Source organism: Flavobacterium stagni (assembly GCF_004122105.1).
GTDB lineage: Bacteria > Bacteroidota > Bacteroidia > Flavobacteriales > Flavobacteriaceae > Flavobacterium > Flavobacterium stagni.
On sequence record NZ_SBKN01000002.1, the window covers coordinates 173,014 to 230,684 of the forward strand.

General features: G+C 39.4%; 50 protein-coding genes (2 of these 50 only partly in view). 20 read left to right on the plus strand and 30 right to left on the minus strand.

The window, feature by feature from the left end; all coding sequences use genetic code 11:
- Nucleotides 1-817 carry the 3' portion of an IMP dehydrogenase gene (gene guaB, locus EQG61_RS05160; RefSeq protein ID WP_129460840.1) on the plus strand. Its footprint begins 656 nt before the window's first position, so the window shows 817 of its 1,473 coding nt (coding positions 657-1,473); its start codon lies off the left edge, out of view; the stop codon is at nt 815-817.
- Between the two features lie 150 nt (nt 818-967).
- On the opposite strand, the gene purB is transcribed toward guaB, so the two are convergent.
- Both purB and EQG61_RS05170 read right to left on the minus strand, forming a co-directional pair.
- Nucleotides 968-2,311 (minus strand): adenylosuccinate lyase, encoded by a 1,344-nt coding sequence (gene purB, locus EQG61_RS05165; protein WP_129460841.1) that lies wholly within the window; start codon nt 2,309-2,311, stop codon nt 968-970.
- 52 nt (nt 2,312-2,363) lie between these two features.
- Nucleotides 2,364-3,056, minus strand: coding sequence for an SIR2 family NAD-dependent protein deacylase (locus tag EQG61_RS05170; RefSeq protein ID WP_129460842.1), 693 nt, complete (start codon nt 3,054-3,056; stop codon nt 2,364-2,366).
- A gap of 137 nt (nt 3,057-3,193) precedes the next feature.
- Here EQG61_RS05170 and EQG61_RS05175 point away from each other — a divergent pair, with 137 nt between their 5' ends.
- A complete protein-coding gene (locus EQG61_RS05175; protein WP_129461021.1) occupies nt 3,194-3,871 on the plus strand; it encodes a TrmH family RNA methyltransferase in 678 nt (225 codons plus the stop codon).
- On the opposite strand, the gene EQG61_RS05180 is transcribed toward EQG61_RS05175, so the two are convergent.
- The 5 genes from EQG61_RS05180 to EQG61_RS05200 form a co-directional block, all read right to left on the minus strand.
- A complete protein-coding gene (locus tag EQG61_RS05180) occupies nt 3,822-4,523 on the minus strand; it encodes a hypothetical protein (protein ID WP_129460843.1) in 702 nt (233 codons plus the stop codon). The genes EQG61_RS05175 and EQG61_RS05180 overlap by 50 nt on opposite strands.
- A gap of 2 nt (nt 4,524-4,525) precedes the next feature.
- The gene (locus EQG61_RS05185; protein ID WP_129460844.1) at nt 4,526-5,260 is read right to left on the minus strand and encodes a hypothetical protein; all 735 of its coding nucleotides are present in this window, start codon (nt 5,258-5,260) and stop codon (nt 4,526-4,528) included.
- 63 nt (nt 5,261-5,323) lie between these two features.
- The gene (locus EQG61_RS05190) at nt 5,324-6,091 is read right to left on the minus strand and encodes a carboxypeptidase-like regulatory domain-containing protein (RefSeq protein WP_129460845.1); all 768 of its coding nucleotides are present in this window, start codon (nt 6,089-6,091) and stop codon (nt 5,324-5,326) included.
- 150 nt (nt 6,092-6,241) lie between these two features.
- Complete coding sequence (locus EQG61_RS05195) at nt 6,242-8,137, minus strand: DEAD/DEAH box helicase (protein ID WP_129460846.1); 1,896 nt, start codon at nt 8,135-8,137, stop codon at nt 6,242-6,244.
- A gap of 209 nt (nt 8,138-8,346) precedes the next feature.
- On the minus strand, nt 8,347-8,922 hold the full coding sequence (locus tag EQG61_RS05200) for a non-canonical purine NTP diphosphatase (protein WP_129460847.1): 576 nt from the start codon (nt 8,920-8,922) through the stop codon (nt 8,347-8,349).
- A 238-nt stretch (nt 8,923-9,160) separates the two neighbouring features.
- Here EQG61_RS05200 and EQG61_RS05205 point away from each other — a divergent pair, with 238 nt between their 5' ends.
- Together EQG61_RS05205 and EQG61_RS05210 are read left to right on the plus strand one after the other, a co-directional pair.
- Nucleotides 9,161-11,524: a hybrid sensor histidine kinase/response regulator gene (locus tag EQG61_RS05205; RefSeq protein ID WP_129460848.1), complete on the plus strand. Its 2,364-nt coding sequence runs from the start codon at nt 9,161-9,163 to the stop codon at nt 11,522-11,524.
- 99 nt (nt 11,525-11,623) lie between these two features.
- The gene (locus tag EQG61_RS05210) at nt 11,624-12,883 is read left to right on the plus strand and encodes an aminotransferase class I/II-fold pyridoxal phosphate-dependent enzyme (protein ID WP_129460849.1); all 1,260 of its coding nucleotides are present in this window, start codon (nt 11,624-11,626) and stop codon (nt 12,881-12,883) included.
- Nucleotides 12,884-12,928: 45 nt separating this feature from the next.
- Here the strand turns inward: EQG61_RS05210 and EQG61_RS05215 are convergent, their stop codons facing one another.
- A complete protein-coding gene (locus EQG61_RS05215; protein ID WP_129460850.1) occupies nt 12,929-14,335 on the minus strand; it encodes a sensor histidine kinase in 1,407 nt (468 codons plus the stop codon).
- 326 nt (nt 14,336-14,661) lie between these two features.
- Between EQG61_RS05215 and EQG61_RS05220 the strand changes: the two genes are divergently transcribed.
- Nucleotides 14,662-15,420, plus strand: coding sequence for a hypothetical protein (locus tag EQG61_RS05220; RefSeq protein ID WP_129460851.1), 759 nt, complete (start codon nt 14,662-14,664; stop codon nt 15,418-15,420).
- On the opposite strand, the gene EQG61_RS05225 is transcribed toward EQG61_RS05220, so the two are convergent.
- Together EQG61_RS05225 and EQG61_RS05230 are read right to left on the minus strand one after the other, a co-directional pair.
- Nucleotides 15,421-16,539 (minus strand): GTP cyclohydrolase, encoded by a 1,119-nt coding sequence (locus EQG61_RS05225; protein ID WP_129460852.1) that lies wholly within the window; start codon nt 16,537-16,539, stop codon nt 15,421-15,423.
- A gap of 3 nt (nt 16,540-16,542) precedes the next feature.
- Nucleotides 16,543-17,529 (minus strand): transporter, encoded by a 987-nt coding sequence (locus EQG61_RS05230; RefSeq protein WP_129460853.1) that lies wholly within the window; start codon nt 17,527-17,529, stop codon nt 16,543-16,545.
- 110 nt (nt 17,530-17,639) lie between these two features.
- Here EQG61_RS05230 and EQG61_RS05235 point away from each other — a divergent pair, with 110 nt between their 5' ends.
- From EQG61_RS05235 to EQG61_RS05250, 4 genes are read left to right on the plus strand one after another with little or no spacing between them, the layout of a single operon-like run.
- Complete coding sequence (locus EQG61_RS05235) at nt 17,640-17,891, plus strand: DUF4834 domain-containing protein (RefSeq protein WP_129460854.1); 252 nt, start codon at nt 17,640-17,642, stop codon at nt 17,889-17,891.
- A 29-nt stretch (nt 17,892-17,920) separates the two neighbouring features.
- Entirely contained in the window at nt 17,921-20,362 is a 2,442-nt protein-coding gene (locus EQG61_RS05240; RefSeq protein ID WP_235829027.1) for a YfhO family protein, read from the plus strand.
- Complete coding sequence (locus EQG61_RS05245) at nt 20,362-21,654, plus strand: glycosyltransferase family 4 protein (RefSeq protein WP_129460855.1); 1,293 nt, start codon at nt 20,362-20,364, stop codon at nt 21,652-21,654. The genes EQG61_RS05240 and EQG61_RS05245 overlap by 1 nt, the downstream gene beginning before the upstream one ends.
- Complete coding sequence (locus EQG61_RS05250) at nt 21,654-23,123, plus strand: lipopolysaccharide biosynthesis protein (protein ID WP_129460856.1); 1,470 nt, start codon at nt 21,654-21,656, stop codon at nt 23,121-23,123. The genes EQG61_RS05245 and EQG61_RS05250 overlap by 1 nt, the downstream gene beginning before the upstream one ends.
- A gap of 70 nt (nt 23,124-23,193) precedes the next feature.
- Here the strand turns inward: EQG61_RS05250 and EQG61_RS05255 are convergent, their stop codons facing one another.
- Nucleotides 23,194-23,838: a hypothetical protein gene (locus EQG61_RS05255; protein ID WP_129460857.1), complete on the minus strand. Its 645-nt coding sequence runs from the start codon at nt 23,836-23,838 to the stop codon at nt 23,194-23,196.
- Nucleotides 23,839-24,085: 247 nt separating this feature from the next.
- Here EQG61_RS05255 and EQG61_RS05260 point away from each other — a divergent pair, with 247 nt between their 5' ends.
- On the plus strand, nt 24,086-25,270 hold the full coding sequence (locus EQG61_RS05260; protein ID WP_129460858.1) for a M28 family peptidase: 1,185 nt from the start codon (nt 24,086-24,088) through the stop codon (nt 25,268-25,270).
- A gap of 36 nt (nt 25,271-25,306) precedes the next feature.
- On the opposite strand, the gene uvrA is transcribed toward EQG61_RS05260, so the two are convergent.
- Nucleotides 25,307-28,096, minus strand: a complete 2,790-nt coding sequence (gene uvrA / locus EQG61_RS05265; RefSeq protein WP_129460859.1) for an excinuclease ABC subunit UvrA — start codon at nt 28,094-28,096, stop codon at nt 25,307-25,309.
- Between the two features lie 261 nt (nt 28,097-28,357).
- On the opposite strand from uvrA, the gene EQG61_RS05270 reads away from it, so the two are divergent.
- The gene (locus EQG61_RS05270) at nt 28,358-28,942 is read left to right on the plus strand and encodes an RNA polymerase sigma factor (protein ID WP_129460860.1); all 585 of its coding nucleotides are present in this window, start codon (nt 28,358-28,360) and stop codon (nt 28,940-28,942) included.
- Nucleotides 28,943-29,159: 217 nt separating this feature from the next.
- Here the strand turns inward: EQG61_RS05270 and nth are convergent, their stop codons facing one another.
- On the minus strand, nt 29,160-29,816 hold the full coding sequence (gene nth / locus EQG61_RS05275) for an endonuclease III (protein ID WP_129460861.1): 657 nt from the start codon (nt 29,814-29,816) through the stop codon (nt 29,160-29,162).
- A gap of 56 nt (nt 29,817-29,872) precedes the next feature.
- Here nth and bcp point away from each other — a divergent pair, with 56 nt between their 5' ends.
- Nucleotides 29,873-30,325 carry a thioredoxin-dependent thiol peroxidase gene (gene bcp, locus EQG61_RS05280; RefSeq protein WP_129460862.1) on the plus strand — a complete coding sequence of 151 codons (453 nt, stop codon included), beginning with the start codon at nt 29,873-29,875 and terminating at the stop codon, nt 30,323-30,325.
- A gap of 28 nt (nt 30,326-30,353) precedes the next feature.
- On the opposite strand, the gene EQG61_RS05285 is transcribed toward bcp, so the two are convergent.
- Entirely contained in the window at nt 30,354-31,823 is a 1,470-nt protein-coding gene (locus EQG61_RS05285; RefSeq protein ID WP_129460863.1) for a TonB-dependent receptor, read from the minus strand.
- A gap of 127 nt (nt 31,824-31,950) precedes the next feature.
- Here EQG61_RS05285 and EQG61_RS05290 point away from each other — a divergent pair, with 127 nt between their 5' ends.
- Genes EQG61_RS05290 through EQG61_RS05300 form a run of 3 tightly spaced genes read left to right on the plus strand, consistent with a single transcriptional unit; the run spans nt 31,951 to nt 33,700 of the window.
- Nucleotides 31,951-32,715, plus strand: a complete 765-nt coding sequence (locus tag EQG61_RS05290; RefSeq protein ID WP_129460864.1) for an MBL fold metallo-hydrolase — start codon at nt 31,951-31,953, stop codon at nt 32,713-32,715.
- A gap of 1 nt (nt 32,716) precedes the next feature.
- Entirely contained in the window at nt 32,717-33,208 is a 492-nt protein-coding gene (locus tag EQG61_RS05295) for a hypothetical protein (protein ID WP_129460865.1), read from the plus strand.
- A 12-nt stretch (nt 33,209-33,220) separates the two neighbouring features.
- Nucleotides 33,221-33,700, plus strand: coding sequence for a hypothetical protein (locus EQG61_RS05300; RefSeq protein ID WP_129460866.1), 480 nt, complete (start codon nt 33,221-33,223; stop codon nt 33,698-33,700).
- Here EQG61_RS05300 and EQG61_RS05305 read toward each other — a convergent pair whose 3' ends face one another.
- The 6 genes from EQG61_RS05305 to EQG61_RS05330 all read right to left on the minus strand — a co-directional run bounded on the left by EQG61_RS05305 (nt 33,701) and on the right by EQG61_RS05330 (nt 41,834).
- Nucleotides 33,701-34,348: an alpha/beta hydrolase gene (locus tag EQG61_RS05305; protein WP_129460867.1), complete on the minus strand. Its 648-nt coding sequence runs from the start codon at nt 34,346-34,348 to the stop codon at nt 33,701-33,703.
- 31 nt (nt 34,349-34,379) lie between these two features.
- A complete protein-coding gene (locus EQG61_RS05310; RefSeq protein WP_129460868.1) occupies nt 34,380-36,812 on the minus strand; it encodes an outer membrane beta-barrel family protein in 2,433 nt (810 codons plus the stop codon).
- A gap of 39 nt (nt 36,813-36,851) precedes the next feature.
- The gene (locus EQG61_RS05315; RefSeq protein WP_129460869.1) at nt 36,852-37,205 is read right to left on the minus strand and encodes a hypothetical protein; all 354 of its coding nucleotides are present in this window, start codon (nt 37,203-37,205) and stop codon (nt 36,852-36,854) included.
- Between the two features lies 1 nt (nt 37,206).
- Nucleotides 37,207-38,460, minus strand: coding sequence for a dihydroorotase (locus EQG61_RS05320; RefSeq protein WP_129460870.1), 1,254 nt, complete (start codon nt 38,458-38,460; stop codon nt 37,207-37,209).
- A gap of 15 nt (nt 38,461-38,475) precedes the next feature.
- On the minus strand, nt 38,476-40,410 hold the full coding sequence (locus EQG61_RS05325) for a vWA domain-containing protein (RefSeq protein WP_129460871.1): 1,935 nt from the start codon (nt 40,408-40,410) through the stop codon (nt 38,476-38,478).
- A 77-nt stretch (nt 40,411-40,487) separates the two neighbouring features.
- Nucleotides 40,488-41,834, minus strand: a complete 1,347-nt coding sequence (locus EQG61_RS05330; protein ID WP_129460872.1) for a DEAD/DEAH box helicase — start codon at nt 41,832-41,834, stop codon at nt 40,488-40,490.
- 361 nt (nt 41,835-42,195) lie between these two features.
- Between EQG61_RS05330 and EQG61_RS05335 the strand changes: the two genes are divergently transcribed.
- The 3 genes from EQG61_RS05335 to EQG61_RS05345 all read left to right on the plus strand — a co-directional run bounded on the left by EQG61_RS05335 (nt 42,196) and on the right by EQG61_RS05345 (nt 45,966).
- Complete coding sequence (locus EQG61_RS05335) at nt 42,196-42,603, plus strand: 5-fold beta-flower protein (RefSeq protein WP_129460873.1); 408 nt, start codon at nt 42,196-42,198, stop codon at nt 42,601-42,603.
- 67 nt (nt 42,604-42,670) lie between these two features.
- On the plus strand, nt 42,671-44,854 hold the full coding sequence (locus EQG61_RS05340) for an alpha-N-acetylglucosaminidase (protein ID WP_129460874.1): 2,184 nt from the start codon (nt 42,671-42,673) through the stop codon (nt 44,852-44,854).
- Complete coding sequence (locus EQG61_RS05345) at nt 44,851-45,966, plus strand: acyltransferase family protein (protein ID WP_129460875.1); 1,116 nt, start codon at nt 44,851-44,853, stop codon at nt 45,964-45,966. Before EQG61_RS05340 ends, EQG61_RS05345 begins: the two co-directional genes overlap by 4 nt.
- 71 nt (nt 45,967-46,037) lie before the next feature.
- On the opposite strand, the gene EQG61_RS05350 is transcribed toward EQG61_RS05345, so the two are convergent.
- Complete coding sequence (locus EQG61_RS05350) at nt 46,038-47,879, minus strand: BamA/TamA family outer membrane protein (protein WP_129460876.1); 1,842 nt, start codon at nt 47,877-47,879, stop codon at nt 46,038-46,040.
- A gap of 165 nt (nt 47,880-48,044) precedes the next feature.
- Between EQG61_RS05350 and EQG61_RS05355 the strand changes: the two genes are divergently transcribed.
- Nucleotides 48,045-49,001: a DUF6624 domain-containing protein gene (locus EQG61_RS05355; RefSeq protein ID WP_129460877.1), complete on the plus strand. Its 957-nt coding sequence runs from the start codon at nt 48,045-48,047 to the stop codon at nt 48,999-49,001.
- Between the two features lie 87 nt (nt 49,002-49,088).
- Here the strand turns inward: EQG61_RS05355 and EQG61_RS05360 are convergent, their stop codons facing one another.
- From EQG61_RS05360 to EQG61_RS05370, 3 genes are all read right to left on the minus strand, one after another.
- Nucleotides 49,089-50,147, minus strand: a complete 1,059-nt coding sequence (locus EQG61_RS05360; RefSeq protein ID WP_129460878.1) for a nucleoid-associated protein — start codon at nt 50,145-50,147, stop codon at nt 49,089-49,091.
- A gap of 63 nt (nt 50,148-50,210) precedes the next feature.
- Nucleotides 50,211-50,564 carry a four helix bundle protein gene (locus EQG61_RS05365; RefSeq protein WP_129460879.1) on the minus strand — a complete coding sequence of 118 codons (354 nt, stop codon included), beginning with the start codon at nt 50,562-50,564 and terminating at the stop codon, nt 50,211-50,213.
- Between the two features lie 125 nt (nt 50,565-50,689).
- Complete coding sequence (locus tag EQG61_RS05370) at nt 50,690-51,229, minus strand: IS1096 element passenger TnpR family protein (RefSeq protein WP_129460880.1); 540 nt, start codon at nt 51,227-51,229, stop codon at nt 50,690-50,692.
- 156 nt (nt 51,230-51,385) lie between these two features.
- On the opposite strand from EQG61_RS05370, the gene yaaA reads away from it, so the two are divergent.
- The gene (gene yaaA, locus EQG61_RS05375; RefSeq protein ID WP_129460881.1) at nt 51,386-52,147 is read left to right on the plus strand and encodes a peroxide stress protein YaaA; all 762 of its coding nucleotides are present in this window, start codon (nt 51,386-51,388) and stop codon (nt 52,145-52,147) included.
- 54 nt (nt 52,148-52,201) lie between these two features.
- Here yaaA and EQG61_RS05380 read toward each other — a convergent pair whose 3' ends face one another.
- The 6 genes from EQG61_RS05380 to EQG61_RS05405 all read right to left on the minus strand — a co-directional run.
- Nucleotides 52,202-52,969, minus strand: a complete 768-nt coding sequence (locus EQG61_RS05380) for a T9SS type A sorting domain-containing protein (protein WP_129460882.1) — start codon at nt 52,967-52,969, stop codon at nt 52,202-52,204.
- Nucleotides 52,970-53,094: 125 nt separating this feature from the next.
- Complete coding sequence (locus EQG61_RS05385; protein WP_129460883.1) at nt 53,095-53,445, minus strand: hypothetical protein; 351 nt, start codon at nt 53,443-53,445, stop codon at nt 53,095-53,097.
- A gap of 158 nt (nt 53,446-53,603) precedes the next feature.
- Complete coding sequence (locus EQG61_RS05390) at nt 53,604-55,184, minus strand: MDR family MFS transporter (protein ID WP_129460884.1); 1,581 nt, start codon at nt 55,182-55,184, stop codon at nt 53,604-53,606.
- Nucleotides 55,185-55,190: 6 nt separating this feature from the next.
- Entirely contained in the window at nt 55,191-56,270 is a 1,080-nt protein-coding gene (locus EQG61_RS05395; protein WP_129460885.1) for an HlyD family secretion protein, read from the minus strand.
- Nucleotides 56,271-56,272: 2 nt separating this feature from the next.
- Nucleotides 56,273-57,568 carry a TolC family protein gene (locus EQG61_RS05400; protein ID WP_129460886.1) on the minus strand — a complete coding sequence of 432 codons (1,296 nt, stop codon included), beginning with the start codon at nt 57,566-57,568 and terminating at the stop codon, nt 56,273-56,275.
- A protein-coding gene (locus tag EQG61_RS05405) for a TetR/AcrR family transcriptional regulator (protein WP_129460887.1) crosses the window boundary here: on the minus strand, nt 57,558-57,671 show its 3' portion. Its footprint extends 507 nt past the window's final position; only the last 114 of its 621 coding nucleotides appear in the window; its start codon lies beyond the right edge, outside the window — the gene reads right to left on this strand; it ends in the stop codon at nt 57,558-57,560. Before EQG61_RS05405 ends, EQG61_RS05400 begins: the two co-directional genes overlap by 11 nt.

Here is a 57,671-nt window from a genome sequence, read left to right on the forward strand (position 1 = left end):
ACGATTGCGCGTAGCGGCTGCGATTGGGGTTACGGGTGATGCTCTAGATCGAGCGACTGCTTTGGTAAACGCAGGTGTTGATGCCATTGTAATCGATACCGCACACGGACATTCGTATGGGGTAATTGCGGTATTGAAAGCGGTAAAAACAAAATTCCCGCAATTGGATGTGGTAGTTGGGAATATTGCTACACCCGAAGCGGCTTTGTTTTTAGTTGAAAATGGTGCAGATGCGGTGAAAGTTGGTATCGGACCCGGTTCGATTTGTACCACCCGTGTTGTAGCAGGAGTGGGATTCCCACAATTCTCAGCTGTACTAGAAGTTGCGGCTGCTCTACGCGGAACGGGTGTACCAGTGATTGCTGACGGAGGAGTACGTTATACCGGAGATATTCCGAAAGCCATTGCAGCTGGTGCCGACTGTGTGATGTTGGGCTCGTTATTAGCAGGAACTAAAGAATCACCAGGCGAAACTATTATTTTCGAAGGACGTAAATTCAAATCTTACCGCGGTATGGGTTCGGTGGAAGCCATGCAAGAAGGATCGAAAGACCGTTATTTCCAAGACGTGGAAGACGATGTGAAAAAATTAGTCCCCGAAGGTATCGTAGGAAGAGTGCCCTATAAAGGCGAACTTAATGAAAGTATGCAACAATTTATTGGCGGACTTCGCGCTGGTATGGGTTATTGTGGAGCCAAAGATATTCCAACCCTACAAGAAAACGGACGTTTTGTACGGATTACGGCCAGCGGTATCGGAGAGAGTCACCCCCATAACGTAACCATTACCAAGGAAGCACCGAATTATTCTCGATAATATAAAAATAGGATAGCGTATCTTTTCAAAATAAGATGCGCTATTTTTTTCTTTCCTTGAAGGAATAAGAAAAGAAGAGTATGTCCAAAAACAAAAAAACGGCTCACCTCAGTAAGCCGTTCATTTAAAATTTATAATTTAAAATAACCCTCATATTCCCAAGTAGTTGCTCGGCGTAATTGCCATCAATTCGGCTTTGATATCCTCATTTACCTTTAAAGTTTGGATAAATGCGTGAATTGAATCTTGGTTGATTGTAGCATTTGTACGCGTAAGGTCTTTTAAAGCCTCATACGGATTGGGATACCCTTCACGGCGTAAGATGGTTTGAATGGCTTCAGCCACCACAGCCCAGTTGTTTTCTAAATCTTCGGCCAATTTGGCTTCATTCAGTAGTAATTTGTTCAAGCCTTTTAAAGTGGCTTCAAAAGCGATAATGGTGTGTCCTAAAGGTACTCCAACATTTCGCAAAACCGTACTGTCAGTTAAGTCGCGTTGCAAACGTGAAATGGGAAGTTTCGCGGCTAAATGTTCGAACAAAGCATTGGCCATCCCTAAATTTCCTTCTGAGTTTTCGAAGTCGATTGGGTTGACTTTATGCGGCATGGCAGACGAACCGATTTCGCCTTCTTTTATTTTTTGTTTGAAATAATCCATAGACACATAGGTCCAAATATCGCGATCCAAATCAATTAAAATGGTATTGATTCGTTTTAACGCATCAAAAAAAGCGGCAAAGTGATCGTAATGTTCGATTTGTGTTGTTGGAAAAGAATGGTGCAAGCCCAAAACGCCTTCCACGAAATTTGTTCCGAAGTTCTTCCAATCGGTATTCGGGTAGGCAACGCGGTGTGCATTATAATTTCCGGTGGCTCCTCCAAATTTTGCAGCAAAAGGCACGTTGAATAACAAACGCATTTGTTCTTCTAATCGTTCTATAAAAACCAGAATTTCTTTGCCCAAACGGGTAGGAGAAGCGGGCTGACCATGGGTGCGAGCCAACATAGGAATGTCATGCCACTCCATGGCTAATTGTTTTAAACGCGCAATCACGGCAATCAAGGAAGGAAGATAGACCTTTTCAAAGGCATGTTTCGTTGAAAGCGGAATGGCGGTGTTGTTGATGTCTTGCGAAGTGAGTCCGAAGTGAATAAATTCTTTAAACGGTTCTAATCCGAGTTGGTCAAATTTATGTTTGATGAAATACTCTACCGCTTTCACATCGTGATTCGTCGTTTTCTCGGTTTCCTTGATCCACAAGGCATCTTCGGTTGTGAATTCGTTATATAATTCGCGAAGGCTTGGAAATACCGATGGATTTACCTCTTTCAATTGTGGTAAACCGGCTTCGCATAAAGCGATAAAATATTCGATTTCTACTAAAACGCGGTATTTGATTAAGGCTTCTTCCGAGAAAAAGGCGGCAAGGGGTTGGGTAACTTTACGGTAACGTCCGTCGATGGGCGAAATTGCGTTCAGTGCAGTAAGTGACATAGGTTGTGTTGTTAAGGCGCAAAATTACGGATTTGAATTTGGAAACGCCAAGTTAACCCCACACTTTTTTCAACTTTTCCCAAAGTAGGGGCACGCCAATTGACGCCGATTCGGGGATGATTTCGAGTGGATTGGCGATGTCGTATAAGGTGGCAGGTTTGGGATCAATATAAAATAACGGCACTCCGGGACGCGCAAAGTGGATGAGTCCGGCGGCCGGATACACTTGCATCGACGTTCCAATCACCACTACTGCATCAGCTTCTTGAACACGTACTACCGCTTCTTCAAGGACAGGAACCTCTTCGCCAAACCAAACGATATGCGGACGCAATTGTCGACCGTTTGGATCACAATCACCCAAATGCAAGTCGCCGGGCCATTCAATAATATAGTTAGGGTCTTTGGTTGAGCGCACTTTCAAGAGTTCGCCATGCAAATGCAAGACATTCGAACTCCCTGCCGCTTCATGCAAATTATCGACATTTTGAGTGACAATGTTTATCTTAAATTCTTTTTCCATTTGGGCTAACGTGGTGTGTCCTACGTTTGGCTTCACTGTATGCAATTGGCGTCGGCGTTGGTTGTAGAATTCCAATACCAAATCGGGATTTCGACGAAAACCATCGGGAGTTGCGACTTCCATTACATCATGTCCTTCCCACAATCCGTTAGCGTCGCGAAAGGTAGCGATTCCACTTTCGGCAGACATTCCAGCGCCGGTTAATAGGGTGAGTGTTTTCATGGAAAAAGTAGTTTTTACTTAATGATTGTGAAAATTACGAAGAAAGAAGCAAGTAGCAATCAAGAAATAAGTGCTAATTCCTAATTCCTAGTACCGACTTTATTAAAATTGTATTTTTGTCAAAAAATAAAACTACCATGGTCGATTTGGAATTGTTTTCCTACCTAGAAGATTTTTTAACGGAGGAGCGCAAAGAAAAATTCAAGAAAATTTTAGCCTTGCGTACCAACCACCTTACCATTGCGATGGAAGATGTATACCAATTACACAATACAAGTGCGGTGATGCGCAGTTGTGAGGTTTTTGGAGTGCAAGGTTTGCATGTAATCGAACAGAAGTTTGGTAAACGAATCGACCGTGAAATTGCCATGGGTGCTCAGAAATGGGTAGATGTGCATCGGTATAATTCCATTCCCAATTGTATCGATACCTTACGCAATCAAGGCTATCAAATTATTGCCACTACGCCACATAACGATTCGTGTTACCTCCATGAATTTGATATCACCAAGCGTTCGGCCATATTTTTTGGAACTGAGAAAGAGGGATTGTCGCCCGAAATCATGGAACAAGCCGATGGTTTTTTGAAGATTCCGATGGTCGGATTTACGGAAAGTTTGAATATTTCGGTTTCCGCAGCGATTGTGATTCAAGATTTAACCACCCGTTTGCGCCAATCGGAAATAGACTGGCACTTAACGGAGGAAGAAGTTTTGGAACATCGTTTGCAATGGACGAAAAATTCCATTAAAGATGTGGATCGAATTATTGAGCGGTTTTATTCGGATCGTCAGTTACTTTCACAAAATGAGTAGGTACAAAAGTCATGAACTCAGTTTTTAATTGCGCACTGGTTTTTTTCTCATGTTCGAACAACATCGCAATTGTACCCGAGTCTTCAGTAGTACACACGCCAAAACCATTTATATTTTGCCCTTCATGGGTGTAGGTGTAAAAAATCTGCTTGGTTCGTTCCGAAGAAGTGTCTTCTTTAGTGATTTTTAATTCAGGATGGGTGGCCGCCAAGAGTTCGCTCACTGTGCCTTTTTCAGTATAATCATTGATCCAGGTGATTACATCATTCGGTCCTTTAAATCCGAAACGAATAGGAGCTTGCGGACGACGAATGAACATAGTTCCTTTTTCCAATTTTAAACTGGTTGACAAGTCGAAAGGAAACAACGAATCTTTGGCTAAGCGCTCGATACCGCGATTGAGCAATACAATATCTTCTGTTTCTTTTAAGGTTGCATACGGAATAAACAGTTGTTTCGGAGCTTCAGCAGCTTGTGCTTCTTGGACACGTTGCATCGTTTCCTGTTGCGTTTGCATCATATTTTGTATCTGCTGATCCGTATTGTAGTTTGGCGCTGAGTTTTGACGGTTACAAAACATCACGATGCGCACTAAGGCAATGATTAAAATGACGACGCTCAACACAGAACGCCATGGGCTATTATTTTCCATAATTAAAAGTCGGACGCGTTAAATTCAATAGTCGTTAATTTTTTACCTTCGGTATCTACCAATTTGTAATTCACTTTTTGAATTCCCAAACCACGCATACGCAGAATAGTAGCTTTTGTAGAAGGATCTTGAATAATGGATTCTTTGACAAGCGGTACGGCGTTCGGACTGCTAATAATGTCTTTCACATCATTGGGAACTTCCATGGTGTATTCTAGCGTATTACTACCCAACTTTTCAATTTTCATCAATCGTGTACCATCAGCATTGTTCATAGGAAGGTTGCTGTTTAAGGCATCCAAAGCCATGGTGATTGGGTCGTTTGAAGTGGGCGATTTGAACGAACTTTTATTTTGTTTGTCCAAATAGGACTTGTCAATCATCAAAGTGGTAATAATGCGACCGTTGATATCGGTTATATTTACTTTAAATTTTACCGCTTCATTGATCAAATCCATCATCGTTTCATCGTTTTGAAACATGCCAGGAAGTGATTTTTCAAGAAAAGATGAGGTGGACGAACTGGAAGGATCATTGATATCGAGCGCAGTTGCCAAATCCAATTTGATAATGTCTAATCCTTCTACTTCGGCATGTGACCCCGATTGAGTAGGCGACATCGAAGCTGTTTGATTGAAGGCATTCGCAAATTCATGCATTTTTTGTGTGCGTGATTTGCAACTAGTAAGGGTAATAAAAAGAATGGGGAGTAAGAGAATGTAATACGTTTTTTTCATTGGACTGATTGTTAATAGGCGTCCAAGATACATATTATCAATGAAAAAAGAGTAGGGGAATCGTTATTTAACCTTGGCTAAAACTTTATATTGCTCATAGCATTGGCTGATGGCATCCATGATTTGAAGATCATTTGCCGTTTCAATAAAGGCTTCGGAATAGCTGCAACGACTGAGGATTTCGGCGATATCTTTTTTATCAACACCTAATAAAATAGCGATAGTTTCGCGGTCGTATTTGGTTTCCAAAAGATTTTTAACCGTATCATCTTTTTTCATTTCCCGTAATTTGCGGAGTTCTTTGGGTTTTTTACCAAAGAAATTGTAGAGCATATCGGCGGGATTGAAAACCGAATTGACAACGCGGGTGAAGGCATTGGGTGATGATTCACCGGCTTCATACGCTTGGGGTAATCCTGAAATACTATAGCGGTAATTTTCTTGAACGGGAATCAATTTAGTATCGACTTCGAGGTAACCGGTTAATTGGTATTTCCGAATGACCACTTCTTCCAAAGCAATCGCTTTTTCGGTTAATTCCAAACGGGTCGTTCCATTTTTTATCCAGTCATTGGTTACACGAACGCGTAAAGATTGAAAACCAATCATAGTAATGTGTAAAGTATCGTTGACTGCCGCATTAATCGTAAACTCTCCTTTATCGTTGGTTTGAGTTCCTTTAACGCGATTAATGTTGATGATGTTGACGTTGGAAATGGGTAGGGCAGTTGCTGAGTTGACAATGGTACCTTGAACGGTTTTATCGCCGGTTTCTTGTGCGTAAACACAACCGAAGAAAAATACTGCCCATAAGAGTATCCATTTTTTCATTACCAAACTTTCTGAGGTTAAAAGTACACATTTTAACAATAACTGCAATTGGGGCTAGAAACATTATCAGAAAATTAACAAGCTAACATGCAATCGGATGATGAGTTATTATTTTTTTAAAATAAAAAAGCCCTCCGAAGAGGGCTTGTATTAACTTTTTCTGCGACGTTTTGCAGCTTCAAAGGCTTTGTTAGCTGGATTGCTTGGGCGACTTTCAGATCGGCGGCCTTCGCTACGGCGACCTTCAGTGCTTCCACCTTCGGAACGGCGTCTTTCGGGGCGACTATCGCTACGACGGTCATTGCGACCTTCAAAACGTGTATCGTTACGATCACCACGGCGTTCGCTTCGGCGTTCTGAATGATCGGCAAAACGATCACGACGCTCGCGTTTTCCACCAAAATCACCACGTCCACCGCCACCACCACGGCGATTACCACCGTCGTTTTTGGAGATTTCCACGTTGATTTTACGTCCGTCCAATTGGTAATTGGAAAATATATCCATTACTTTTTCAGCATGTTCACCATCAGTATTGAAGAATGAAAAACCTTCTTTTACATCCACTTTGAATACGTCGTCACGACCTAAATCCAAGGTTTCTTTTAAGAAGTCTTTTAATTTCATCCAATCAAAATCATCACGTGATCCAATGTTAATGAAATAACGTACTGCATCACCTGCTTTGATAGATCCTCCTGAGCTACGCTCATTGCTGCTGCGTTCTCCGGAAAGGTCTTTTTTCTTCTTGTAATAATTCAAGAAACGGTTAAATTCTACCGAAACCATTTTACGGATCAATTCTTCTTTACTTAAACCTTCAAACACTTGGTTGATAGCCGGTAAATAGTTGTCGATTTCATGATCAATTTCGGTATCGTTAATCTTGTTGGCCAAGTGTAACAACTGAATTTCACAGATTTCCATTCCGCCCGGAATTGATTTCTCTTCAAACTTCTGTTTGATGATTTTCTCAATTGTGTGGATTTTACGGATTTCAGATTTGGTAATAATTACAATGGATGTTCCTAATTTACCCGCACGTCCGGTACGACCCGAACGGTGGTTGTAAGTTTCAATTTCATCCGGTAATTGGTAATTAATAACGTGCGTTACGTTATCCACGTCAATTCCACGAGCCGCTACGTCGGTTGCAACAAGCATTTGGATTTGACGCCCACGGAACGATTTCATTACGGCATCACGTTGTGCCTGAGAAAGATCGCCATGTAATGCTGCAGCATTATAACCATCTTCAATTAATTTTTCAGCTACTGCTTGCGTATCGCGTTTGGTTCGACAGAAAATCACCGAGAAAATATCGGGATTGGCATCGGCTAAACGTTTCAATGCTTCGTAACGATCTCGCGCGTTTACTACATAAAATTCGTGTGAAACGGTGTTGGTCCCTGAGTTTTTAGCTCCTACAGTAATTTCTTCAGGGTCAAACATGAATTGTTTTGCAATACGTGCTACTTCAGCAGGCATAGTTGCAGAAAACAACCAAGTTGATTTGTCATCTGGTGTATCTGAAAGGATGGAACAAATGTCGTCATAGAATCCCATGTTCAACATTTCATCCGCTTCGTCTAGGATGCAATAGGCAATGTTCTTAATGTTTACAAAACCACGGTTAATCATGTCTTGCATACGACCTGGAGTCGCAACAATGATTTGCGCACCGCGTTTCACTTCTCGAGCTTGTTCGGTAATGCTAGCACCTCCGTACACCGCTACCACATTAAGGCCCTTGATGTATTTGGAGTATTGTTTTAATTCGTTGGTAATTTGCAAACACAGTTCGCGTGTTGGGGACAAAATCAATGCCTGCGTAGTGCGGTCATCGACATCTATTTTTTGTATTAACGGAAAGCCAAAAGCTGCAGTTTTTCCGGTTCCGGTTTGGGCCAAAGCCACAAGGTCAGTCTCCTGTTCCAAAAGCACAGGAATCGCTTTTTCTTGAATCTCCGACGGAGTTTCAAATCCCATATCGCCAATTGCTTGTAAAAGCTGGGCGTTAAGGCCTAATTGTTCAAATTTATTCATTAGATCGTATTAATTCGGGTGCAAAGGTAGACTTAATAATTGGATATAGCTAATTATTAAGTGATTAGTAATAAAGTGGATTGTGCTATTTCGATTGAAAATCAAGGAATTACTAAAAATTGAACTGCGATAAATGCAGGATTTTAGTGGAAAAAGAAGGAGATTGAAATTTTAGTATGCCGATAGGTAATGATGTCGTAATGAATTGATTATTTATCCGATAAAAATGTAATTAGTTGTTGGACAGCCTTTCCACGGTGACTTAGTGCCGCTTTTTCAGAAGCATCCATCTCGGCAAAGGTTTGGGATTGTCCAGTGGGAACAAAAACGGGGTCGTAGCCAAATCCTTGTGTACCGCGTTTTTCACGAATAATCTCACCACTTACTATGCCTGTAAAATGGTGGGTTTCACCATTGAGATTTAAGGCGATGACCGTTTTGAATTGGGCTTTTCGCGAGGCTTTGTTATCCAATTCAAACAACAGTTTATTCATATTGTCCAAAGCGTTTTTTTGCTCACCTGCATAGCGCGCAGAATGCACCCCAGGAGCACCATTTAGCGCTTCAACTTCTAGTCCTGTATCATCAGCAAAACAAGGAAGACCATAGTGTTGGGTTACATAATCGGCTTTCAATTGCGCATTGCCTTCAATCGTTTCAGCGGTTTCTGGAATATCGACATCACAGCCAATGTCTTGTAATCCTACCAATTCGATAGACTTCGGAAGCATGGCGCTGATTTCGGCAATTTTGTGCGTATTATTGGATGCAAAGACGAGTTTCATAGTTATTGGTTTAGAACAAAAGTAGAAAATAAAATGAGTAAATCACCTAATGTTTTGTTTAACTTTAAATTTATTTGCATTAAACATTTTGTAATAAACAAGAAATCGCTTACAAATTAAAACATTGTATATCAAATAGTTGCGAATTTTATCTTTTTTTAATAAAGAGAAGTCTTACGTGAGTAAACCTTTTTTGAAGTTCTTACGTAATTTCGACGACACTCTAAAACAACAGATAATGAAAACGCCCCCAAACTTTCGTTATTTGACCTACATACTAATGCTACTGTATTCTTATTTGGGTCAGGCTCAATTTGTCTTTGACGACCAAAAAATTGAGCACTTATCACTACATCCCTATGCGTCCCTTTACAAAGATGAGACGGGAAAACTGACGGTAAATCAAATTCGTCAATTTCAAGAAAAAAAATTCACACCACTTATCGTTGAAAATACAGATCTGGGATTTACTACGGACAAGTATTGGATAAAATTTTCATTGCGTAACGATCGCAAAACACCGGTTTATTATTACTTAGAAACTTCGCGACCCATTGTAGACCATGCGAATTTGTTTGAATTCAAAAACAACCGTTTAATAAACAAACAATACAGCGGTGACGATATTCCTGTGCAAAATAAATCGGTGAAACAGCGTAAAACACTATTCAATATAGATTTGGAGCCGGGGGAACAAAGAGACTATTACATACAATTGCAAAGTGACGGTGAAGTAATTAATGCACCAGTATTATTGCACACGGCCAATGATTTGATGGACGAAACATCCTTTGAGCAGGTCGTTTTTGGCTTTTTCTATGGTTTGTTGTTATTGTCAACTATTATTTACTTATTCTTTTATTTTGCAATGAAAGAGCGGGTATTTTTGAATTATAGTCTGTATGTGTTCTTTATAGGCATGCTGCAGTTTTCATTGGATGGTTTTTTTCACCAAACCTTTGATCCCAACGCCGGTTGGTTCTCCGACAAGGCCGTAATTTTTAATGCGATTATTGCAGGGTATTTCCTTGGAGCTTATGCTCAATACTATTTAAAAGTATGGACAGTCAGCAAACGTTTGAATCGTCTTTTTTATGGTTTATATGCCTTTTTGGGACTATTAATGGTGATTACCATTTTCTTGCCCGATTTATTTCATCTGACTTATCCTCTCATGAATTTGGCAGGTTTATTTGAGCTGATATTAATTATTTCTTCGTTGATTATTATTTATTTGCGATCAGGTGTTGTTTATCAATTTTTCTCGTTAGGCATTTTTTCACTGGTTACCGGTTTTGTGGTGTTTATTCTCAAAAATTTGAGTGTATTGCCTGTTAGTTTTATTACTGAAAACAGTTCGAAATTAGGAACCGGAATTGAAGTGATGTTTCTTTCCCTTTCGATGGCAAACCTAATCAAGCAATTGCGCGATGATCGGGAAAAATTGCAAGGTGAAGCCCTTCAAAAGGCGGAAGAAATGAACGAAATGAAGACGTATTTCTTATCAAATATCAGTCATGAGTTGCGCACACCTTTAAATGCGATTATCAATTACACCGATTCCATCAAAGGGGAAGTGCAGATGAGTTCGGTACTTGAAAAATGTGAAATTATCAGCAGTAATTCGAGAGGATTATTGGGTTCGGTGAATGATATTTTAGATTTTTCCAAAATTGAAAAAGGGGAAATTCAATTGGAACGTCAAAATTTTATCATCCAAAAAGTATTGGATGATTTGGTGACGGAAATCAGAGGTCGCGCCGAGCAAAAAGGATTGGATTTTCAATTTGTGATCGAAGGGGAATTGCCCTACAAAGTATTTGGGGATGCCCAACGTTTGCGTCAAATTTTACAAAATGTTTTAGGGAATGCCGTGAAATTTACCGCGGAAGGTATTGTGAAGTTTATAGTCAATACTGAAACTTCAGATAATTTAACGTCGCTAAAATTTACGGTATCCGACTCGGGTGAAGGGATTCCAAAAGAGAAAATGGACCAAATTTTTGAATCGTTTACCCAACAACAAATTGATAACAAACGCAAGTACGGCGGACTAGGTTTGGGATTATATATTGTCAAAGCTTTGGTGAATTTACACCAAGGAACCTTGGATATCAATAGTATGGAAAACCAGGGTACGGTTTGTACGATAGGGTTTAATTTGGATGTTGTCGAATTAAAAGCACCTGTGGTTCAAGAGCCCGTAGCTCCTTCATATGACTTAAAAGGCAAACGTATTTTGGTGGTAGAAGATAATGTGATGAACCAAATGGTGTTGAAAATGATCTTCAAAAAATGGCAGAATTTGGAAGTAGATTTTGCGAATCATGGTGAAGAAGCTTTGGATTTCATGGGGCAGAAAAACTACAACCTCATTTTGATGGATTTGCAAATGCCTGTAATGGATGGATATGAAACGACTATCGCAATTCGTGAAGGAAAATCAGGGGTCAATGAATCGGATATTCCTATTGTAGCCGTTACCGCCGATGTCATGGAAACGACTAAAGAACGCGTGAAAGAAATCGGAATGAACCATTACATGACCAAACCCGTGGATAAAGAAATGCTATTCCAAATCGTTTCAGCCATGGCTAGTTAAAAAGTAACCCCTTCTTTGTTAATATAATCGTAGGGTATTTTCTAGGATAGCTGATTATGAATGACTACTTTTGCCCCGTTAAAAAACGCATTTTTTATCATGGTAAAAGATCTATTTGAAAGAATACAACAAAATAAAGGTCCGCTAGGACGATGGGCTTCGCAAGCCGAAGGTTATTATGTATTTCCAAAATTGGAAGGCGAGTTAGGGCCACGTATGCAATTTCAAGGCAAAGAAATTTTGAATTGGAGTATCAATGATTATTTGGGTTTAGCCAACCATCCTGAAATTCGCAAAGTCGATGCAGAAGCCGCTCAAAACTATGGAGCCGCTTATCCAATGGGTGCGCGAATGATGAGTGGGCATACTACTATACACGAACAATTGCAAAATGAATTGGCCACTTTTGTACAAAAAGAAGCGGCATATTTATTGAATTTTGGGTACCAAGGAATGGTGTCAATTATTGATGCTTTGGTAACGAAAAACGACGTGATTGTTTATGATGTAGACTCTCACGGCTGTATCATTGACGGTGTACGTTTACACATGGGGAAACGTTTCACCTACAAGCACAATGATGTAGAGAGTTTAGAAAAGAATTTACAACGTGCTACAAAAATGGCAGAAGAAAACGGTGGAGGGATCTTAGTGATTACCGAAGGTGTTTTCGGAATGCGCGGGCAACAAGGTAAATTAAAAGAGATTGTTGCATTAAAAGAAAAATACAACTTCCGTTTATTGGTGGATGATGCACACGGTTTTGGTACTTTGGGTAAAACAGGTGCTGGAGCAGGTGAGGAGCAAGGTTGCCAAGACGGAATTGATGTGTATTTCTCTACATTCGCAAAATCGATGGCGAGTATTGGTGCCTTTGTAGCAGCAGAGCAAGATATTATTGATTATTTGAAATACAACTTACGTTCGCAAATGTTTGCTAAGTCATTACCAATGATTATGACGGTTGGCGCTTTAAAACGTTTGGAAATGTTGCGAACTATGCCTGAGTTAAAACAAAAGCTTTGGGATAATGTTAATTATTTACAGAACGGTTTAACGTCACGTGGCTTCAATATTGGCGATACCAATACATGTGTGACGCCCGTTTACTTAGAAGGTTCGATACCAGAAGCGATGGTTATGGTGAATGATTTACGTGAGAACTACAATATTTTCTTATCGATTGTAGTATATCCTGTCATTCCAAAAGGAATTATCTTATTGCGAATGATTCCAACGGCATCACATACGATTCAAGATATTGATGAAACTTTATCCGCATTTGAAGCTATCCGTGAAAAGTTAGAAAACGGTACCTATAAAAAGATTGCTGAGGCGACTACGGTTGATGTATCGTAAGCAATACTTTTTAAATAAAAAAATCCACCCGAAAAGGTGGATTTTTTATTGGGGGATATAAATGTGAAAAGTAGTTCCTTTTCCTATTTCTGAAGTTACTTCAATGCGTCCGTTTAAATTATCTATCGCATCGCGAACAATATAGAGTCCGAGCCCCGTTCCCCGGTTATTATTTTGGGTCACATAAAACATTTCAAAAATTTTGGGCAATTGGTCGGCTGCAATTCCAATTCCGTTGTCCCATATTTTTATTAGCACTGCATCAGCGGTAGGTTCAGCAGCGATACCAACCACAATAGTTTCCTTGCTGGTATCACTGTATTTTATTGCATTGGAAACCAAATTATTGAAGATAATTTTCAGTCGTAATCGATCTGCAACAAGATGTGTCACTTCCCAATTTTTATCCCATTGAATACTGCGGTTATTCAGGATATACAAATGTTGTTTGATGGTTTCTTCAAATAATTCGTTTAAATCAATGGTTTCAAGTACTATTTTTTGACGTTTATTTCGGGAATAATCCACAATGTCTTTGATAAATTGATCTTGTTTGTCCAGTACATCTTTCATTAATCCCAAGTAATTTTGAATTTCGTCGGGATTTTTTTCCGTTTTCATGATGTTAATTAATCCTTGTAATGAGGTAATCGGAGAGCGCAAGTCATGGGATGCACTGTATACAAATTTATCCAGCTCTTTATTGACGAGTTCCAAGTCTTTGTTTTTTTGATCGTATTGACGGTTAACATTTACTAAGTTTTGTAGTAAACGACGATAATACAAACTCACACTGACGATTATCACAAAAACAAAAAAGATGTCAAATAAAACAAGATAATCCCGAATTTGACGCGAACCTTCACCAAAGGTATTCGAGAAGTTTCGTTCATTAATTGTTAAACGGTCACTGATGTTTCCTATTTTTTTTAAATACTGATTACGAAGTGCTGGACTTACAGTTGAATGCTGAATAGTATGATGAATTTCTTGCCCTAGTTCATCTAATTCTTTTATCATGAGATCGCCTGTTTCCCATTCATTAATTGCTTTATTAACCCAAGGTATTCGTTGAAAATAGTTAAATACCCATATTAAATCATCCAAATCATCCTCGTGATTTCGTCCTGCACGCAAGCCCTCTTTAACCTTCGTTACATCTCCAGTGCTCATTAATTCAACACGTCCTGCCCCATCTCCTTTTGGCACTGCAATTTCCTTTTGGAATAAATACCATTGGTATGAATCTTTAGTGTAGAGATAACTAATAAGGTAACGTGAAGCATCTTTCTGTGCTTTAGAATAATGGGATTCACCATTCACGTAGGCGCGAATAGACGAGAGTACTTTTATTGAAAAAAAATTTAATGCAATTAATAAAGACCCTGAAATTATTAAAACAGAGAAAAGAGGTAAGGCATGTGGAGCAAAAATTTTTTTATAGGACAGCATGCAATTCAATTTTGGGGACTATTCTTACGATAAAAGTACTCATATTTTTATTTGTAAGATTTATTGTAATGTTAAAATTGTGATTATTAGCAACTTATTAAAATGTAAGAAAAAAGCTATAAAAAGTATTTAAAAATGCATTTCATCGTTTTTTGTAGTATTTTACCGATTATTTTTTTGGTAAATTTGTAAGATAATTCTAATTTTATTCTCGGATTAAGCCCTAACAATCTATTAAGACTCTAGTTAGTCTGAAGGTATTTCTGCAAATCACTGAAGTCAAACAAAATTCTGATGCCCCATCAGAAAAACAATTATGAAGTACCATGAAAAAAACCTTACTATTAATCAGTTTTTGTCTAGCTAATGTAGCTATGGCACAAGTAGGAGTAGGAACAACCAATCCTCAAGCCGACTTAGATGTACGAACAACCAATCCTGCAGCACCTGATGCAACAGCAGGGATTGCGATTCCTCAAATTTCAACACTACCTGCTACGGGTAATCGAGCTGGTCAGGTGGTTTATCTCACTTCCGATAATCATTATTATTATTACGGAGGTTCTTCTTGGCAGCCTATTTATCAGCAAGTAAATAGCTATGGCGATGTGAAATACAGTTTTCAAGCAGCAGATCATGACGGTTGGGTTTTATTAGATGGAAGATCAAAGTCAACATTGACTACCACGCAACAAGATGCCGCTACAGCATTAGGATTTGGTGAATCTTTACCTGATTTAGCCGATAAAACGATTGTGGGAACCAGCGGTACTAAGACACTTGGCGGTACAGGAGGTAATTCATCTATTTCAATTGCCCAAAATCAACTGCCTGATGTCACACTATCAACTTCAACAAATGGCGCACATACCCATACTGCGGGAACTTCAACCACGTATTTACTATCTTTGATTGGAGCTTTTGGATATCAAATTTTAAATGCTTCAACCAATACAACATCCACTTCGTCAAGTGGTTCCCATTCGCATACCACTTCATCCATCAATGGTGGAGTGACACAACAAGCTTTAAACATCCAAAACCCTTATATTGCCATTAATGGGTTTGTATATTTAGGAAAATAATTATAACGCTTTTGTATAGGTTCTTCGACGGCGGAAAATTTCTGAATTAAAATTTTTCCAAATGTTTTGAATGGCCAAATTATCCTCTAATTCCGGAGTGCGAATACAATTTTGCACTCCGTTTTTTGTGAATGAATCATAATATTCTTCAAAAATTAAAGCAGTGACCCCTTTATTTTGATGTTCGGGATCTACACCAATCAAATAAAATAAGACTTCATCATGGTGTTTTTTTGCCCGTAATAAATGCAAAAATCCAAAAGGGAATAACCGTCCCTTCGCTTTTTTTAAGGCTTTGGAAAAACTCGGCATTACAATACCAAAGGCAACCATTTTTCCTTCTTTATCAAAAACAAACTTGATGTATTCGGGGTTGATTAATTTAATATTTTTCTCTTTGATGTAGTCGATTTGAATTTGATTAATCGCTACAAATGACGATAATCGGGCATAACTTTCATTAAATAAGGCAAACATTTCGTCGATATAGGGCAGAATTTCTCTCGTCGATTGAAAGCTCTTGGAAACGTAGCCATACCGTTTTCGGATCAACTCTCCTGCTTTTTTATACGGTGCTATATCGACATTGGAAAAACTAAAATGACTTTCGATGTATTCTTTTTCTTTTTCATACCCTAATGCCTCAAGATGGTTTTTGTAATACGGGAAATTATACCACGTAATCATGGAAGCAATGCGGTCAAAACCTTCAGTGACAACACCCACTTTGTCCAAATTGGAAAATCCCATCGGACCTTCAACAAAACTTAAATTGTTTTTTTTGCCTAAAGCGTATACTTTTTCCAACAACGCTTTGGTTACTTCAAGATCATCAATCACGTCCCACCAACCAAATCGAACTTTGGATTTTTGTTGGTGATTCACTTCCTCCCAGTTAATTATTGCAGCGATTCTCCCCACAATTTTACCATCTTGATACGCCAAATAAAAATAAGCTTCTGCATTCGAGAAAGATGGATTTTTTTTGGGGTCGAAAGTGTCTAATTCGTCTTGAATAAGGGGAGGAACCCAATTGGAATCATTTTTATATAATCCAAAAGGGAACATCACAAATGACTTCATCAAGGCTGGAGTATTCGCTTCTATTATTGTAATCATACTTTAGGGTTTTGCGGGAGGAACTTCGTCTAAACGTTTTTTAAGTTTTTGCTTATCCTTGTCTTTTTTCTTTTCTTCTTTCGATTTTTTCTTCTCCTTTTTGTCTTTGTCTTTCGGCGATCGAATCATGTAATCTTCATACATGGTATCTGTTCGCCAGGAAACTCCAAGTCCCGCATAGGTAATATTGGGCGTGTTTTTCATGTTCTGACTCACATACGCGTCCACTTGGAAGCTTGATCCCCACAAATAGGCGGCGCCCATCGTAAAAAAGGTATCACTGTAGTAACCACCACTCAACATTTTCCCTTCAATAAATCCGGACCAACGGTTAAATCCTTTTGCAATTGTCCCAATAAAACCAATGGTTTGATTATTAGAGGCAATTTTATCCACAAATAAATTGGTGACTATTGACCATGCTCCTGTGAAGGTGTTTTGGGTGACCAACATTGCTTTCGGACTTAATGTTCCATACTGTTCGCCCTTATACATAAAGGGATAATTCCCAAATTTGATATTGGTGCCGGCATATACCGAAACCGCTGGGATCAACATGTGCCAATTGAATTTATGGTTGGCTTTCCAACTGTACACGTTGGGCTTGGTTTCGTAGTTTTTAAACGGGTCATAAATTAAGTATTTAAACCCTAAGGCAACCTTTCTAAAACCATCACGGTGGTAATTACCCGCTTGGGAAAAATACGTGTCGTTTTGATAGGTCAATTCTAAAATTCCCTCCAATTGCTCTTTCCAAAATCCGTAGCGGGTATTTAAATTGATGCTATAACCTTCGGTATTGTAAAGGTTTTTATCGTATTGCTCTTTTACATAATTGAACCCCGATTCCAATTGAATCACTTGTTTACCCACCGCATAGGCATTCATGGATTCTCCCGGACGGTTAGTGTTGATTTCGTCCGTATATTGTGCTTGCAGAAGCATCGAAAAAATCAAGAATAAGGATAAAAATAAACGCTGTTTTGTCATGTTTTTTATTCGAAGTTAGGTGTCCCAAAAATACACTTTTTATTATTTATTTATGAAGTTTCCCACGATTGGAATTAGGCTTTTTAGTATTTTTGACAAAAATTAGTACAATGCAAGAAGCAAGTCTTAATAATTTAGTGCGTACACTCTTTTATATTCTTTTGTTTTATTATATATTCAAATTTGTGGCACGCTTACTATTGCCCGTATTAGCGCAAAAAGTAGTCGAAAAAGCCAACCAACAAATGGAAGATAAATTTCGTCAACATCAACAACAATCCCAACAACAAACGACTTCAACTTCACCCGAAAAATCCAAAGAAGTGGTGGGAGAATATATTGATTTTGAAGAAGTAGACTAACCGTAATGACCTTTCCAATGAACCAAAAAATGCAAGATTTTTTTAAAAAAATATATCCTCATGCCTTAGTCGTATTGGGTTTTGTAATGGTGTCGTTGATTTATTTTTACCCTGTTTTACAAGGAAAAAAAATCTACCAAAGCGATATTGTGCAGTATACAGGGATGGCCAAAGAGCAAAATGATTTTAGAGCAGCGCAACATGCCGAACCCTATTGGACCAACAGTGCTTTTGGCGGAATGCCCACCTATCAATTAGGGGCACAGTACCCCAATGATTTTATAGGACATATCGATGATGTCTTGCGTTTTCTTCCGCGACCCGCCGATTATTTATTCCTCTATTTTCTTGGGTTTTATGTGCTTATGCTCGTCTTGAAAACCGATCCACTTAAAGCTTTTTTCGGAGCACTCGCCTTTGGTTTTTCAACCTATTTGATTGTTATTCTTGGTGTTGGACACAATGCCAAAGCGCATGCCATCGCTTACATGCCTTTAGTTGTGGCCGGTGTGCTCATGGTTTTTAAGCGCAATTATATTTGGGGCGGAATCCTAACCATGTTTGCCGTAGCCCTAGAAATCAATGCGAACCACTTCCAAATGACCTATTATTTGTTGATTGTCTTGTTGGGAATCGGAATTTACTATGGCGTAAAAATGTTCGTCAACAAAACGCTACAAGATATTCCTAAAATCATAGGAACGTTTGCAGTTGCTTTGATTTTAGCGGTTGGCGCCAACGCCACAGCTTTACTCGCTACACAAGAATATGCAACATTCAGTACCCGTGGTAAAAGTACGTTGAAATTGGATGAAATGGGCAAACCCAAAACGTCGAATACTACCTTGGATCGCAGCTATATTACAGAATACAGCTATGGTATTGACGAAAGTTTGAACTTAATCGCACCCCGTTTATTTGGTGGCGGAAATGATGAAAAATTAAGCGACGACTCAAGTGTATACAATTACATGTTGAATTATGGGGCCACCGAAGCGGAAGCCCGTCAGTTTACCGATGCCTATGCACGAACCTATTGGGGAAGTCAGCCCATTGTTGCGGCCCCCGCCTACATTGGAGCCGTAGTGTTTTTCTTGTTTGTATTGGCCTTGTACCACGATAAACGCAAGATTAAATGGGTTTTTCTTGTGGGTGCATTAGTTTCTTTGGTTTTATCATGGGGGAAAAACTTCCCGGCTTTGACCGACTTTTTTATTGATTACATACCGCTCTATGACAAGTTCAGAGCTGTTTCTTCTATACAAGTGGTTTTGGAATTGTGTATTCCTGTTTTAGCCATCATGGGATTGCATTCGTTTATGACATTTGATGCGGATAAACGTTGGGATAGTCTGAAAAAAACCGGAATTACCTGTCTTGTTCTTATTGGTGGATTGTTTCTGTTGCGCAGTCAATTTAGTTTTGCGGGTGGTATGGATAGCAGTTTGCTGCGCATGTTTAGTGAAGGACAAGATAAAAGTTTTGGAATTGGATTTATCGACGCCTTACAAGAAGATCGTAAAACCATGTATGCCGCAGATTTGTTGCGTTCGGGCGTGCTGATGGCGCTTGCATTTGTAGTGTTATGGCGTTATACCAAAGACAAGTTAGCCGTTTCTACTGCCGTTGTTTTGGTGGGATTATTTATGGTTTTTGATTTGTTTTTTGTGGATAAAAAATACGTGAACAGTGAAGATTTTGTATCTGCAAGAGAAGTTGAACAACCTTTTGAAATGACCCCTGCCGATCAACAAATTTTACAAGATCCGTCCTATTACAGAGTCTTGGATGTTGACGGGAACATGAGCAGTGCTCGCGCTTCGTTCTTCCATAAATCCATTGGTGGTTATAGTGCGGTGAAACCTCGAGCTATTCAAGAATTGTTCGACTACCAAATTGCTAAAAACAATATGGAAGTCATTGATATGTTGAATATCAAATACATTATTCAGGTTAATGAAAAAGGGGAGCAGTTTCCAACCGTTAATCGCAATGCCAATGGAAATGCATGGTTTGTATCCAAATTAACCGCTGTCGCGAATGACGATGCGGTGATGAAAGCGTTGGATAAGTTGAATACGAAAGAGGAAGCGGTTTTCAATAGTGCCGACTTTAAAGTGGCCAAGACCAATTTTGTGAAAGATAGTACAGCCGCAATTCAGTTGCTTTGGTATCAACCGAATCAGTTGAAATATACATCCCAATCAAAATCAGAAGGTTTTGCAGTATTCTCTGAAATGTATTATAAAAACGGTTGGAATGCCTATATCGATGGCAAATTAACCGATTATATCAAAGTGGATTTTGCTTTACGCGGAATGCCAATTCCAGCAGGGAAGCATGAAATCGTATTTAAATTCGAACCCCAAGTGGTGAAAACGGGAAGTACGATTACATTAATCAGTTTCCTTTTCATGTTGGGTGTCACGGGAGCGGCGTTCTATTTTTCACGCAAAAAGGGAAAGGCATAATGGCAAACACCAACAAAGTACTTATTATTACCTATTACTGGCCACCAGCAGGCGGACCTGGAGTACAGCGTTGGTTGAAGTTTGTGAAATATTTACCCGATTTTGGGGTGCAACCTATTGTATATCTTCCGGAGAATCCGACGTATCCCATTGTAGATGAAAAGTTGGTGGCCGATGTTTCGCCCCAAGCAATTATCTTGAAAAAGAAAATATGGGAGCCGTATTTACTGGCCGGACTTTTTTCCAAGAAGTCAACCCAAAAAATTAGTTCAGGGATTATTCCTGCCACCAAAAAGCAAACGGTATTGCAACGTTTTTTACTTTGGGTTCGCGGTAATTTATTTATTCCCGATGCGCGTGTTTTTTGGGTGAATCCTTCAGTTGCTTATTTAAAAAAGTATATTGACGAACATCAAATAGCAACCATCATCACCTCGGGACCACCGCACAGTTTGCATTTAATCGGATTAGAATTGCAAAAGCAAACTAAAGTTAAATGGATTGCAGATTTTCGTGATCCTTGGACAACCATAGGTTATCACAAAGCCTTGAAGTTATCGGCCTATGCAGAAAAAAAACACAAAGCATTAGAAAAGAAAGTACTTAATAGTGCAGATTTAGTGTTGGTAACGAGTCCGACCACCAAAACTGAATTTCAACAACTTACTTCTCGTCCTATCGAAGTCATCACCAATGGCTATGATACCGAAAATGTAGCGCCCCAATCCTTGGATCAAAAATTTACGTTGGCCCATATTGGTTCTTTTTTATCCGATCGTAATCCCAGTATCTTATGGGAATCCATCAAGGAATTGATTGCAGAACATGCTGATTTTGCCCAAGATTTTGAATTAAAATTGATTGGTAAAACCAGCGAAGAAGTGTTGGCTAGCATTGCTCAAAATGGATTGTCAACCTATGTCAATAATCTAGGCTATGTGTCCCATGAAACAGCTGTAGCCCACCAACGAAAATCGCAAGTATTGTTGTTAATCGAAATCAATTCATCGGATACGCGGAGCATTATTCCGGGTAAACTTTTTGAATATATGGTTTCCGGCCGACCCATTTTAGCGATGGGACCTAATGGATCCGACTTTGCCGCCATGGTCAAGTCAACCAATACGGGCATGTTTTATGAGTACCATGAGAAAGCAGCTTTGAAGGCGACCTTATTGGATTGGTACCGCAATTTTCAGAAGGGCCAATTGGTCGCACATGCTGTGGGCTTGCAACAGTATTCTCGTAAGAACTTAACGCAACAATTGGTGCGTGTAATCGAACAAGTATAATGGGAATCGTACAATCACAATCCATTCGGAATACCCTAATTACATTCTTCGGTTTTGGAATTGGAGCGATTAATGCCTTGTTTTTTTATACGTCCTTTTTACAAAAAGAGTACTATGGTATTGTGAGTACCATTTTATCGGGTGCCAATATCTTAATGCCCATCATGGCTTTTGGTGTTCAAAATACCATCATTCGTTTTTTTTCGCAATACGAAACGGAAGAAAAACGCGAACAGTTTTTGTCGTTTATCGTTTTCATGCCTTTGTTTTTGATTGTACCACTCGGAATCGGGTTTTATGTATTTTACGATGAAATTGCCGGAGTGTGGCTTCAAGAAAATCCATCCTTGAAACCCTTCTTTTGGTTGATTCCTGTGGTCGGATTGTTAATGGCGTATTTTGAAGTGTTTTATGCTTGGGTGAAAGTCCACATGCAATCCGTGATTGGGAATTTTATCAGCGAAGTTTTGGTGCGATCTTTAGTTATGGTTATGCTTTTGATGGTGCATTTCGAAGTATTAACCAAACCGCAATTCGTTTACGGTGTCGCCTTTGCCTATTTGGCCCAAACGGTAGGAATGTTCATTTATGCGATGAAAGTCAGACGCCCTACGTTTACTTTAGTAATTCCTGAAAATATACGCGAAGTGGTGTATTATTCCACCTTCATCATTGTTTCGGGTGGAGTAGCGGTGATGTTAGTTGATTTTGACAAAGTACTTATTCCCAAATACAAAGCGATAGAAGAAAATGCAGTGTACTCAGTAGCCATCTTTTTTGCTACAGTTATTGCCGTTCCTTTTCGGGCCATGACCCAAATTGTTGCACCCATTACAGCCAAATTAATGGTGGAGAAAAAATGGGAAGAACTGAATGAATTGTACCAAAAAACATCCATCAATTTACAAGTTACCGGCGGATTCATCATGTTGCTCATATTTGTCAACGTGAATCAAATGTATCAGATTGTGCCTGATGATTATTCGGGCGGACTCTGGGTCGTATTTATGATTGGTTTATCCAAATACTATGATGTTTTGTTGGGAAATAACAATTCGATTATTGTCAATACCCATTATTACCGAACCGTACTTTTGTTTGGGGTGTTTACCGTTTTTTTAATGATTGTTTTGAATGCCATTTTCATCCCTCTTTACGGAATTAATGGCTCTGCTTTTGCAACCTTATTAACCATTATGATCTATAACACCATCAAGTTCTTTTTTGTGGTTAAAAAAATGAAGTTGTTTCCGTTTACTGCAAAAACGGGGGTTTCATTGGGTATTGTTTGCCTTGGGTTTGTCTTGTTTTATTTTTGGGATTTTCCGTTTCATCCCATTCTAAACATCGGTTTAAAATCGATAATCGTTACTTTGTTTTATGTGGGATTGCATTACTATTGGAAGGTATCTACAGAAGTGAATCAAGTAATTCGAAACGTTGCTGCAAAATTTTCTATTCACCTATAAACAGAAAACCCCGATAGACGTGCTACCGGGGCCTCCGAACCTAACCAACCAATTTATTTAACTATAGCTCTTACTTTTTTTCTTCTTCTTTACGTGTTTCATTTTCTTCTGAAATTCTCCCTTTCGTACCGTCTTCTCGGTAATAGTAATGACCATTATCTTGATAAGTTGTACCGTTGTAAGTGTTTCCACCACCATAATAGGTGTTTTGGTTCCCGTAATAGTTGTGTGTAAATCCGTTGCGTTTTACACTACCAATCATATCTACAATCTCACCAAAACGGTTGTAAATGATTCGCAATCCACCAATTTGTGTTAAAGCAAATCGGTTATAACTCATAAATACACTCCCGATGCGGTTTACACGATCACGACTGTCGTAGTTGATGAATGTGTTTCCTACACGACGAACACGTCCGAAACTATCAAATTCAATTAGTACACCGTAGTTAACAGGACGACTGCCTCTTGCGGTTTCTTTGGTATTCGCTTTGCGGAAGTAATAACTTCCGGCAACATCATCTGGACGGGTATTGAAATCAAAATCACCATTTGGAAATACGAAAAATTCAATGCCTCTTTCCATGAACGTAATAGGTTCTTCCATACTAAAACAGTTGTTGTATGTCTCAGTAAATTGGGTTGAAGTTGTAGGAGTTGCTAAAGCCGTTCCACTCATCAAAACCATGCTTGCTAAAAGGGTAATTGTTTTCATAATTCAAAAATTTAATCGTTGGTGCTTACTCTTTCGATTTTCAGCGTCTTCGATCAGTTGTTTTCTGATGTTAGGGTATTTTCAATTGCTGTGCCAAGTGATTTAAATAAGATGTCAACGATTTGTTAATGATATTTAACCACTTGAAAAACAATTTAATTGCTGTTGAAAAGTAGGGTTTTTCCATGCGGATTTTTTTTATACATTTGAAACGGATAACAAACCCACTCTAGATTTCAATCGAATAATGAAAAAATACCTACTAGTACTGACTGTACTTTTTGTTTGCCCAATGGCCTCAAAGGCGCAAACGTTTATTCAAGCGTATGCCGATATTGTTAATCAATGTTCACAAACCAATATTACCAATAGTCTAACCGAATTTGAAGCACTTGGTGTAAAACGTCGTGGAACGACTGCGCTTCAGAATACCTTAGATTGGTTAAAAAACAAATATTTGAGCTACGGCTATACCGCGAGTCAGCTTCAAGAGTTTTCGTATACCTATTCCGGTTCTACAGCTGCTTGTAAAAATTTAGTAGTTACCAAAATTGGAACAACCTATCCCAATACCTATGTCATTATTTGCGGACATTATGATTCGATTGTTGGAACGGGTACGAATGATAACGGAAGTGGAGTAGCATCTATCTTAGAAGTGGCCCGATTGTTACGCAATGTCCCCACTGAATATTCCATCAAATTCATTAATTTTTCGGGGGAAGAAGATGGTTTGAAAGGAAGTCAGAACTACGTAACAACCGTAGTCAACGGGACATCCCCCAAAATGAATATTCGTTTGTTGTTTAATTTGGACGAAGTAGGGGGAGTGGCCGGACTCACCAATGATACCATTACTTGTGAACGGGATACATCAACACCTACAACTAATAATGCGGCTTCGAATACTTTCACCAATGAATTGATTGCTTGTACCGAATTGTATTCTCCATTAAATACATTTTTATCGTATGCCTATGCTTCAGATTATATGTCGTTCCAAAGTAATAACGAAGTCATTACCGGTTTTTTTGAAACAAATGAAACCACTCATAAGCATACAGCTACGGACTTATTAGTCAATATGGATCCGGTTTATAATTATAATGTGGCCAAAGCAGCCATTGGCGCCATGTTGCATTTTGCTGTAGCGAGTACAACACCATTAAATACCATTGAGCAAAATGACTATATGGTTAGTGTTTTTCCAAATCCAGCGACCAATGAAATTTATTTGAATCTTGGGTCATTACCGCAAACCCATTATACTTTTTCATTGCTCGATATCCATGGGAAAACCGTTTTCTCTCAAGTTGTAGATAATGCACCGCTGATGCAAGGATTCTCAGTGTCACATTTAGCACGGGGAATGTATCTCGGTATATTAGAAACCGAAGGCCAGCGCATCACGAAGAAAATAGTTTTAGAATAAATAAAAAACCCTTCTTTTAATGAGAAGGGTTTTTTGTTATAGTTTATCTTTTAAATACTTGCCTGTAATTGAACTTGGGTTTTTTGCTACTTCTTCGGGAGTTCCTACAGCCAATAATTGTCCGCCGTTTTCACCACCTTCCGGACCTAAATCAATCAGCCAGTCGGCACATTTTATTAAATCCAAATTGTGTTCAATAACCACTATGGAATGTCCTTTTTCAATTAGAGCATCGAATGACGCCAATAATTTTTTAATATCATGAAAATGCAAGCCCGTGGTGGGTTCGTCAAACACAAACAAAGCTTTTTCTTTGGAAGCCCCTTTGACTAAAAAAGACGCCAATTTGATTCGTTGGGCTTCACCACCCGAAAGGGTTGATGACGATTGACCCAATTGCACATAGCCCAATCCAACATCTTGAAGTGGTTGTAATTTCTGGATGATTTTAGTTTGGTTATGCTCTTTGAAAAAGGCCACTGCATCATCGATCGTCATGCAAAGGATGTCATCGATATTTTTTCCATTGAAATTAACTTCCAAAATTTCCTTTTTAAAGCGCTTGCCGCCACAGGTTTCACACGGCAACTCCACATCGGCCATGAAAACCATTTCAACATTGATAGTTCCATCCCCTTTACAGGTTTCACAACGGCCACCGTCCACATTGAATGAGAAATGTTTGGGTTGATAGCCACGAATTTTGGATAATTTTTCTTTGGCAAACAAATCCCGGATATCGTCATACGCTTTGATATAGGTAACTGGATTGGAACGTGAACTGCGGCCTATCGGATTTTGATCCACGTACTCAATATGATGAATGCGGTGATAATGTCCTTGCATATCGGAGAATTGCCCGGCTTTTTCACCGATACCTTCAATTTTCTTTTGTAAAGCTGGGAAAAGGATTTTTTTAACCAGCGTACTTTTTCCACTTCCCGAAACTCCCGTAATCACGGTTAAACATTCTAATGGAAAACGAACATCCAGATTTTGAAGGTTATTTTCTCGAGCCCCTAAAATATCAATATAAGCATTCCAGGAACGTCGGGTTTTGGGGACTTCAATTTGTAATGCTCCATTTAAGTAATGTGCAGTTAAGGAATTCGATTGTAGAATTTCTTCAAAAGTCCCTTGCGCCACTAATTCGCCCCCATAACTCCCAGCTTCCGGTCCGATATCGATAATCATGTCAGCTTGACGCATAATATCCTCATCATGTTCGACCACAATTACTGTATTCCCCAAATCGCGTAGGTTTTTCAAAACCTCAATCAACAATTCGGTGTCTTTTGGATGCAAGCCAATACTGGGTTCGTCGAGAATGTACATCGAACCCACAAGGCTACTTCCCAGTGAAGTGGCAAGATTGATTCGTTGCGATTCTCCACCTGAAAGTGAGGCAGAATTACGGTTTAAAGTAAGATAATCCAATCCCACATTATTCAAGAAACGCAAACGGTTTTTTATTTCAATCAACAATCGTTTGGCAACCGCAAAATCGTGTTCGGAAAGTTGAAGTTCCTCAAAAAACGGCGTCAAACGACGAATCGGTAAGTCGACTAATTCAGACAATGTTTTCCCGCCCACTTGCACATAATTGGCTTCAGGACGGAGTCGTTTCCCTTTGCATTCTGGACAACGCGTTTTACCACGGTATCGGGATAATAGTACCCGATTCTGAATCTTATAATTTTTTTCTTCTAATTCACGGAAAAAGGCATGCAAGCCAATGAAGTACCGGTTCCCGGTCCAAAGTAATTCTTTTTGTTCGGGGGTAAGTTGGAAATAGGGTTTATGAATAGGAAAATCATATTTATAGGCAGAATTCACCAATTGGTCGCGGTACCAACTCATGCTTTCGCCGCGCCAAGGATAAATAGCATTTTCAAAAATGGAAAGCGCTGTATTTGGGATGACCAAATCTTCATCAATTCCGATGACATTGCCGTAGCCCTCGCATTTGGGACACGCACCATACGGATTGTTGAAGCTAAACAAATGAATATTGGGTTCCAAGAATTGCAATCCGTCCAATTCAAAATTGGCACTAAACTCCTTCCGATCTTCTGTGGCCAATTCTTGCAAAAAACAAACTCCTTTGCCTTCATAAAAAGCCGTTTGAACGGCATCCGCTAATCGGTTGTAAAATTCTTCTTCCTCTTTGACCACAATTCGGTCAATAATTAAGAGAATATCTTTATGATCCAGCGAATGTTGATCAATTTCGTCCAATCGGACGGTTTCATTTTTTACTAAAATTCGCGCAAAACCTTGTTGGAGGAGTACGTTGAGTTTGTCTTCCAATTTTCGCCCCTCTTCCAAATGAATAGGAGCAAGCAATAACCATTTGGAATCGATGGACAGTGTTTTCACAAAATCAATGACATCAGAAACACTGTCTTTTTTTACTTCTTGACCAGAGATCGGTGAAATTGTTTTTCCGATTCGGGCAAAAAGCAATTTTAAATAATCATAAATCTCAGTGGAGGTTCCAACGGTAGAACGCGCATTGGTTGTATTTACTTTTTGTTCGATGGCAATTGCTGGTGCAATGCCTTTGATATATTCCACTTTGGGTTTGTCCAAACGACCTAAGAATTGGCGTGCGTAAGACGATAAACTTTCCACATAACGGCGTTGCCCTTCGGCATACAGCGTGTCAAAGGCAATGGAGGATTTTCCTGACCCTGACAAACCGGTAATTACCACCAATTGGTTCCGCGGAATGGCTACATCTACATTTTTTAAATTGTGGATGCCAGCCCCTTTGATAAGTATGTTTTTCTTGGGTTCGAGACGTGAAATATCTTTGGAAATCATAGCAAAAAGATAAGCGCCAAAGATAAGCAATTGAACCCGGAAATACTAGCTAAACAATTGGTGGTGTTTTGCAATTTTTATTGCATAAACGGAGGTGTTTTACAGGATTAAATGTTAAATTTTTTGATTTTGTTTGGTTTTTGTTAAAATTATGTTTTATATTTGACCATACAATAATCCACAAAAAGCATTTAGCCTATTGATAAAAATTACTTTTTAGAAAAATTTTAGATTGTTAACCCAAAACTAAAAGGTAATTTTATGGCTACTAATCAGACCCCCGACGCTTTATTGGTAAAGAAGTACATTGCCGGCGATGAAAACGCTTTGGCACTTCTAATTCACAGACATCAGGCTAAAATTTATGGGTTTATTTACTCAAAATTATCGGATCGTGATGTGGCAGATGATGTTTTTCAAGACACTTTTATCAAGGTTATTAAAACGTTGAAGTCCAATTCATACAATGAAGAAGGTAAGTTTCTACCATGGGTGATGCGTATTGCGCACAATCTAATCATTGATCACTTCCGTAAAAATAAAAAGATGCCCATGTTGCGGGAAACGGACGAGTTCTCTATTTTTTCGATTATCAAAGATGAAACGAAAAATGTAGAGGGCCAATTGATCACCGAAGTGATTGAAAACGATTTGCGTCGTATCATTGACGAACTTCCTGCCGATCAAAAAGAAGTGTTGGTGATGCGTATTTACCAAGACTTAAGTTTCAATGAAATTGCTGAAATTACTGGGGTAAGCATCAATACCGCCTTAGGGAGAATGCGTTATGCACTCATGAATTTGCGTAAAGTAATAGACAAGAATAAAATTATTTTAACCAATTAACAATATTTGGAGTGCGAAGACGTTATAGTAGAGAATAACACGCAAATTAAAACAATATGGCGAAACTTTACTCTACAAAAACTAAGTCTCCAAAAATGTTACCAAAAAAAGAAACCGTGAATTTTTTGCTTCAATATTCTAAAGCATTAAAAATTGTAAAAGCCGGTACTTTGAACTTCGAACTCATTTCAAATTAATGAACTTCCCGATAGAAACCCTATCGGGATTTTTTTTGTGCTTCTTTAATCACTGACGCTCTTCCGATGGTTTTGGTGATAATGTCTTTTTCTAAATTCCATCCTCGAGCGGGTGAATACTCTCTTCCGTACCAAATGATTTGTAGGTGTAAATCGTTCCACAATTCTTTTGGGAAAATGGCCTTGGCATCTTTTTCGGTTTGAACTACATTCTTCCCATTGGTCAATCCCCAACGGTACATCAAGCGGTGAATATGGGTGTCCACCGGAAAGGCAGGCACACCAAAGGCCTGACTCATTACCACACTCGCTGTTTTATGTCCGACGCCCGGTAGTTCTTCCAGTGCTTCAAAACTTTGGGGAACTTCACCCTGGTACTTTTCAATCAAAATTTGGGATAAACCAAAAATGGCTTTGGATTTCATGGGAGAGAGGCCGCAAGGTTTGATAATCTCTCGGATTTCCTCCACACTTAATTGTATCATGTCAAAAGGATTATCCGCTTTGGCAAATAGATGAGGTGTAGTTAAATTCACCCGAACATCCGTACATTGCGCGGATAATAATACGGCAATCAAAAGAGTATACGGGTCTTTGTGATCCAAGGGAATGGGAATCGAGGGATATAGGTCATTTAACGTATTTATAACAAACGTTGCGCGCTCTTTCTTCGTCATTTTTGTACTTTTAGTTTTGCGAATTTAAAGGAAACTAACTCAAATAAAAAATTAGCATGACCACATTACAAAAAGGGGATAAAGCCCCCAATTTCTCGGGTAAAGATCAAGACGGGACAACGCATACACTAGCTGATTATGCAGGTAAAAAATTAGTTGTTTTCTTTTATCCGAAAGCCAATACGCCAGGCTGCACCGCAGAGGCATGTGATTTACGCGACAATTATGCCCGATTTGAAGCTCAGAATTATGCTTTATTGGGCGTCAGTGCAGATTCGGCAAAAGCCCAATCGAGCTTTAAAAATAAATATGAATTCCCTTTTCCCTTATTGGCGGATGAAGATAAATCTGTGATTCAAGCCTTTGGCGTTTGGGGTCCCAAGAAATTTATGGGAAGAGAATACGACGGTATTCATCGAACTACTTTTGTAATCAATGAAGAAGGCATTATTGAAGAAGTGATAACTGATGTGAAAACAAAAGCGCATGCCGCGCAAATCTTACGATAATAAAAAATCCCCAAGCTTGGGGATTTTTTTATACTTCTTCTTCTTCTAAAATCTTATTCGGATCATAACCAAACAAATGGTGTTGTTTGATTAATTCTGGAATTCCAATAGGTAGCATGGCTTCCCAGCCTGGTATGTTGCTCGTGATCATTTTTAATACTTCACGAGAGAAAATTTTCAAGTTCGTACGATCAAAGTCGGTCACATCCACCACTTTACCATTGTAAGCAAAGAATTTATACAACTCTTTCATACGTGGGTGAACTTTCAAGTTTTGGGAAGTGATAATTTCGCCATCCATTTCCATGGGGTATAGATATACTTTTAAATCGCGGTAGAACAATTTACCAAAGGCTTCCAATATTCCTCCACTCAAATGGCGGTAGTATTTTTCATCAAAAATATCGACCAAGTTGTTAACTCCCATCACCAATCCCATACGAGCTTTGGTATAATTAGAGAAATATTCTACAACACGGTAATACTCTTGGAAATTGGAAATCATTACTGTCTGACCCAGCGAACATAGCAATTCGGCGCGGTCCATGAAATCGCGTTCGTCTATTTCGCCCTCTGAACGTAAGTTGGACAACGTAATTTCAAATACCACAAAGGTATTTTCCTTGTCGACTTTATTTTCTTGAGAAAACATTTCCAAGGAACGTTTGTACATGTCCATATTCACGCGGGTTACCGGACGGAAACTACCACGGATAGCTAAGATGTTTTTCTTGTATAAAACGGCAGCCGGTAAGATGTTTTTCCCGTCAGGGCTGAACATCACGGCATCGGTCATACCATTTCGTACCAATTGCAAACTCATCAAACGGTTGTCTACATTGGCAAAGCGTGGTCCGGAGAAATTGATGGTGTCGATTTCCAATTGGTCTTTGTCCAAATGGTCGTACAAATAACGCAACAATTTCTTGGGATCATTGTATTTGTAAAAGGCGCCATAAATTAAATTTACCCCAAGAATACCTAAAGTTTCTTGTTGTAAACGCGCATCATTTTCTTTAAATCGGATGTGAAGTGTGATTTCGTTGTAGTCTTCATCCGGTTCAACTTGGTATTTGATTCCTACCCAGCCGTGGCCTTTGAATTGTTTGGCGAAATCAATCGTCGCTACAGTATTTGCATAACTGAAAAACATTTTATTGGGGTGTTTATCCCGTTTTAAACGTTCTTCGATTAGGCGAACTTCGTGATTGAGCATCTTTTTCAACCGACTTTCCGTCACGTAACGACCATCTTCTTCGTTACCGTAAATCGCATCACTAAAGTCTTTGTCATAGGCAGACATCGCTTTCGCAATCGTACCAGAAGACCCCCCTGCGCGGAAAAAATGACGCACCGTTTCTTGACCAGCGCCAATTTCAGCGAAAGTTCCGTAGATATTTTCGTTGAGGTTAATGCGTAAAGCTTTATCTTTTGTTGTAGGGATTTGTGTGATTACACGATCTCCTTTTAACTTGATGTTTAATTCGTTACCTGCCATAATTCAAAAATGCCTCGCAAAGTTAATAAAACGATTGCGGTATTTAAAGCGAATTAATCCTAATTTTGTAGAAAAATTAACGCTTCTGTACCGTTTGGGTATAAGAAGACCTCAAAAATCGTGCTACATGAAAATTTATTTTCTAGGAACAGGTACTTCACAAGGAATTCCAGTTATTGGGAGTCAGCACCCCGTTTGTTTAAGTAACGACATTCGCGACAAAAGATTGCGTGTATCGGTCTGGATTTCAGACGAAAAACATTCGGTGGTGGTGGATTGTGGTCCCGACTTCCGGCAGCAGATGTTGCAGTCGGGTTGTGCACGTATCGATGCCTTATTATTTACCCATGAGCACGCAGATCATACCGCGGGTTTAGACGATATACGCCCGTTTAACTTTCAACAGGGTCCGATGCCCGTTTATGCTGAACAACGCGTGCTGAACAATCTGCAAAAGCGTTTTGATTATATTTTTGAAACCGAAAATCGCTATCCCGGTGCGCCTTCGGTTAATGCACACGAAATTCAGGTTGACCAACGTTTCGCTGTTGGCAATTGGGAAATCCAACCCATTCGTGTGTATCACGGCAATTTACCCGTTTTGGGATTTCGAATAGACGATTTTGCTTATCTGACCGATGTAAAGACCATTGAATCGGATGAAATTGAAAAATTAAAAGGGGTAAAAGTGTTGGTCGTGAATGCCTTACGCGAAGAGCCGCATGCTACACATTTCAATTTGCAAGAAGCATTGGATTTTGTAACTTTGATACAACCTGAGAAAACCTATTTGACGCACATTAGTCATCATATGGGTTTTCATGCAGAACGGGAAAAACAATTGCCAGAAAATGTATTTTTGGCCTTTGATAATTTAGAAATCACTCTTTAAAATGGCACGACAACTTTATTTGTATCTATTTATTATCACAGCTTTATTGGCTTCTTTTACTTATGTCTATTACAGTAAACAATTAAAGTTTGAAAAAGATTCCAAGACCCAAATGTTGAAATCCAAATCAGATAGTATTGTGCAATTGACCAATCAATTGGACGAATCCAATGCGTTTTCATTGCTGAAAAATGAATATGCGCAAAACTATTTTGTAAATTTTGACGTAAAACAATTAGAGCCTTCCATCCGCGAACAACTCATTGCCTTCAATGATAGTCCGGCAGGGAATGTGTATACAGGTCAAGAGAAATTGGGTGAACAAAAATTCATCATCAACAAAATGAAAGTCTTAAATCACCGTTGGATTATTGCTAACTATAGTGATGGAACCTACTGGGGTGAAGCAATGATTAAGTATTTTGTTGACGATAAAGGAAAAGCGACTTTCCAAACCATGGATACATTTATCTATCCCAAAGAAGAATACTAAAACCAACCAACCATGAAAAAAATAGTTTTTTTAATTGTCGTTTTGGCGACTTCGATGTCTTGCAAGCATACAGAAGAAACGACTGCTGCTGATGCTAGAACCACAGTAAAAGATTCTACCATTGCGGGTGCGGATCAAGACGAACACGGTTGTTTGGCTTCTGCCGGATTTACATGGTCCAAAATGTACAAAGACTGTGTGCGTATGTTTACCGGAATGCAATTGACTCCTGTTGACCAACCCAATAATGAAGATGAGACTTTGTCGGCGTATGTTTTATTCAGCGAAGATAAAAGTCAGGCCGAAGTCTTTATGCCCAATTCAGAATCCATTATTTTGAAGCGTAGCAAAGAAGGTCAACCCTGGATTAATAATGATTATCAATTGGTGCCTTGGAAAGGATATATTCTTAAAAAAGGAGAAACCAATCTTTATGCAGGCGATGGCGAAATCGGCAATAAATTTTCTGGAAGTTCCGATACGGAACAATAACTAACGTTTCGTTTCTTCTAACCAATTCCGAAAATCAAAGAAATTTTGTGGTGCCACACCATGCCCAACTGGGTATTCTTTGTATTCGATTTGTACCCCTAAACTTTCCAAAAGTGGGGCTGCTTTTCGTGCCCATTCTACAGGTACAACTTGGTCAACTGACCCGTGTGAAGAAAAAATTTGAAGTTGTTTCAAATCATTTTCTGCAAAACCATCTACTGCAATTTCAGCATTAAAATACCCGCTCATGGCCACTACGCGCTGTACCTTTTCAGGATAGGAAACAGCCACGGCATAACTCAAAATACAACCCTGACTAAAACCAATAAGTGTTACTTGTTTCGGGTCTATGGGATACGTTTGAAGGATTTCGTCAATGAAATCGGCAATCAAATCCCGCGATTGTTGGGCTTGCCCGATATCTGAGAACTTGTTTTCATCGGCATCAAAGTTGATGGCATACCACGCATAACTACCGTACATCAGGTCATAAGGCGCTCGTACTGAAATCACATAATAGTCACCCGGAAGTTCACTAGAAAATGAAAACAAATCCTGTTCATTACTGCCATATCCATGAAGCAGAATTAAAACAGGATTTGTTGTTTTTTTATCGTGGGGTTCTCGGACGAGGTAGTGAAGTTGCATAATTCAATTTTTCGCCAAAGATAACAGAAATTTATCCCCCAATTCGGTTTTTCTCGTCTTCAACCCCCGTACTACGGTTTTGGACTTTTTTCACTTGATCATTTCCAAAGTTATACGCCAAACTGAAACGAACCTGACGGCTGTCACTTCCTCCGCGACCATTGATGATTACGTTGGCAAACTCCGTTTTTCCAGTCCATGGTGAAGTGTAAAAGATATCCGAAACCGCTAATCGTAGCGTCATTTTATCTTTCAAAAACTTTTTCTGAACCGCCATATCTAGCGAACCCAAACTGGCAGTACGATACGTTCCTCCCCAAACCGAAGGGGAATTGAACCAACCCGATACTTCTAAATTAATTCCTTTGGGTAATTTGAAATTGTTTTGACCATAAATGTTTAACGTTTCTTGGGTAATACCCGTAAAGGATGGGTCGGTAGGGATGTATTTACTGCGAAAAGCATTCACACTCAAATACACACTCCACCAATTTTTAACCGTAAACGGATAAGAGATACCCAAGTTGATGGTTTCTTGATTGGCTACGTTTTTGGTAGTCATCCGACTCTTATTTTGGCCCACTGCTTCGGTTACTTGTGCAAAGAAATCGGACACATAACTATAACTCAACGACGTATTGAGTTTGTATTTGTACGTATGCGAGGCTTTGATATTGTGCACATATTGGGGTTGTAAAAATGGATTCCCTTTACTTACCGACAATTCATCAATTTGGTATTCAAAAGGATTTAAAGAATTATAACTCGGCCTTTCAATACGTCGGCTGTAGGTTACTGCCCAGGAATTGCTTTCGTTTTGATTATAGGTGATTCCACCACTAGGGAATAAGTCAGTATAATGGCGTCTTACACGGGTATCATTGTTCTGTTGAGTACTCGTGAGATTTCCATCGGAATTGGTATTCTCCATACGCAATCCCAACTGGAAATTGAATTTTTTTATCATGCGATTGTAATTCACATACAGCGCATTGATGTTTTCTTTGTAATTGAATCGGTTACTTAATGTCGTGTTGTATACCGGTTGCCCACTTTGGTAATTGTAGACATCAAACGTGTTTTCGGTTTCTACTAACGAAGTTTTGAAACCAGCACCCAATTTTCCTTTCCACAAACGTTGTTCATAATCGGATTTCAACGAACCTACATCAATGGTTACAGGTGTATACTGGCTGTTGATAATAGAACTCAAAATCACCGTTTCACTAGGGTTGTAGTAATAATTGGGTAAAAAAGTATTTCGATCAGAATTAAAACGTCCCAAATCCAAATCCGTGCTCAGCGAAACGCCTGTAGTATCTTGAAAACGGTAGTTTATATTCGCGTATAAATTATAATTTTTATTGTGTGCCTTATTTTGTGCGACTAATATACTATCAATGCTATTCGAAGTGATTTGGCGAATAGGCGTGCGTGAACGCCCGTCACCATAGGCATTGTTGAAGTTGCCCGTTAAGACCATACCAAAAGTATTGCGACGGTTTTTGGTGAAATCCAATCCAATTTTCACGTTGTTGGCATTGGAAGTGTAATCGGTTTTAGTATCTGAATTGAAGACTTTGCCATTTTGCTGGCGTTCGAATTCCATGAAATTATAGCTTTTTCCAAAACGATTACTATAATTCAAATAGCTGTTCCATTTTTTTGTACGGTTGTTTAAAGAAACAGAATTCACCGAAGTCCCATAACGGCCATAGTTATACCCCGCTGAAGCCGTGCCATTTGTACCGTAATTTTTATTGCGTTTTAATTTGATATTTACAATTCCTGCATTTCCCGCCGCATCAAATTTAGACGACGGTTGCGTGATAATCTCAATGGATTCAATATCTGCCGATTGTATCGTTTTTAAATAATTGGTTAAATCCGATCCACTTAAAAACGATTGTTTCCCATCGATATAAAACAACACACCACTTTTTCCTTCAACAATCACATTGTCATTGTTGTCGACCACTACACCAGGCGCTTTTCGCAACAATTCAAATCCGGTATTTCCTGTGGCATTGATGGTGTTTTCTACATTAAAAACCGTTTTGTCAGCCAGAACTTGAACCAAGGGTTTTTCTTTTTTCACCACCACTTCATTCAATTGTACGGCACTTTCATTCAACGTTATTGTCCCCAAATTGACTAAAGAATCGGTAATTGTTATTCCGGGTACGATTTTATCTTCATAGCCCACCATGGTAATTTTTAAAGAATAAGTACCTACGGGTAAACGCGTAATGGCAAACGCGCCTTCAGCATCGGAAAGTACCGCTTTAACCAAGGTGTTTTTTTCGTTAAATAAAGCAATCGAAGCCGAAAAAAGTTTGGGTTCTTTGATTGAACTCACCGTTCCTTTTAAACTTCCCGTTTGGGCATACGTTGAAAAAGAAAGACTGAATAGGGCGAATAAAATAAAAAAGGGTAATTGGAGTGTGTTTTGTTTTGTTTCCATTGAAAAAATTTTCCAATGAGTCCACAAAACGAATTTATGTTACAGTCTTTTTAACCATTTTTGAAAAAAAGATCCCAATAAGGGAATAGGGCGGGTCTGACCCATCACGGCAGTAAACATGCCATAAAAGGTTAATATGGTGATAAAAACCCAAAAAGGAACCGCAATGTTTAAGGCCAAATCCGGATTTATATTTGAGCGATTAAAATAACTACTCATCGTGAGTCCGATTAAAAAGAAGGTCAATGTCAATCCCAAACCCTGACGAATATGAAACGAGGCATAAGGGTTTTTCTTTTCAGAGTTGACTGATAGCGCAATCAGTGGACCCAAGATTAAGATATAACTTAAGATCGCCAATGATTTTCCTTCTTTGATGGTTTGTTCGTCCATATTATGCTGTGGTGTAACGTTGATTGTGATAAATACCGATAACTTTTCCTTTCATTTTTTGCCCTAATAATGCGGCATTTTTTGATTTGGAGCGAATGTTGGCTCTTTCAAATGTCCATTCGTCTTGGGTAGAGAAAGCGGTTAAATTGGCAGGAGCTCCGACTTCGATGCTCACTTTAGGTTGGCCAAATAAAAGGCGACCGGCGGTTAATTTTTGTATAATACTATCCAAAGGCAATACAGTAAGCAATGCGCCAAAAGCCGATTCTAGTCCGATAGTGCCGTTTTGCGCCAAATCGAATTCCAATTTTTTATGTTCGATGTCCACCGGATGATGATCACTAGTGATGCAATCAATGGTGTTGTCTAAAATCCCAGCAATTAAGGCCAATCGGTCGGTTTCTGAACGGAGGGGCGGACTCACTTTTAGGTTGCTGTCAAAAGTTTCTAAAACAGTATCGTTAAGTACCAAATGATGGACGGCAACACTACAACTCACTTGTAAGCCTTTGGCTTTGGCTTCCCGAATCAATTCCACAGATTTTGCAGTAGAAATTGTTGGAATGTGCATTCGACCCCCAGTATATTCCAAGAGGTAGAGGTTACGCGCTACCATCAATTCTTCTGCGAGGTTGGGAATTCCTTTCAAGCCTAAGCGGGTAGAAGTAATCCCTTCGTTCACGACGCCATTCCCTTTGATTTTATCTTCTTGGCAAAAAGCCATTACCAATCCGTTAAAGTCTTGCACATACTGTAGTGCAATTTTCATCAAATTGGCGTTGCTCATATTTTTTTTATAATCGCCAAATGCAATTGCACCCGCTTGTTGCATGTCATAAAGTTCTGCCAACGCGGTTCCTTCACTGCCCAAGGTTAATGCACCAATGGGATGAACTGAAGTAGGTTGGCCCACCGCTTTTTGGCGAATCAATTGAATCACCGCTTGATTGTCAGCTACAGGAAACGTATTGGGTTGTACCATTACTTCTGTAAAACCAGCAGCAGCAGCGGTTTGTAAACCGTTTGCAATCGTTTCCGCATCTTCGTAACCGGGTTCGCACAATACGACCGAACTGTCCCACCAACCGGGTGACAGGTGCAAATCGTTTTGCTCAATGCATTGGGTGTTTTCGTCTACAGGGAGTGCGTTTCCAATCGCTGAAATTCGGCCATCGGTAATCGCTACATCAACCACTTGCCCGTGGTATTTCCCTTGGGGGTCGATGATTTTTGCCGATTTAAATAGTGTTGTCATAGTTGTGTTGTTGTGTTATTTCACCCATTTTTGAATGGCGATTTCTACCAAGGCAAAGAGGAGCGTGAGGAGTAAAAACCATTTCCAAATTTGGGTATCGTTGCGATCGGCTTGTAAAGTATCAAACAAGTGATCGGTACTGTCAATTTCTTTAAATTCGTCAGCAATAGCCGTATTTCGATTATTCAAATTGCTTTCCGTTCGGGCGTAATTGAAACTTAAATTTTCCAAAAACTGACCTTTACGGTCAACTTTATAATTACCTGCCGTTTTGGGATTATCGTTAAAGGTCAATTTCACCTTTTGATTCATAATTTGTTGTACCGGAATAAACGATTCATTGGCATTGGTAATAGACACAATTTCATCTTTTCCTAAAATACTATTGGTAATAAAGGGTTTTGAATCTCCAATAACCAAGGCATTAATCCCCACTTTTTGAGCACTCAACGCCATATTGTAAAAGGTGGGAACAATGAGGTAAGGCGAATTGCAGAAATTACTGTAGTCTTTGTCTATAGGCGCGGCAAAATAGTAAATGTTGGCAATGCCGTTTGTGGTTGCACTTAAAAACGGACTTTGGTCATTGTATTCCAAAACCGAAGGTAACGACGACTGAACGCGGTAACTCGCTTTGGTTTTGGGATATTGAAAATTATCGGTTTTCTTTTCAAAAACCTGACTGTACAACGGATGGTTGAAGTTGATTTTGGAGATGAGTTGCTCTTCGGTTTTCCAATTGCCATAAGTATAACCACCGCCCAACGCCTTTGTTAGTGCATTCAATGCGGATACATTTGCATTCGCCGCCGGAATAACAACCACATTCCCGCCTTTGGCCACAAAGGTTTTTAAAGTGGTTTGTAACGAAGCCGGAATATCGGGCAATTCATTCAAGATCACTGCATCTTGTTTTTCAATGGCATTATAATCCAAATTCCGTAATTCGTAGTGGGTATAATTAAATTCGTCCGTAGTGTAGATTTTTCCTAGAAAAGTAGCATTGTTGTTATCACCAATGGAGAGAACGTTATTTTTCTGGGGTTTCGACAAACTAAAATAATAGGTGTTGTCATATTCCAAGGCATTGTCATTTAAAGAAACATAGCCGTGAAAATCCTCTTTTGGGAGATTGAATTTCAATTGTTGCTTGGGTTGGTCAAAATTGACTAAGGTTTTTGCAACGAGTTTTCCTTGGTTGTAAATGGCCAAAGGAATGTCTTTGAAATCATCGCCATGCGCCGTAACCGCTACCCCAATTTCATAGAATTGATCCAAGGTTTGGTGCAAATACACACTGTCAATGGCTATGTTATTGGTATTTTCGGCTTCGGGAAGAATGAAATACACATTTTCATCGGGTTGGGGTTTTCCAAACGATTTGGATTCGAGTCCAACACCATCCGTAATAATCACAATGTCTTTTTTGAAGGCCGAAGGATGGGCTTTGACTTTGGCGAGCAAGCTTTCCGGCTGGAAAGGAGTGGCACTATAGGTCAAATTTTGTAGCTCTTTTTGAATGGACTTGATGTCGGTATTCCAAAAATTATCGGTACAGGTAATTAATGAAAATTGAGTGTTCTCTGGCGCCTGTTCCAACAAATCCTGAACGGCTCGTTTCAATAATTCCCCTTTTTTTCCTTTGGCTTGCATGGAAAACGAATTGTCCAAAATGATGTACAGTTCGTTGTTGGCATTTTTATGGTCTTTGGCCTCAAAAAAAGGTTGGGCAAAAGCCAAAATTAAAAATGCAAACAACAGTAAACGCGTAGCAAGTAACAGGTATTTTTTGAGTTTCGAACTCTTGCGGGTTTGCACCACCAATTCTTTAAGGAAACGAACGTTGGTGAAAAGTTCGGTTTTAAACCGACGCAACTGAAACAAATGCACCAAAATCGGGAGCAGCAACAAGAATAAAAAGTAGAGAACTTCCGGATGTTTGAAATGCATTTCGGTGGCGTTAGTTTAGTGCTTCAAAAATAACAATTTTCACCAATTTCTGAAGGCTTTTTTAACCTGAATTTAGCTTATCCTCGTTTGCGTTTTTCGTTGCGTTTGCGTTCGACTGCCCGATTGCGCGGTGCCGATTTACGCGGTGTACGCTTGCCGGGTCCGCCTAAATTCACTTTTTTATTTTTGTCTTTTTTCTCTTGAAAAGCAGAACCGCCCGTAAGTTTGGGTCGTTTCAATAAGAATTTGACTTTCTTTTTGTCTTTTTCAAATTCTAATAATCGATTTACCACTTCAACTTCTTCAGGAAATTCCAATACCGTTATTTCCTTTTCCATAAGCATTTCAGCTTCGATTTGAATTTCTTCTTCCCTCGGACTGATAAAACTCAATGCGATACCCGATTTATCTGCACGACCGGTTCGACCAATGCGGTGAATGTATTGCTCAGGGATTTCGGTAAATTCAAAATTGATGACGTGTGTAATATCCGAAATATCCAAACCACGCGCCATCACATCGGTAGTGATGATGCCCCGGAGTTCGCCCCGTTGAAAAGCCGCCATAGTATTCAAACGGTAATTCTGGGATTTATTGGAATGAATCACCCCAAACTGCTCGGGAAAGTCGGTTTCTACTGCCGTAGCAATAAGATCAACTGTTTTTTTATTGTTGGCAAAAACCAAAATGCGCTCCATGTTTTCGTCTTCATGAAGCAAATGTTTCAGCAAGTTGATTTTGGTCAAGAAATTGGGCACTTGATAGGCCAATTGTTCAATTTTCTCCAAAGGCGTTCCCGAAGGTGCCAAACTAACTTCTTCTGGGAAATCAAAGTATTCGTCCAACATTTCATCCACTTCATCTGTCATAGTGGCGGAGAACAAGATGTTCTGCCGTTTGTTGCGCAACATGGTCAAAATGGAAGTTACTTGTACTCGGAATCCCAAATTCAAGATTTCATCAAATTCGTCGATGATTAATTTTTGTAAGGTATCAAATCGTACCACATTATCCAAGGCCAAGTCCATGATACGACCGGGTGTTCCCACTAAAATGTCCACACCTTCATACACTGCTTTTTTCTGGGTGTTGATGTTTACCCCACCATACACGCCCAGTGTGCGCACTGACATGTATTGGGTCAATTGGGTTACGACATCGGCAATTTGCACCACCAATTCACGGGTGGGGGCCAATATGACTACCCGAGGGGTTTCCGACTCCATGAATTTCCACTGTTTCAATACAGGAAGCAAATAGGCTAAAGTCTTTCCCGTTCCCGTTTGGGCGATTCCCATCACATCGCGTCCCGATAAAATCACCGAAAAGGCGCGTTGCTGAATAGGCGTGGGTTGGGTGAGTCCCATCTCATCCACAGCTTTCTGCAAGGATTTGGGTAATTGAAACGGTTCAAATGAAGTCATAATCTGTAATTTGAGGCAAAGGTACGAAAAAGAAAGGAGTTAGTCGACGGTTGACGGTTGGGGGTTGTTGTCCTACCTCCCAATGTAAAAAGGTTGGCGATAGGTATCTATTCATGTGTAGCAACATTACTTTTAATGGTTCCGTAGTACTACCGAAGTGATTCCGTAATGTGTCCGATAAAAGTAGGTTTTTCACGGACTCATCACGGACTCATCACGGACACACTACGGACACATGAGCACTATAACTCACGTGCAATCTTGTACAAAACACAGTAATCCTACGCTTGTATTTCTTTTTCAAAGTATGTGTTTTGGATTTTAAAAAAAAGTACCTTGCACAATATCAATTACAAAACTTATGATACGTATACTTTTTACAATGATTGCAATAGGCGCATTGACATCCGCGCAAGCACAAACCATTGAATCGGGGAGTCACAGTACAACGGGCTATATCAAATCGGATGGCACGATTGAAAACAGTAGCCATTCCACAGTAGGGTACATCAAAAATGACGGAACCATTGAAAACCGCAGTCACAGTACGATTGGCTATATCAAAAGCAACGGGACTATTGAAAATAGTAGCCATTCTACCGTAGGTTATGTTAAAAGTGACGGCACAGTGGAGAACAGCAGTCATTCCACGATTGGCTATATTAAAAATGATGGAACCGTTGAAAATTCGAGTCATAGTACGATTGGCTATGCCCGAGGCGTGAAAAAAGAGTGGGCGGCAGTGGTGTATTTCTTTTTTAAGTTTTAAATACATTTTTTGTTTTGTAAAAATAACTTCGATTTCTTTTTTCCTACATTAGTTGAAAATTAATGTCATGAAATTCTGGATTGTTATTTGCGTCATTTTTGTCAATTTTAGTTCGCAAGCACAATGTGTCGATTGTCAAACGGCGACTGCTTTAGTTCAGCGTATAGCACCTCAGTTTGCTACACAAATACAATTCAAACAAGAAGCAGCAACCAATGATTTTTATTCGTTAGAAACAAAAGGAAGTTCGCTTATTATTACTGCTAATTCGGCCAATTCCATGGCCGTAGGTTTTAACTTTTATTTGAAAAACTATTGCCATACAGCGGTTTCATGGTATGCCAGTGATGCTGTAGTTCTTCCCCAAACATTGCCGATTTTACCTGAAAAAATACGTAATGAAGCCCGTGTTAAAAACCGTTTCTTTTTAAATTATTGCACGTTTGGGTACACCATGCCTTGGTGGCAATGGCGGGAGTGGGAACGATTTATCGATTGGATGGCGTTAAATGGTGTGAATCTTCCATTAGCCATCACAGGTCAGGAAAAAATATGGCAATCGGTTTGGAAAGAATTTGGATTAAATGATGAACAAATTCGGGGTTTCTTCACAGGTCCGGCGTATTTGCCTTGGCACCGAATGGCCAACATCGATCATTGGGAAGGTCCGTTGCCCCAATCTTGGATAGATCATCAAGCGCAATTGCAGCAAAAAATTGTGCAACGCGAACGTTCTTTCAATATGAAACCAGTCTTACCCGCATTTGCAGGACATGTGCCCAAAGCTTTGCAAGAAAGAAATCCTCAGTCCAAAATAACTTCTTTAGGCGAGTGGGGGAATTTCAGTCCGCAATACCAAAGTTATTTTTTGGATTCTTTTGATCCTATGTTTGCCAAAATACAAGCCGCTTATTTAAAAGTGCAAACGCAATTGTACGGAACCGATCATATCTATGGAATCGATCCTTTTAATGAAGTGACACCACCTAGTTGGGAGCCTTCCTATTTGGCCAGTGCCTCGCAGAACATTTACAAGTCGTTAACCCAAGTAGATAAAGACGCCCAATGGTTGCAAATGGGTTGGATTTTTTATTTTAACCAAAAAAATTGGACCAACGACCGAATCAAGGCTTATCTGCAAGCGGTGCCTCAGGATAAAATGATTTTGTTGGATTATTTTTGTGATCATACCGAAATCTGGAAGAAAACGGAATCCTTTTACCAACAGCCTTATATATGGTGTTATTTGGGCAATTTTGGGGGTAATACTACGCTTCATGGTAATCTTAAGGACGTGGATCTCAAAATTGAAAATGTCATAAAAAACGGCGGTAAGAACCTTTGGGGGGTTGGCTCTACACTGGAGGGTTTTGGTAATAATCCCATTTTTTTTGAATATGTTTTGGATAAAGTTTGGGAACCCAATCTGGATTACCGAACGTATGCAACACGTTATGCCCAAACCCGAGCTGGCGGAGAAGATCTTTTGTCTCAACAGGCGTGGCAAATCTTAGCCGACAAAATATATGTGGCACCTTCTGATGTGGGGAAAGGCGATTTGACCAATTCCAAACCCACATTTATTTCTCATTTTAATTGGACGGTAAATCCGACAATTGCTTATGACAACAAAGATTTATTGAAAGCATGGGAGTTGTTAATGCGAAGTCCCTCAACATCACCCTTGCATTGCAACGATTTAACGGTGGTTGGGAAACAGGTGCTAGGCAATTATTTCATCCAATTACGGGACGAGTTCACCGCTGCCTATAAATCAAAAAATAAAGTTCAATTGCAACTCAAAGGAAAGGCCATGTTGGATTTGATTAACGATATCGATGCTTTATTAGCGACCAATCCCCATCAATTGGTTGGCGAATGGATCGAAATGGCAAAAGTATTTGGGGTGAATGCTGCCGAACGCAATTACTACGAACAAGATGCCCGTAAGATAATTAGTGTTTGGGGGGAAGAAGGGCACGATTTGAATGATTATGCCAATCGTTCATGGGCTGGATTGATGAAGGATTATTATGGTAAACGTTGGCAGATTTTTATTGAAGCTGCAGAAAAAGCCGTGGCAACGAATACTGAAATTGACGAGAAGGATGTGTTGCAAAAAGTAAATGAGGCCTCTAATAATTGGTCACAAAACCATACTGTATATACCGGCAAAGCTCAAGGTTCGACCAAAGTAATGAGCATTCAATTGTATCAAAAATATGCAACAGCAATACAAAATAAAAAATGAGTACTGAATCCACCCAACGATTTTTAGCGTTAGACGTTTTTCGCGGTATGACCGTGTGTTTTATGATCATTGTGAATACCTCGGGGAACTGGGGGACAACTTTTGCGCCGCTTTTGCATGCACAATGGAACGGATTTACGCCTACCGATTTAGTTTTTCCTTCCTTCTTATTTGCAGTAGGCAACGCGATGAGTTTTGTGCAAATCAAATGGGCTTCGCAATCCAGTAGGGAAGTCGTTTGGAAGATTTTAAAACGCACATTCCTCATTTTTCTAATTGGTTTTTTAGGCTATTGGTTTCCCTTTTTTAAGTTGGACGAAAACTACGAAATAATCGCTTTTCCTTTTCACGATACCCGCGTATTTGGCGTCTTGCAACGAATCGCCTTGTGTTATGGTACCGTAGCTTTATTGTTGTTTTTTTTCAAACCTTTGAAAACAATGATCATTACAACCCTAGCTTTATTGGTGTATGGGTTGGTGTATTGGAATTACAGTGAGGTGAGTATGGCCAATAATCCAGTATTGGATTTGGATATCTGGTTGTTAGGTGAATCGCATTTGTATAAAGGAGAAGGCATTCCCTTTGATCCTGAAGGATTGTTGAGTACGTTACCCGCATTGTTTAACGTAGCCATGGGATTTTGGGTGGGTGACTTTCTACAACGCAAAGGAAAAACCTATGAAGGACTAGCCAAGCTTTTACTGTTGGGGGTGTTTTTAGTGGCAGTAGGATTTTTATGGAATTATAGTTTTCCCATCAACAAAAAACTTTGGACAAGTTCGTTTAGTGTCTTGACGGTCGGACTCGATTGTTGTTTACTGGCGGCGGTTTGTTATTATACCGACTTTAAAATGGCGACACGAGGCATCTATTTTTTTCAAGTTTTTGGTAAAAATCCGTTAGTGATCTATTTATTTTCTGAGTTATTGGTTATTCCGCTTTATATGATCCCCTTGGAGGATACTAACTTGTATTCTTGGATTTATCAAAATGGTTTTCAGTGGGTTGGGGATTATACAGGAGCCCTATTCTTTGCGCTTACGTTTATGCTTTTGTGTTGGACACTCGGTTATATCATGGATCGAAAGAAGGTGTATGTTCGACTTTAGAATTTTTTAATTCTAATAGTGTAAATAAATAGTATCAGTTGAAACCTTGGTTTCTAGGGGACAGCTTTCTTTTACTGAAACGGCAACACATACGGCTGCCCAATTTGAAAATCATTAAAATCAATGCTATTGTTTTGAAAAGTATTGGTTTTAATGATGTTGTTGCCCGCAATTGGTAAAGTTGGATAATATGAAAAGGAGAATTGGAAACTACTAAATACCAAGTATTTATTGTTGATCAATACACCGACTCCAATTTGAGAATACATTTTGTTGGAAAAAAAGGTAGCATTGCCTTGATCTAAAAATCCGAGGGTGTAATTGAGGTACGGACTTAAAGTAAAGCCATACCAATCTTTCAAACAGTAAAATTGGGATTGAAAAGTGGTTAGAAATTTCTTGGTACCCAGTAATTGACGCGAATCAAAACCCGGAATTCCGTTGATGTCCACTAATTTCAGTCGGTCACGATCACTTTCCAATCGATTGCCTCCCATTACTAGAAGCGGTCGAATAAATTGCCGCATTTTCCAACTTCCCATTGGGATGAGATTGGTAAAATAGTTGGCTTCCAATTTATACGTAGTCTGTTCACTTTTGCCATTATTTACAAAAGTCCCCCATTCCACGTTTCCTTGTAAATAACCAAAATCAAAAAGGTCACCATACGAAAATCGGCTGCCCCAATAGGCACGATTCACTTGGTTTTTGTTTTCAATGCCACCCGTGATCGAAAACACTTTGCCATAGGGAACGTCTTCTACAATGCCATAGCGAAACAAGTACTTTTCTTGGTAAAAGCGCTGACTCGAAATTCCGATCGTCATCAATGCCGATTTGGTGGAATTGACAAAGCGAATGGGATCGTATTGCTGGTCGGGGAGATTGAGGTATGCGGTATGATTAAACCCAACTGATGTGATGAGGTGCGTACCGCGGGAAAACTCATTGCCATTCCCAAAAATACTAAAGGACCGCGCGGCCCAAAGATCGTATGACTTGGATTTAAAGTACAACAACGTAGGTACAGCAGCGGTATCATTTAATTTTTCAGTCGTGGAACGGTAATCATGGTAAAAACCCCCAGCCCAATGGGCATACGTGGAATAGAATTTTCGTTCGATACGAATGGCGTTTTGGGTGTTGTTGTTTAAATCATTTCGCGCCGAAATAGTTGTACTGATGAACGTATGCTTGAAATTTGGAATTTTATAGTAGGTCTCATAGCCATAGCGATTGGGGGTCGAACTTTCAAAGCTGGACAGGTAATTGAAATCAAATTCGTGACCCAAACCCATAAAATTGCGTTCCGTAAAATCAATGTTTCCTTTGGAAGTGGAAATGGCACCAGTAGGAATGGTACTCCAGGTGTCCAAAACGCGAATCGAAACATCAACTGAATCTTTGGAGTTCGGAACTGCGACGGGTTTGATAATGACCGTGCGGATATAGCGTTGTTGGCGCAAAAGGCGTTCGGACTCTCTTAAATTGAGTGAATCGAGCAGGTCGTTTTTTTGAAATAAAAGAAAATTCCGTACCGTCCAATTTTTTGTTTTGATGTGTAAAAAATTCCCCCAACGTTCGATACGGTGTTTGGGTTCGCGGTTTACATCTTCCGCTGAATACCCAAAGGGGTCGAGGGTTTCAATGGTAATGTTGCGAATAATTTTACATTGAAATTTGGCGTAGTCCCGTTGAACAGGAATTTGGGCTTTGCTTTTTTTCTTATTGGTAGTGGCGGGAAGAACCGATTTGCGAAAAATTAGCCGATGAAAGAAGCCGACAACCTTTTTGTCTTTGGCATAGGTATTAATTTTTTGGTACAACGTATCGGATTTGGTGGGGGTAACGGGTTGCTGACCGTAACACATACTTCCAATGAATACTGCGATAAGGAACCAAAACTTACTCAAGGGCTTGCAATTTTTACAAAGATAGTGATTAGTGACTAGTGGTTTGTAATTTTGGAAAGAGCTACTATCAGTTAATTTCAGTTAAATGAAAAAATGCTGAATTATTTATTGATGATAAAATGTTATTTTTGAGTGTTATATAATTAAATCTAATCCATGCCTTTTATGAAAAATATTCTTCCTCTTCTTGTTTTGTTAATTTCTGCTAGTGTTTATAGTCAACAATATGATGAACTTATTACTAAGGCGGATTCCTGTTACAAGGCAAAGGCCTATAAAGAAGCCACCGATTATTTTCGTCAAGCATTTCGTATTCGCCCTGAATCTCAAAAGAATTATTACAATGCAGCCTGTGTAGCATCTTTGGCGAATGATAAAGATACAGCACTACTATGGTTAGAAAAAGCTATTGCTTTTGGGTTTGATAATTACAATCATATCAGCAAGGATTCCGACTTGGATAACCTTCGATCGGATACTCGTTTTGTTCAAATGGTTACGAAATTAAAAGAGCATTCGGATCGCATTGAAGCCAACTATGATAAACCGTTACAAAAAGAATTATTGGAGATTTTCCAAGAAGATCAAGAGATACGCTATCAATACATGGCCGCTCAAAATAAATACGGAATTCAAAGTAAAGAAGCCGATAGTATTGGTGATTTGATGGAGCAAAAAGACAGCCTGAATTTAATTAAAATTCGAAAGATACTTGATGAAAAAGGCTGGGTTGGTAAAGATAAAGTGGGGCAACAAGCCAATCAAACTTTGTTTCTTGTGATACAACATTCGGATTTAAAAGTACAGCAAACCTATTTGCCGATGATGCGAGAAGCTGTCAAGAAAGGCAATGCAATGGCGAGTTCTTTAGCTTTACTAGAAGATCGCGTTGCTATTGGTGAAGGGCGAATGCAAATTTATGGAAGTCAAATTGGAACCAAACCCGACAATTCCCATTATGTACTCCCTTTGGAAGATCCCGATCATGTAGATCAACGAAGAGCCGGAGTTGGGTTAGGGCCATTAGCTGAATATGTCAAAAATTGGAATATAGTTTGGAATGTGGAGCAGTATAAAAAAGACTTACCCGAATTGACAGCTTTATTACAATCGAAAAAGTAAGTTGGAAGATTGTATTTGGATAACCAAAAAAATATCCTAACCACAATTATTCGGTTAGGATATTTTTTTATTTGTCTGGTAGCACGATTAGCTTTTCTGTTCTTTGTTGAAGTATACCAAGTAGTAGTACATTTGACGTTCTTCATCCCATCCTTTTTCTACAAACTTCTCGGCGCTATCGGGATTCACAAAATCCAATTTGATTTGGATATTGGTGTCAAGATTAATTACGTTTTTAATCGCACGACGGGCATCAGAAACCGCTGCGTTGGCAATTGGGAACGACGTTACATCTTCAATGCTATATTTCTCACCACGGTCGGCTTTAAAGCTTTTGAACTCGGGAATTAAATCGGGATTGTCCATCACTTCATTCAAAAACTTGGTTTCTTCAAACGTATCGTTTTTGGCAAAGTGGTTCACCGCGCGATTCATAAACAACACTTCTTCTTTTTTATCTTCGGCGGGGAATACCACTTCTTTGGCAAACTCTTGACAAAACTTCAAATACTTTTTCGTCATGTAGTTTTCATCTTGGAACGCATCAACCGAAAGGAAGTGCTCCAGCCAATAGCGGGCATCATAACGGTTGCTGTCTACGGTTAAGATTTTATACCCTTCTTCTTTTTTGTAATTGAAAATTAGACACCCTTTGTCCAATTTATTCAAATTAATCCCTTCCTGAAGAATCATTTCTAAATTGGAACCACGCTCTTCAAATTGTAAAAAGTCGGTTTTCAACTCACTTTTGAATACGCCTAAAGCATCCACGGTTTGGTTGTCGATGGAGATATTGGTCAAATAGGCCACATATACTTCCCCGTTTTTGATGTGGGGATGATTCGATTGTTCGAATAAGTGACGGGTGATTTTTTTGGAAACCTCATGCACATTGCCGGGATTGGTAAATACCTCGGTGGCTAAATTGAACATTTCATTGTATTCCAAATCCACATCATGCGCAAATTGGAAATAGTTCTCTTCTTTCTCCCGAAATGGACGGAAGAAATACTCTTTGATCAAAGGCACAATCTCATCGGTCAAGCTATAGTTAGAATCCGATAAGAACATGTTTTCGTTACGACTTTTATTCCCAACGCGGTGAATGGAAAGGGAATCTATGTGGGTATTAAAAAGGTTAAGCATGGTTATTAGCTTCTGAGATGCTGAGCCACTAAGCTTCTGAGTTAAGTAGCTACAGCATTTTAATTATACATTTATTTTTTTGATGAAGGCGACCAACATCACTTCAATTTCAGTACTGAAGTTCCTAAGTTGGTGGAATTGTTCTTCATTGATATATTTTACATTTTTTGCAATTTCGAGTTGGGTTTGGTATTCGAAAAGTGAACCCAGAGCTATTCGTAAATAACGAATAAAATCTTTATTACTATTTCGAGCTTTACCTTCAGCGATATTGCAAGGAATTGATAGTGCTGACCTACGCATTTGATCGGTTAAGCAATTCAGCTCCGTTTTCGGGAATTGAAGGGTTGTTTCATAAGTTGTTGTCACTAAATTCATGGCTTTTTGCCAAATAATTAAATTTCGATACGTATTCATGGCTTCTATTTTTGCCAAGATACGACAACTTTAGGTGAAACTTCCGAATGTAACTATTTGTAATCGGATAAGTTTGTTTGAACTGAAAATTACTCAGTAGCTCAGTAACTCAGTGGCTCAGCAGCTTAATTCCAATTTTCCTCAAATCCGTAATCCTCAAAATGGTCATCACCGCCAAACATGTCCATGTCTTCCTCGTCCAATTCGTCTTCAAAATCATTGTACGATTCATAATCACCATCAGCTTCGAATTGTTTTTCCATCGCTTCAGCGGGCATTTCCCCATGAGAGAACAATAAGTCTGGGTATGTAGCTCCAGGAACCGGTTCTTCAATAGCAGCTAATTCCACCAAAAACGTCCACATGTTGATGAAATCGTACACATAAATGATTTTGGTTTGCTCTTCATGTAAAATTTCGTGCAATTGGAAATCCGCCATGGTACGCATTTCGCCAGGCGCATCTCCGGTATCAAACATCGGGATTTCATCTTCTTGATTCCACGTGTCGTCACAAGTGTAAAACGAGGCGACTTCCATACCGTCAAAGCCAAAAGCATTGACAAGGGCGTTGTGCAAATCTTCTAGGGTGTCATTATCATCGATAGCAATATCTCTGAAAATATCTTCTTCGGCGTCCAGAATGGCTCTGAATTTATAGATCATACTGCGGTTGTTTTTTGAGGGTTCAAAGATAAATTTTATTTTAGAATCTTACTTTCAAAAATCCCAATTGTTGATAAGATTTTCGAATGGTTGAAGGTCAGAATTTTGGGGAAACGATGGAAACTTTCTATTTTTGAGGGAATAAAATTGCACCCTATGAAAATCGTTATTTCGCCGGCCAAATCGTTGGATTTTGAGCGTCCGGTACCTACAACACAGTATACCGACTTTGTTTATGCTAAAAAGTCGGCGACAATAGATCGCGCACTCAAAAAGAAAAAGCCCAAACAATTAATGGAACTGATGGAGATTTCGGAGAAGTTGGCCGAACTCAATTGGCAGCGCAATCAAGAGCGTGATGTGACGGCAATCACTCCTGAAAATGGACGACAAGCTGTTTTTGCTTTTGATGGAGAAGTGTATGTAGGGTTGGATGCCTATAGTTTGACCGAAGCCCAATTGGCCGTGGCACAAGATAAATTGCGTATACTATCGGGATTGTATGGGATTTTGAAACCCTTGGATTTAATGCAACCCTATCGGTTAGAAATGGGAACAAGTTTGCCAGTGGGAACATCTAAAAACTTGTATGCTTTTTGGAAAGATACCTTAACCAAAGCGATGAATGCTGAACTCCAAAAAGGGGAATTGTTTGTTAATTTAGCCAGTACTGAATATTTCAGTGCTTTGGATGCCAAAAAATTAAAAGTGCCTGTCATCACTCCGGAGTTCAAAGATTACAAAGACGGGAAATTGAAAATGATTAGTTTTTTTGCCAAAAAAGCGCGAGGGTTGATGGTGCGGTACATTTTGGATACCGGTGCAGAAACGCTTGAGGACTTACAAGCTTTCAATTACGAAGGGTATGCCTTTGATGCGAATCTGAGTTCGACTACCAAATTAGTCTTTACTCGATAAAAAAAATAGGCCTCCGCTATGACTCATGCGGAGGCCGTTTTGTTTTAGAGTGCATCAATTCGTAACGAGGAGTCGTTTCGGTTGATATTGTTGGTTGGAATCCTGAATTTCTAGAAGGTAAAGACCAGCACTCAAGGTCTCTTTTCTGAAATTAATTTCCGTTCCGTTGAGGTTAAAAACCTCCCTTACCTTTTTCCCAAAAACATCATAAACACATAGCGTTCCATTGGATAAGGGAGTATTTAATTGGATCAAAGTTTCAGTGTTAAAAGGGTTCGGACTTACCGTTGCCGTTTTTAGGGTTAACGTATCCATACCCAAAGCAGCAGTTACATAGGTACGGAATACCATGTCAAATCCTGAATCATAAACTCCGCTTGGGTCAATGATAAAAAACGTGCCGTTGGCATAAGTACCGGGCATTTGCACTTGCACGCCATACGGGTCGGGCATTCCCGTTCCTGGTGTAAATTGGAAGGTATACGTTTGATTCGCTTGTACCGCTACGTTGGTAGTAAAGGAGATAAAACAATCGCCTGGACCACAAGTTGCTGTAACAGGTAGTGTTTGTAAAACGGTTCCTGCAATGCCGTTTCCAGAATAAATTTTCAAAGTCCCTTGCCCGTTCATCGAACTGAAAAAACCGACGTCAATTTTGGAAAGGGTGCCGGTTATTCCACATTTAAAAGATTGTGCAATACTATAACCGGGTAGCGTTCGCGCACTCGTTCCGGCATTAGAAATCAACTGACTTTGATCTAAAGTTTGTGCTGGGGCAAAATGGGTAAATAAAAGTAGGGTTGAAAATAGTAATCGATGCATGGTTGTTGGTTTGATTTTAACTATAAAAGTTGAAACTTAAAAAACCCTACATTCAATGTTTTATCTTAAGTAAATCTTAATTTAAAAAAAAACTCCCAAGAATTCGGGAGTTTTAAAGTAGCTATTTATTGGTAGAGAAATTCTTCATATTCTCGTCGATTTTCTTGCACTGCTTTTTTATGATCGCGTGCCAATTGTTTCATGGCATCTACGCCTTTTCGCGCACAGCGTTTCACTTGTTTTAAATGAATTGAAAGTTGTTGTAGTCGTGATAACTCCTGCGGATCAAGTTTGTTGGCCAATTCACTCAGCAATTGTTCGAGCTCATGATCAACCTTTTGGTTTTCTTCGTATTCTGATTTTAATTCATCTAACAATTCATCAATCTCTTGTGAAATATCTTGATGAATGGCTTCGCTTTTTTGTTGTAAAGTCGAAATCAATTGCCGTTGATGGTGTTGTCCAAAAAGTCCCATAATGGTTAGGTGTTGGTTAAATATTTGGCTAAGAGTTATTTAAAATTAAAAACTTATTGCGTTAGAATGAAATTTTGTTGATAACTTTCTGATTTTAAGCAAAGAAAAACTCCGAAGTGGGGACTCCGGAGTTTTCAACCAACATAGAATAACCTTCATTAATGCATTGCATCAGCGGGGTTAATTTTATTTTTACTGCGTTTGACAAAAAACATAATAGGGATACAACACAAGAAAACCAATCCCAAGTACCAAAAAATGTCCATATAGGCCAATACCGTACTTTGTTTGAGTACACTTAATTCCATCATGTTTTGCGCTTTTTGTAGGGCTTCATTGGCAGAAAAACCTTTGGACATAAAATTGGCTTGCATGCCTTGTAAACGCTGTTGTACTTCTGGGCGACTTGGATCAACGTATGGAATGAGGTCAACACGATGGGTCTGACTCAAACGCGTGATAAACGTGGTAATAATTGCCACACCAAAGGAACCTCCCAATTGGCGGAACATACCCGTAAAGGCCGCACCTTCACCGATTTCTTTTCCGCGTAAGGTAGATAATGAAAGGGTAGTTATGGGAACAAAGAGTAAGCCCAACCCAATGCCACGCATAATCAAGGGCCAGTAAAAATGTTCGACCCCCGTATCCGGTGTCATCACATTATGCATCCAGGAGGTGAACAGAAAAAAGATGGCAAAACCCGCCGAAACCATATAGGCTTGCGGCACTCCTTTTTGAATCATTCGGCCTACAAAAGGCATCATGACGGCGGTGGTAATCGAACCAGGGATTAACAATAAACCAGCATCTGTAGCGGTCCAACCTAAGATCGATTGGGTGTAAATGGGGATCACAAGGGTAGAGCCATAGAGTCCGAACCCTAATATAAACCCAAGAAGCGAACCGATCCGCAAATTCCCGTCTTTTAAAACACCTAAATTGACAATAGGGTGCTTGTATACCAATTCCCGCCAAATGAATGCTAAAAGTCCTAAAAGGGATACGATGCTTAAGGTGACAATCATTTCATCGTTGAACCAATCGTCTTGTTGTCCGTGTTCGAGCACAAACTGCAAGGAGCCGATAAAAGCCGCTAGGAATAAAATTCCCCACCAATCCACTTGATTAGCCTTTAATTTTTCACTGTATTTCGGACTGCGAACAAAAGTTAGTGTCAAGATTGTAGCAGCGATTCCGATGGGAATATTGATGTAAAAAATCAATGGCCATGAAAAATTGTCCACGATGTACCCACCCAAAGGTGGGCCGAGTGTAGGACCCACAATAACTCCCATACCGTAAATGGCTTGTGCCATCCCGCGTTTTTCAATAGGATAACTCTCCGTAATGATGGTTTGTGCTGTTACCAACAACGCACCACCGCCCAATCCTTGAATAAATCGGAAGAATACGAGTTCCCAAATATTGGTCGCATTACCACACAAGAAGGAAGCAATAGTAAATACCACGATGGAAACGGCAAAGTAATTGCGACGGCCAAACTGTTGGGACAACCAACTCGTCATGGGAATTACGATTACATTGGCAATAGCATAGGCTGTAATGACCCAAGCGATGTCGTTTAAGGTTGCCCCTAAACTTCCGCGCATATTGGTCAACGCCACATTGACAATGGTCGTATCGACAATTTCCAGTAGGGCACAGAGTACGGCTGTGATGGTAATAATTACCCTGCGGTAGCCGTATTCTACCAAACTGTCTGCTTGATTCTGCATGTTGTATTATTTTAAATGAACATCCACTAAGGCATTCATACCCGGACGTAAAACTTTAATTTTATTTGGATCATTAGAAGCATCTAACGTGATTTTGACAGGTAAACGCTGAATGGTTTTTACAAAGTTTCCTGTGGCATTATCGGGGGGTAGTAAAGAAAATTTAGCACCAGTCGCAGGCGAAAAACTAGCGATGGTTCCGGTGAACTCATCATCAGGGAAGGCATCTACTTTGATTGATACTTTCTGACCTTCCACCATTTTATTCAATTGTGTTTCTTTAAAATTGGCTACCACCCAAGGTTCTTTGTTGTTGACAATATAAAAAAGCGACTGACCCGGTTGTACAAATTGTCCCACTTGAAGGGCAATTTTTGAAACTTGGCCATCAATAGCAGCGGTAACAACCGTGTAGCTTAAATTTAATTCAGCAGCTTCAAGTGCCGCTTTTGCGCGGTTGATGTTGGCTTGCGCTACGGCCGTTTGTTTTCCTGAAACTACTGTTCGAGACGCAGCAACTGATTTTTGATAAGCCGATGCTTTTTGTTGCTCAAGAATCACTTTCAATTGGTTTTCGGCTTCTAATTTGGCCGCTTCCGCTTGTTCAAACTGTTGTTTGGTGATTGTGCGGTTTTTGTACAAATTGGCGTAACGTTCGTAATCGTTGGTAGCACGTGTAAGGCGAACTTTTGCCGTTTCTATATTCCCTTTTGTCGATTGAAGGTTGGCATCCGAAACCGATACATTGGCGCTGGCCGAACCTACATCAGCTTTGGAAACTTCAAACGAACTTTCAGCAGCGGCAAGGGCTGCTTTGGCATCTTCTAAACGAACACGGTAATCGCGGTCATCGATGATAAACAAGGTATCGCCTTTTTTTACTTCTTGGTTATCTTTTACCAAAACTTGAGTAACATACCCACTCACGCGAGGGATGATGGGATTCATGTTCTTTTCGATTTGCGCATCATCAGTAATTTCATGCGCTTGCGCATGTTGGTATTTGTAGATTCCATACCCGCCACCTACGATTAGAAGGGTAGCAAAAATGAGAATGAATTTTTTATTGGTCTGACGTTTTTCCATGATTATTTTGAATTGGGAGTTAGCGATTGAATTAATTTTCCAGTAGCGTATTGTAATTGATAGTATTTCAAAGCCACATCGGCTTGCGATAAGGCAAAATTGATTTTACTTTGCAATTGTTGCACATCGGCTTCTAGCAAGTCGTTGGTGTTGGCTAGACTGTTGTCGTATTTGTCTTTGACTATTCGGTAGTTTTCGTTGGCTTGATCAACGCCAAGAGCATAAACTTGGTTTTGTTTGCGCGACAAAGCATAATTTTCTTGCGCTTCTAGTGTTTCTGTTTCGATTTTTTCGTTTAATATTTTGACGGCTTTTTGTGCTGTTTCCGCTTTACTTCGGGCCAATTGCACTTCTTTTTTGTTTTTGAAAATTGACGCAACATCATAACTAATGCCTACACCAAAGTTCATGGCATTGGTAACCGTCATGACGTCTTTTAAGTCAAAAGCGATGTATCCGCCAATTAACGTTAGGGAAGGGTAGTAGTTGGCTTTTGCAATTTGTATCCCTTTTTGAGCGGCTATTTCACGGGATTGTAAGGCTAATAAATCACTGCGTGATCCATCGAATTGTTGGAGTTCGCTGGCTGCCATTTCTCGTTTAATGGTATCAATATCAATCTTGATTTTAGTGCCTTTAGGGTAATTCAACAATTCATTTAAACGAAAGGTAATAATGTTCACGTTTTTAATAGCATTGTCTAAGGATAATTGCACGTTGGATTCTTGCAATTGGGCTTTCAAAAGATCGTTTCGCGCCATTAACCCATTGTCTACCATGGCTGTAAAATCAGTACTGCGTTGGTGGGCACTTTTTACATTTTCTTGAAATAAAGTGACCATTTCATTGGCTTTGTATAGATCAGCAAAGAGTTCGACCACTTCCAAGGCCAATTCTTCTTTGGCGTGTTGGGTGTCCCATTTTTGCGCATCATACAAACTTTTGGAAGCGGCAATGCTATTCTTTAATTTAAATCCGTTGAAAACCGGCATATTCGCATTGGCCTGACCAATCATTAAGCTGGAAACTTTGACACCACTTCCCACATTGAGAGGAGAAGAAATGTTGGCATTGGTGAGCTGCATATATTGTCCAGATAATTTAAAACCCGGATATTGGTTGTTTTTCATGCTTTCCCATTCCAACTTGGCTGTTGTTTCTTTTTGGGCAGCAAGAAGTGCTTCGTCACTTTGTTGGGTTACGATTTCAATCGCCTGTTTGAGCGATAGGGTTTTGGTGTCTTGTGCGTAAGTGAAAGATGCAAATAAGACCAAAACAAATAAAAACTTAAACTTCATAGGTTAAGAGGGCTTTGATGGTTAATTTAATGTGTTGCTTTAATGGACCGTTGATGTAGTTTTCAAAAGCCTCATCGGAAGTAAGTCCGTATAATTTTTCATA

Coding starts and splice junctions, on each gene's coding strand:
- purB (WP_129460841.1), bottom strand. CDS start 2,311: ATGTCACTTACTGCACTGAACGCAATTTCGCCCATCGACGGACGTTAC.
- EQG61_RS05170 (WP_129460842.1), bottom strand. CDS start 3,056: ATGAAAACACTCACCCTATTAACCGGCGCTGGAATGTCTGCCGAAAGT.
- EQG61_RS05175 (WP_129461021.1), top strand. CDS start 3,194: ATGGTCGATTTGGAATTGTTTTCCTACCTAGAAGATTTTTTAACGGAG.
- EQG61_RS05180 (WP_129460843.1), bottom strand. CDS start 4,523: ATGGAAAATAATAGCCCATGGCGTTCTGTGTTGAGCGTCGTCATTTTA.
- EQG61_RS05185 (WP_129460844.1), bottom strand. CDS start 5,260: ATGAAAAAAACGTATTACATTCTCTTACTCCCCATTCTTTTTATTACC.
- EQG61_RS05190 (WP_129460845.1), bottom strand. CDS start 6,091: ATGAAAAAATGGATACTCTTATGGGCAGTATTTTTCTTCGGTTGTGTT.
- EQG61_RS05195 (WP_129460846.1), bottom strand. CDS start 8,137: ATGAATAAATTTGAACAATTAGGCCTTAACGCCCAGCTTTTACAAGCA.
- EQG61_RS05200 (WP_129460847.1), bottom strand. CDS start 8,922: ATGAAACTCGTCTTTGCATCCAATAATACGCACAAAATTGCCGAAATC.
- EQG61_RS05205 (WP_129460848.1), top strand. CDS start 9,161: ATGAAAACGCCCCCAAACTTTCGTTATTTGACCTACATACTAATGCTA.
- EQG61_RS05210 (WP_129460849.1), top strand. CDS start 11,624: ATGGTAAAAGATCTATTTGAAAGAATACAACAAAATAAAGGTCCGCTA.
- EQG61_RS05215 (WP_129460850.1), bottom strand. CDS start 14,335: ATGCTGTCCTATAAAAAAATTTTTGCTCCACATGCCTTACCTCTTTTC.
- EQG61_RS05220 (WP_129460851.1), top strand. CDS start 14,662: ATGAAAAAAACCTTACTATTAATCAGTTTTTGTCTAGCTAATGTAGCT.
- EQG61_RS05225 (WP_129460852.1), bottom strand. CDS start 16,539: ATGATTACAATAATAGAAGCGAATACTCCAGCCTTGATGAAGTCATTT.
- EQG61_RS05230 (WP_129460853.1), bottom strand. CDS start 17,529: ATGACAAAACAGCGTTTATTTTTATCCTTATTCTTGATTTTTTCGATG.
- EQG61_RS05235 (WP_129460854.1), top strand. CDS start 17,640: ATGCAAGAAGCAAGTCTTAATAATTTAGTGCGTACACTCTTTTATATT.
- EQG61_RS05240 (WP_235829027.1), top strand. CDS start 17,921: ATGCAAGATTTTTTTAAAAAAATATATCCTCATGCCTTAGTCGTATTG.
- EQG61_RS05245 (WP_129460855.1), top strand. CDS start 20,362: ATGGCAAACACCAACAAAGTACTTATTATTACCTATTACTGGCCACCA.
- EQG61_RS05250 (WP_129460856.1), top strand. CDS start 21,654: ATGGGAATCGTACAATCACAATCCATTCGGAATACCCTAATTACATTC.
- EQG61_RS05255 (WP_129460857.1), bottom strand. CDS start 23,838: ATGAAAACAATTACCCTTTTAGCAAGCATGGTTTTGATGAGTGGAACG.
- EQG61_RS05260 (WP_129460858.1), top strand. CDS start 24,086: ATGAAAAAATACCTACTAGTACTGACTGTACTTTTTGTTTGCCCAATG.
- uvrA (WP_129460859.1), bottom strand. CDS start 28,096: ATGATTTCCAAAGATATTTCACGTCTCGAACCCAAGAAAAACATACTT.
- EQG61_RS05270 (WP_129460860.1), top strand. CDS start 28,358: ATGGCTACTAATCAGACCCCCGACGCTTTATTGGTAAAGAAGTACATT.
- nth (WP_129460861.1), bottom strand. CDS start 29,816: ATGACGAAGAAAGAGCGCGCAACGTTTGTTATAAATACGTTAAATGAC.
- bcp (WP_129460862.1), top strand. CDS start 29,873: ATGACCACATTACAAAAAGGGGATAAAGCCCCCAATTTCTCGGGTAAA.
- EQG61_RS05285 (WP_129460863.1), bottom strand. CDS start 31,823: ATGGCAGGTAACGAATTAAACATCAAGTTAAAAGGAGATCGTGTAATC.
- EQG61_RS05290 (WP_129460864.1), top strand. CDS start 31,951: ATGAAAATTTATTTTCTAGGAACAGGTACTTCACAAGGAATTCCAGTT.
- EQG61_RS05295 (WP_129460865.1), top strand. CDS start 32,717: ATGGCACGACAACTTTATTTGTATCTATTTATTATCACAGCTTTATTG.
- EQG61_RS05300 (WP_129460866.1), top strand. CDS start 33,221: ATGAAAAAAATAGTTTTTTTAATTGTCGTTTTGGCGACTTCGATGTCT.
- EQG61_RS05305 (WP_129460867.1), bottom strand. CDS start 34,348: ATGCAACTTCACTACCTCGTCCGAGAACCCCACGATAAAAAAACAACA.
- EQG61_RS05310 (WP_129460868.1), bottom strand. CDS start 36,812: ATGGAAACAAAACAAAACACACTCCAATTACCCTTTTTTATTTTATTC.
- EQG61_RS05315 (WP_129460869.1), bottom strand. CDS start 37,205: ATGGACGAACAAACCATCAAAGAAGGAAAATCATTGGCGATCTTAAGT.
- EQG61_RS05320 (WP_129460870.1), bottom strand. CDS start 38,460: ATGACAACACTATTTAAATCGGCAAAAATCATCGACCCCCAAGGGAAA.
- EQG61_RS05325 (WP_129460871.1), bottom strand. CDS start 40,410: ATGCATTTCAAACATCCGGAAGTTCTCTACTTTTTATTCTTGTTGCTG.
- EQG61_RS05330 (WP_129460872.1), bottom strand. CDS start 41,834: ATGACTTCATTTGAACCGTTTCAATTACCCAAATCCTTGCAGAAAGCT.
- EQG61_RS05335 (WP_129460873.1), top strand. CDS start 42,196: ATGATACGTATACTTTTTACAATGATTGCAATAGGCGCATTGACATCC.
- EQG61_RS05340 (WP_129460874.1), top strand. CDS start 42,671: ATGAAATTCTGGATTGTTATTTGCGTCATTTTTGTCAATTTTAGTTCG.
- EQG61_RS05345 (WP_129460875.1), top strand. CDS start 44,851: ATGAGTACTGAATCCACCCAACGATTTTTAGCGTTAGACGTTTTTCGC.
- EQG61_RS05355 (WP_129460877.1), top strand. CDS start 48,045: ATGAAAAATATTCTTCCTCTTCTTGTTTTGTTAATTTCTGCTAGTGTT.
- EQG61_RS05360 (WP_129460878.1), bottom strand. CDS start 50,147: ATGCTTAACCTTTTTAATACCCACATAGATTCCCTTTCCATTCACCGC.
- EQG61_RS05365 (WP_129460879.1), bottom strand. CDS start 50,564: ATGAATACGTATCGAAATTTAATTATTTGGCAAAAAGCCATGAATTTA.
- EQG61_RS05370 (WP_129460880.1), bottom strand. CDS start 51,229: ATGATCTATAAATTCAGAGCCATTCTGGACGCCGAAGAAGATATTTTC.
- yaaA (WP_129460881.1), top strand. CDS start 51,386: ATGAAAATCGTTATTTCGCCGGCCAAATCGTTGGATTTTGAGCGTCCG.
- EQG61_RS05380 (WP_129460882.1), bottom strand. CDS start 52,969: ATGCATCGATTACTATTTTCAACCCTACTTTTATTTACCCATTTTGCC.
- EQG61_RS05385 (WP_129460883.1), bottom strand. CDS start 53,445: ATGGGACTTTTTGGACAACACCATCAACGGCAATTGATTTCGACTTTA.
- EQG61_RS05390 (WP_129460884.1), bottom strand. CDS start 55,184: ATGCAGAATCAAGCAGACAGTTTGGTAGAATACGGCTACCGCAGGGTA.
- EQG61_RS05395 (WP_129460885.1), bottom strand. CDS start 56,270: ATGGAAAAACGTCAGACCAATAAAAAATTCATTCTCATTTTTGCTACC.
- EQG61_RS05400 (WP_129460886.1), bottom strand. CDS start 57,568: ATGAAGTTTAAGTTTTTATTTGTTTTGGTCTTATTTGCATCTTTCACT.